Raw genomic sequence first — 57,671 nt, forward strand, 5'->3', positions numbered from 1 at the left:
GTTTACTAAAAACACAGGTCCGTGCGAAGCCGTAAGGCGATGTATACGGACTGACGCCTGCCCGGTGCTGGAACGTTAAGGGGACCGGTTAGTGACCTTTCGGGGTTGCGAAGCTGAGAACTTAAGCGCCAGTAAACGGCGGTGGTAACTATAACCATCCTAAGGTAGCGAAATTCCTTGTCGGGTAAGTTCCGACCTGCACGAATGGCGTAACGACTTCTCGACTGTCTCAACCATAGGCCCGGTGAAATTGCACTACGAGTAAAGATGCTCGTTTCGCGCAGCAGGACGGAAAGACCCCGGGACCTTTACTACAGTTTGATATTGGTGTTCGGTTCGGCTTGTGTAGGATAGGTGGGAGACTTTGAAGCAGCCACGCCAGTGGTTGTGGAGTCGCCGTTGAAATACCACTCTGGTCGTGCTGGATGTCTAACCTCGGTCCGTGATCCGGATCAGGGACAGTGTCTGATGGGTAGTTTAACTGGGGCGGTTGCCTCCCAAAGGGTAACGGAGGCGCCCAAAGGTTCCCTCAGCCTGGTTGGCAATCAGGTGTTGAGTGTAAGTGCACAAGGGAGCTTGACTGTGAGACCGACGGGTCGAGCAGGGACGAAAGTCGGGACTAGTGATCCGGCGGTGGCTTGTGGAAGCGCCGTCGCTCAACGGATAAAAGGTACCCCGGGGATAACAGGCTGATCTTCCCCAAGAGTCCATATCGACGGGATGGTTTGGCACCTCGATGTCGGCTCGTCGCATCCTGGGGCTGGAGTCGGTCCCAAGGGTTGGGCTGTTCGCCCATTAAAGCGGTACGCGAGCTGGGTTTAGAACGTCGTGAGACAGTTCGGTCCCTATCCGCTGTGCGCGTAGGAATATTGAGAAGGGCTGTCCCTAGTACGAGAGGACCGGGACGGACGAACCTCTGGTGTGCCAGTTGTCCTGCCAAGGGCATGGCTGGTTGGCTACGTTCGGAAAGGATAACCGCTGAAAGCATCTAAGCGGGAAGCCTGCTTCAAGATGAGTATTCCCACCTCCTTGAGAGGGTAAGGCTCCCAGTAGACGACTGGGTTGATAGGCCAGATGTGGAAGCCCGGTAACGGGTGGAGCTGACTGGTACTAATAGGCCGAGGGCTTGTCCTCAGTTGCTCGCGTCCACTGTGTTAGTTCTGAAGTAACGAACTCGCCTTGCCGGCTTGAGTTCAACTTCATAGTGTTTCGGTGGTCATAGCGTTAGGGAAACGCCCGGTTACATTCCGAACCCGGAAGCTAAGCCTTTCAGCGCCGATGGTACTGCAGGGGGGACCCTGTGGGAGAGTAGGACGCCGCCGAACAATCATTGTGGAAAAGCCCCGCACCTTATGGTGCGGGGCTTTTCTGCGTTCAGGGTCCGTTCGGGCAGAAAACGGCCCTGCTCGCTTCACCAGTCGGCGGGATAGGCCTTCAGGCTGCTCGTGTCGAGCGTCCACCGGCCGGCGGTGACGGTGTCCCCGAAGGCGTGCGGGACCTTCTTGCGGTAGCGGATGCCGTCAGGGCCTTCCGACGGGTCGCTGTGCACCGTCACGGTCTTCCTGTCCTTGCGGGGGTCCACCACGACGTAGAGGGGAAGGCCCATCCTCGGGTAGTCGTGCAGCTTGTCGCGGATGTCGGTCAGGGAGTTCGTACGGAAGACGACCTCCACCACCATCAGGACGTCGCGCGAGTTGACGACCTTCGCGGTGTCGTCGGTGTCCTCCTCCGCGATGACCATGAGGTCCGGGACCTTCGTCAGGCCGGTCACCGGGTCGCCCATGTTCGTGTCGTTGAGGGCCATCACCTCGGGGGTCTGGGCCTCGATCTGGCGGCGCAGCCTCACCACGTTCAGGCCGTGGGGAGCGGTGGGGCTCATCATCGTGAGGAAGATCTGACCGTCGGTGGTCTGCACCTTCCACTGGTCTTCCTGGTGTTCGGCCAGCTCTGAGAGCTGCTCCGCGAAGTCGTGCAGGCGGCGCATCTGCTCTGGAGTGAGGTCGGCCATGGTGTCCTCCTGGTGGGTGCCGGCTCCACCGTATCCAGGGTCAGAGGCGGCCGGCGGCCTTCAGGGCCAGGTAGGCGTCTGCCAGGGCGGGGGCCAGGGTGTCCGGGGTGGCGTCGACGACGTGGACGCCGTGGCGGGTGAGTTGGTCCGCGGTGCGGCGGCGCTGGGACTGGGTCTGGGTGGCCGCTGCGGCCTCGTAGACGGCGTCCAGGGATCCGCGGGACTCGGCCATCGCGGCGATGTGGGGGTCGGCCACGGAGGCCAGGACGACCGTGTGGCGCTGGGTGAGCCGGGGGAGGAGCGGGAGGAGGCCCTCTTCGACGGGGGCCGCGTCCAGGCTCGTCAGCAGGACCACGAGGGAGCGGCGCGGGGCGCTGCGGAGGATGGTGGAGACCAGGGTGCGGGCGTCCGTCTCGACCAGTTCGGGTTCGAGGCCGGCCATGGCGTTGACGAAGGCCGGGAGGGTGTCGGCGGCCGAGCGGGCCTGGACCTGGGCGCGGGGGCGGCGGTCGTGGGCCAGGAGGTCCACGCGGTCGCCGGCGCGGGTGGCCAGGGCGGTCAGCAGCAGGGCCGCGTCCATGGCGGAGTCCAGCCGGGGGGCGTCTCCGACGCGTCCGGCCGAGGTGCGGCCGGTGTCGAGGCAGATCAGGATGTGGCGGTCGCGTTCGGGGCGCCAGGTGCGGACGGCGACCTTCAGCTGGCGGGCGGTGGCGCGCCAGTCGATGGAGCGGGTGTCGTCGCCGGGTACGTAGTCGCGGAGGCTGTCGAATTCGGTGCCCTCGCCGCGGGTCAGGAGGCTGGTGCGGCCGTCGAGTTCGCGCAGGCGCGCGAGGCGGGACGGGAGGTGCTTGCGGCTGGTGAAGGGCGGCAGGACGCGGACCGTCCAGGGGACGTCGTGGCTGCCCTGGCGGGCGCACAGGCCGAGCGGCCCGTACGAGCGGATGGTGACGAGGGCGGCCTTGCGGTCGCCGCGCCGGGTGGGGCTCAGGCGGGTGGTGACGCGGCGGCGTTCGCCGGCGGGGACGGTCAGCGCGTGGCGGGAGGCGTCGGTTTCGGTGCCGGGGTGCCAGCTGCTGGGGGGCCAGGCGTCGCGGAGGCGGGCGCGCAGGGTGCGGGTGCCGGGGTTGGTGACGGTGAGGTGGACGTCGGCGGTCTCGCCGAGGCGGATCGCGGTGGCACCCGTTCGGGTGAGTCGCAGGCCGCGTACGGGGGCGGCGAGGGCGTAGTCGACCGCGCAGGCCAGGCCGATGGTGCCGTTGACGGCGAGGAGTCCCGTCCAGCCGGGTTCGAGGAGGCCGACGGGGAGGCTGCCGAGGGCCGCGAGGAGGGCGGCGCGTCCGGTGAGGGCCATCAGCGGGGGACGGGGACGTGGGTGAGGATCGCGGAGATGACGGAGTCGGCGGTGACGCCCTCCATCTCGGCTTCGGGGCGGAGCTGTACGCGGTGGCGCAGGGTGGGCAGGGCGAGGGCCTTGACGTCGTCGGGGGTGACGTAGTCGCGGCCGGTGAGCCAGGCCCAGGCGCGGGAGGTGGCGAGGAGGGCGGTCGCGCCGCGCGGGGAGACGCCGAGGGTGAGGGACGGCGATTCGCGGGTGGCGCGGCAGAGGTCGACGACGTAGGCGGCGATCTCGGGGGAGACGGTGGTGTCCTCGACGGCCTTGCGGGCGGCTTCGAGTTCCCGGGCGCCCGCGACGGGGCGGATGCCGGCGGCGTGCAGGTCGCGGGGGTCGAAGCCGGCGGCGTGCCGGGTCAGGACGCCGATCTCGTCCTCGCGGGAGGGCAGAGGGACGGTCAGTTTGAGGAGGAAGCGGTCCAGTTGGGCTTCGGGCAGGGGGTAGGTGCCCTCGTACTCGACCGGGTTCATGGTGGCGGCGACGAGGAAGGGGTCGGGGAGCCGGCGGGGGGTGCCGTCGACGGTGACCTGACGCTCCTCCATGGCCTCCAGGAGGGAGGACTGGGTCTTGGGGGGCGTGCGGTTGATCTCGTCGGCGAGGAGGAGGTTGGTGAAGACGGGGCCGTCCTGGAAGGAGAACTCGGCGGTGCGGGCGTCGTAGACGAGGGAGCCGGTGACGTCGCTCGGCATCAGGTCGGGGGTGAACTGGACGCGCTTGGTGTCGAGGTCGAGGGAGGCGGCGAGGGCGCGGACGAGGAGGGTCTTGGCGACGCCGGGGACGCCTTCGAGGAGGACGTGGCCGCGGCACAGGAGTGCGACGACGAGTCCGGTGACGGCGGAGTCCTGGCCGACCACGGCCTTGGAGATTTCGGTGCGGAGCGCTTCCAGGGAGGAGCGGGCGCTGTCCGTGGTGGCCGTCATGAGGTGCGGACCTCTCTTTCGAGGGCGTCGAGGTGGTCGGCGAGCGCGACGAGTGCCGCGTCGTCGGCGGGGGTGGTGCCGAAGAGGGTGGTGGCCGTGTCCGGGCCGGTGGCCGCGGGCCGGCGGGCGGCGACGGCGGGGACCAGGGCTGCGGGGTCGTGGGCCTGGGCGGGCGGTACGCCGACCAGTGCGGCGAGGCGTTCGCGGGCGGCGGCGCGCAGCACGGTGGCGGCGCGGTCGCGGGCGGAGGCCTTGCGGTAGAGGCGGGCGCGGCCCTCGGTGGTCTCGGAGGCGCGGATGGCGACGGGCAGGTCCTCGGTGACGAGGGGGCCGAGCCGGCGGGCGCGCCAGAGGGCGGCGAGGGCTGCGGCGGCGAAGAGCTGGAGCAGGGCCCAGAGCCAGCCGGAGGGGACGAGGTCGAGGAGGCTCTTCTCCTCGGCGGGGCCGTCGGCGGGCATGTCGGCGAGGGTGGGCAGGTACCAGACGAGGTCGGGGCGGGAGCCGAGGAGCTGGAGGGCGAGGGAGGCGTTGCCCTGTTCGGCGAGGTGCTGGTTGAGCAGGGGGCGTTCGGAGCCGAGGAGGACGGTGTCGCCGCCCTTGGTGGTGCTGGGGAGTACGAGGACGGTGGGGTTGCCGTCGCTGGGGTAGCAGGCGGTGGCTCCGGGGTGGGTGGTGGTGTAGCGGAGGCCGTCGCCGGTGCCGGCGCGGCCGGCGGTGGTGGCGGCGGGGAGGGCGCAGCCGGGGTCGAGGTCGTCGCGGTGGGCGAAGGACTTCGTGTGGGTGGCGGGGGCCAGGTCGGGGAGGCTGAGGCTGGTGGGGGAGATGAGGACGGTACGGCCGCCGGAGAGGTCGATGGCGGAGCGTACGGCGCGTCGCTGGGGTTCGCCGAGGAGGTCGGGGTCGGTGATGAGGAGGGTGGTGCGGGGGCCGGCCGCCGCGGCGGCTTCCTCGGCGCTGGTGACGACGCGGGTGGTGACGCCGCGTTCGCGCAGGAGCTGGGCGAGGGCGCGGCTGCCGTCGCGGTCGGCGGAGCGGGGGTCGAGGCGGCCGTGGTGGTCGCCGGCCTGGAGTGCGGCGAGTGCGACGGCGGCGGAGACGAGGACGGCGAGGCCGAGGAGGATTCCGCGGGCGCGGGCCCAGCGCTGGGCGGCGGTGGGGGCGGTGGAGGTCGGGCCGGTGGCGCCGGTGGTGGTCGTGGGGCCGGTCATGCGGTGGGTCCCGTCAGGAGCGGCTTGGCGCGTTCCAGGGTGAGGTCGAGGGTGCGCAGGCGGGCGTAGGTGTCCGCGTCGGCGGTGCGGCCGCCGTAGGTGACGTCGTCGAAGGTGCGGGCGGCGGCGTGGAGGCCGGCGGCGTGCTCGGGGAGGGAGAGGGCGGCTTCGGCGGCGGCCTCGTCGGCGGTGCGGCCGGGGCGGGGGTCGAGGAGGGTGCGTTCCTCCAGGGCGCGGACGACGGCGCGCATGCGTTCCTGGACGGCTTCGGTCCAGCGGCCGGCGGCGGCGTGGGCGTCGGCGGCGGTGCGGTGGTCGGCGGCGCTGCGGGGGCCCTCGTCGAAGAGGGTGCCGGTGGTGGTGGCGGTGCGGCGGGGGGTGCCGAGCCGCCACCAGAGGGCGGCGATGACGAGGAGGACCAGTACGGCGATGGTGAGGAGGCCGGCCCAGCCGCCGGGGGTGGCTCCGGAGGCGCGGTCGAAGAAGTCTCCGAGCCAGTCCCAGAAGCGGTCCAGGGCGCGCTGGAGCAGCCCGGGCTCGTCCTGGTGGTAGGCGGGCTTGGCCAGCTCGCGTTCGGCCGCCTCGCGGGCGGCGTCGCGCGGGGTGGTGAGTGGTGGTGTGTCGCCTGCGGCGGTGGTGATGAGTCCCCCCGTGCTCATCGGTGCGTCAGCCTCCGGGCCGTTCGGCGGTGCTCGGGGTGCCGTAGCCGTCGAGGCCGGCGGCGCGGGCGAGCTCCAGGTCGAGGGCTTCGCGGCGGATGCGCTGGTCGACGTAGAGGAGGGTGGTGACGCCGGTCTGCATGGGGACGGTGACGGTGGCGCCGACGATGCCGCCGATCGCGCTGATGACGAGGAACGTCCAGCTGAGGCCGATGGAGCCGTCCAGCAGGCCGGAGAGGCCCTGGGGGGACACGATCAGGGCGATGCCGGCGAAGGGCATCACGATCACCATGGCGGTGATGGTGCGGATCAGCCAGGTCAGCAGGCTGATGCCGAAGATGCGCCACCAGGCGCCCTTGACCAGCTTCGCGGACCGCTTGAGGGCGGCGACGGCGGAGCCGCGCTCCAGCATCAGTGCGGGCGGGGCCAGCACGAAGGTGACGTAGAACCAGGCGAGGAGCACGAGGCCGACGGGGATGCCGAGGGCGGTGAGGGCGGCGCTGCCGGTGAGGATGCCGGGGAGGGTCGGCAGGAGGACGGCGGCGACGGCGCCGAGGAGCAGCAGGCCGGTGAGGGCGAGCATGCGTCCGGTGAGGGGCCGTACGGCCTTCAGGGTGCCGGAGAGGGTGGAGGTCTGGCCGATGACCGCGCGGCTGACGACGGGTGCGAGCAGGGCGGTGACCAGGACCAGCGCGAGGAACTCCAGGAAGTACTGGAAGGCGTAGACGAAGGCGGTGTCGCCCATGACCTTGACGGCCTGGGAGGGGGTGAGGTTCTCGTCGGGCGCGGGGAGGTCGTTCAGCCAGACGCGCTCGACGAGGAGCAGGACGATCTGGGTGAGGGCGGCGACGACGAGGCTGAGGGTGAGCACGGAGCGCCAGTGGCCGCGCAGGGTGCCGACGGCGCCGTCGAGGATCTCGCCGAGGCCCAGGGGGCGCAGCGGGATGATGCCGGGCTTGGCGGCGGGCGGCGTGCTGCCCCAGCCGCCGGGGTACTGGTACGGGCTGCCGGGGCGGGTGCCCCAGCCGGCTTGCGGCTGCTGTGCGGGCGGGGCGGGGGGCTGCGGGGTCTGGCCGGGTGCGGGGCTGGACCTCCCCCAGACTCCGTCCGGGGGGACCCCCGGGCCGGGCGGAGGCTGGGCGGCGGACCACTTGGTGCCGGCGGTGTCGGGGCCCGTGGTGCCCTCGCCGGGGGAGGTGCCCTCGGGTGCGGTGCCGGACGGCTGAGCGGTCGGCCGGTCGGCGTCGGAGCCCGGGCCGTCGGACGGGGATCCGGGCGCGGCCCAGCCCGGAGAGTCAGTCATCGTCGCTCCTTCACGTGCACCTGCCGTGGCGGGCGCGCTGGTCGGCTGCCATCGTGCCATGGGGGCGCTCGGATCGGACGGGCCGTCCCCCGGATCACCGGCCGCCCCCCCCGGATCGCGCGCCGCTCGCCCTTCAATTGTCGCGCGGATCCGGGGCAGACTGGTCGTCCTGATCTCCACGCAGGTCCGAGGGGCGATTTCCAGCCCTTTTGGCTGTGGGACAGCTCACCGCCGGGTAACGATTAGCTAATGGGATGATGTCAACCATGAAGGGACGCGTCCTTGTCGTCGACGACGACACCGCGCTGGCCGAGATGCTCGGCATTGTGCTGCGTGGAGAAGGTTTTGAGCCGTCGTTCGTAGCGGACGGTGACAAGGCACTGGCTGCCTTCCGGGAGGCGAAGCCGGACCTCGTGCTGCTCGACCTCATGCTGCCCGGACGGGACGGCATAGAGGTGTGCAGGCTGATCCGCGCCGAATCGGGCGTGCCTATTGTCATGCTCACCGCCAAGAGCGACACCGTGGACGTCGTGGTCGGCCTGGAGTCCGGCGCCGACGACTACATCGTGAAGCCGTTCAAGCCGAAGGAGCTGGTCGCCCGCATCCGGGCCCGCCTGCGCCGGTCGGAGGAGCCCGCACCCGAGCAGCTCGTCATCGGTGACCTGGTCATCGACGTCGCCGGCCACTCGGTCAAGCGCGACGGCGCCTCCATTGCACTCACCCCGCTGGAGTTCGACCTGCTGGTCGCGCTCGCCCGCAAGCCCTGGCAGGTCTTCACCCGCGAGGTGCTGCTGGAACAGGTCTGGGGCTACCGGCACGCGGCGGACACCCGCCTGGTCAACGTGCACGTGCAGCGGCTCCGCTCCAAGGTCGAGAAGGACCCGGAGCGCCCCGAGATCGTAGTGACGGTGCGCGGTGTCGGCTACAAGGCCGGACCCAGCTGACGTGCAGCCCGGCAAGGCCCGGGGCGGCTCCCGGCGGGGAGCCCTGCGGGGCGGCCGGCAGCTCCGTCACATGGCCGACGGAGCACCCGGCGGCCCCCTCCTGCGGCTGTTCGTACGCCTCGTACGCCGGCCGCTGCTTCCGGCTGTCCGCATCTGGCGGCGCAACATCCAGCTCCGGGTGGTCGCCGCCACCCTGCTGATGTCGCTCGCCGTGGTCCTCGCGCTCGGCTTCGTCGTCATCGCCCAGGTCTCCAAGGGACTCCTCGACGCCAAGGAGGAGGCCGCCCAGAGCCAGGCGGCCGGAGGCTTCGCGGTCGCACAGGAGAAGGCGAACACGCCCTTCGCCGTCGACGGCCCCGACGCCACCGACAACAAGGTCGGCCGGGACGCCAGCACCTGGATGAACTCGCTCGTCAAGCAGCTCGCCAGCGGCGGCCAGACCGCCTTCGAGGTGGTCGCCCTCGGCGCGGGCACCGGCACCGGCGAGCAGACCGCCCCCGGAGCCCAGGGCGTCAAGGGCGCCCGTGCCTCCGGCAACGTCGACCCGACCGCCAGCGTCCCGCTCACGCTGCGCCGGTCCGTCAACCACGCCACCGGCACCTTCAAGACCTTCTGGCAGATCCGGTACACCGCCGGGGCCGGGGAGAAGACCCCGGAGCCCGCGCTGGTCATCGGCAAGCGGCTCACCGACATCAACGGCGACCCGTACGACCTGTACTACCTCTTCCCGCTCACCCAGGAGGAGGAGTCCCTCAACCTGGTCAAGGTCACCATCGCCACGGCCGGCGTGTTCGTGGTCGTGCTGCTCGGCGCCATCGCCTGGCTCGTGGTGCGCCAGGTCGTCACCCCCGTCCGGATGGCCGCCGGCATCGCCGAGCGGCTCTCGGCCGGGCGGCTCCAGGAGCGGATGAAGGTCACCGGCGAGGACGACATCGCCCGTCTGGGCGAGGCCTTCAACAAGATGGCCCAGAACCTCCAGCTCAAGATCCAGCAGCTGGAGGACCTGTCCCGGTTGCAGCGCCGGTTCGTCTCGGACGTCTCGCACGAGCTGCGCACCCCGCTGACGACCGTACGCATGGCCGCCGACGTCATCCACGACGCCCGCGCCGACTTCGACCCCATCACCGCACGCTCCGCCGAGCTCCTCGCCGGACAGCTCGACCGCTTCGAGTCGCTGCTCGCCGACCTGCTGGAGATCAGCCGCTTCGACGCGGGCGCCGCCGACCTCCAGGCCGAGCCCATCGACCTGCGGGACGTCGTACGCCGCGTCATCGACGGCGCCGAACCCCTCGCCGAGCACAAGGGCACCCGGATCCGGGTCCTCGGCGACACCCAGCCCGTCATAGCCGAGGCCGACGCCCGCCGCGTCGAGCGCGTCCTGCGCAACCTCGTCGTCAACGCCGTCGAGCACGGCGAGGGCCGCGACGTCGTCGTCCGCCTCGCCTCGGCCGGCGGCGCCGTCGCCGTCGCCGTCCGCGACTACGGCGTCGGGCTCAAGCCCGGCGAGGCCACCCGCGTCTTCAACCGCTTCTGGCGGGCCGACCCCGCGCGGGCGCGCACCACCGGCGGCACCGGCCTCGGCCTGTCCATCGCCGTCGAGGACGCCCGCCTGCACGGCGGCTGGCTCCAGGCCTGGGGCGAGCCCGGCGGCGGCTCCCAGTTCCGTCTCACCCTGCCCCGCACCGCCGACGAGCCCCTGCGCGGATCCCCGATCCCGCTGGAGCCCGAGGACTCCCGCGGCAACCGGGCCAGGGCCGCCGCCGAGGCAGCCGCCGAGGCGGCCGGCCGCGCGGGTGCCGCCGGCGGGCCCGGCGGCCACCCCGAGGGGCGCACCGAGCGCCCCGACCGCGACCCGATACCGCCCAGGCCGGCGGTCACCACCGCCCTGCCGGTACCCGCCGACCCCACGGCGCTGCCCGGCAACGGCTCCCGCGTCGTGGCCAGGCCCGCCGACCAGAGCGCAGCACAGGAGGATGGATCCGGTGGAGGACGCTGAGCGCGCCGAGCACGCGCCGGCAGGCGGCCGGGACGCACGGAGCGGACGGACCGGACGGAGCGGTCGGCCCCGGGCTGCCGGACGGCACCGCGGCACCCTGGCGGCGCTGGCCCTGGCCGCCGTAGGCCTGCTGGTCGGCGGCTGCGCCTCCATGCCCGACCGCGGCGAGATCCGCCGGGTGGAGGCCTCCCAGGGCGTCGACTCGCAGGTCCGCGTCTTCGGCGTGCCGCCGGCCGACAAGGCCAGCCCCGCCGACATCGTCGACGGCTTCCTCGAAGCCATGACCAGCGACGACCCCCAGCTCGCGACGGCCCGCAAGTACCTCACCCAGAGCGCCGCGGAGAACTGGCGGCCCGGCTCCGCCGTCACCGTCCTCTCCGCCGGCCTCGGCCGGGTCCCCGCACCGGGCGACAAGGAGCCCGAGGAACCGCGCTGGAAGATCTACGGCAAGAAGCTCGCGACCGTGGACGAGCGCAGCGCCTACCAGCCGGAGACCGGCGGCGGCCGCTACGAGGAGTACCTCCAGCTGGTCCAGGTCAACAAGCAGTGGCGGATCGCGACCCCGCCCAGCAACCTCGTCCTGAGCGAGTCCGACTTCCAGCGCATCTACAAGCCCGTCAACAAGTACTACTTCGCCGGCAACACCCTCGTCGCCGACCCGCTGTACGTGCGCCAGCGCACCGACCCCGACTCCCGCATGGACCCGACCACGCAGACCGTGCAGTCCCTGCTGACCGGCCCCTCGAAGTGGCTCGGCCCGGTCGTCTCCACCGCGTTCCCCACCGGCAGCGAACTGCGCGAGGGCACCAAGTCCCTCTCGTACGACGGCCAGAACACCCTGCGCGTCCCGCTCAACGGCATCGCCTCGAACGTCGCCCAGACGCAGTGCCAGAAGATGGCCACCCAACTCCTCTACACCGTCCGGGACCTGACGACCTCAAAGCTGGACCGGGTCGAACTGCTCAAGCCCGACGGCAAGTCCTCGCTGTGCTGGGTCACCGGCTCGACCGCGGCGGCCATCGCCAACCGGACGCCGTCGCCCGAGCACCAGTACTACGTGGACAAGGACGCCAGGCTCGTCCGGATGATGCTCGACGCCAACAGCGAGGAGCAGCAGCAGGACAAGCCGGAGCCGGCCCCCGGCCCGCTGGCGACCGCCGCCGGTTTCAAGGTGGGTTCGGCGGCCGTGACGTACGACGAGAAGCGTGCCGCGGTCGTCTCCGACGACGGCCACAACCTCTTCGTGGTGACGCTGACCACGGCCGGCCCCATGCCGCAGCAGCCGCTGCTGACCAGCAAGTCCGGGAAGCTCACCGCGCCCAGCTGGGACGCCCAGGGCGACCTGTGGATCGCCGACCTCGACCCGCAGACCCAGGGCCTGTGGCGGGTGCCCGGCGGTACCGGCACCCCGCAGAAGGTGGACGTCGCCGGGCTCGACGGCGGGAGGATCAGCGGTCTGAAGGCCTCCTCGGACGGGGTGCGCATCGCGCTCCTCGTGGAGAAGGAGGGCACCCGCAAGAACCTCTTCATCGGGCGGATCGAACGGCCCGAGGGCAAGGGCGACTCCCCCCGGATCTCGGTGCGCGAGCTGCGCCCGGCGGCCCCGCAGATGGCGGAGGTGACGGCGATGAGCTGGGCGCCGCGCGGCCGGCTGCTGGTGGTGGGCCGGGAGAGCGGCGGCGTCGACCAGGCCCGCTACATGCTGTCCGACGGCTCGATGGTCGCCGCGAGCCTGCCCGGTGCGACGGGGCTGAGCGCGATCGCGGCCTCGGAGGACGAGGGCAAGCCGGTGGTGGGCTACGGCGAGGACGGCATCGTGTGGCTGCCGTCGGGCGCGCAGTGGCGCACGGTCGCGGCGGGCGGCCGGCTGCCGGTCTACCCGGGCTGAGCCGCCTTCCTCCGGGGGCCTTCCTCCGGGCGCCCGTCGTCCACAGGGGTCGCGGGCCCGCGCCCGGCGGGGCAGGGTGGACGGGTGCGGGAGTGGTGGCGCGAGCTGGCCGGGCTGGTCCTGCCGGCGGACTGCGCCGGCTGCGGGACGGCCCGCGTGGTGCTGTGCGGGGCGTGCCGGGACGCCCTGAGCGGTGCGGGCGCGCGGCGGGTGCGTCCCGCGGCGCGGCGGGCGGGTCCGGCGGGGCTGCCCGCGGTGTACGCGGGGGCCCGGTACGAGGACGCCGTACGGGCCGTCGTGCTGGCGCACAAGGAGCGCGGGGCGCTGCCCCTGGCCGGCCCGCTCGGGACGGCCCTGGCGGCGGCGGTGGCCCGCGCGGGCGCCGCAGGCGGCGCCCGGGGCGGGGCGGAGCTCGTGCTGGTCCCGGTGCCGTCCGCGCGGCGGGCGGTGCGGGCGCGCGGGCACGACCCGGCCCGGCGGATCGCCCTGGCCGCGTCCGGGCGGCTGCGCGGGGCGGGCGCCGCCGCGCGCGTGGCGCCCGTGCTGCGGCTGCGGCGGGCCGTCGCGGACCAGGCGGGCCTGGGGGCCCGGGAGCGGCGGGAGAACCTCGCGGGGGCCCTTCAGGTGCGTCCGGGAGGTGCCGCGCTGGCGGCGGGGGCTCGGATCGTGCTGGTGGACGACGTGATCACCACCGGAGCCACGCTCGCGGAGGCGGCGAGGGCATTGCGCGCGGCGGGTCTGCGGGCGGAAGCTGCTGCCGTGGTGGCGGCTCCGGCCGGATCCTTCGCGGCGAACGGCGGCAACCCGGACAGGGCAAAAATCTTGTGAATAGATTTGGAACCACTGGGGAATGCGCATCGTTGCAGGTAGTAAGAGGGAAGACCCCCCTGATCGGAGGTACGTTTCGGTAGCGGGTGCCGACAACCGGCTTTGAGAGATATGTTCGGTTGTGAGGAACTGGCGAACCTTCGGCCCCGGGTATCGGAGCAGCAGTCCGTCCGTTTATTGGGATCTTCGTGTGCAGTACCTGTGAGGGGGGCTCTCTCTACTCCGAAGTCGGTGGGATGTAGATCTTGCCGATGGGGGAGGAGGAGGTGAAAGTCGCCAAGTCCGAGGCTCCGGTGTTCACCGGAGCCTGGTGCGAAAGGGAGGCGCTCCGCCGACTGGTGCGGGGCTCTCCGGGAACGGAGTTCTGCGTGGACATCGTCGTCAAGGGCCGCAAGACCGAGGTGCCCGAGCGGTTCCGCAAGCACGTGGCCGAGAAGCTGAATCCGGAGCGGATCCAGAAGCTCGACGCCAAGGTGATCAGCTTGGACGTCGAGGTGTCCAAGGAGCACAACCCGCGCCAGGCCGACCGTTCCGACCGCGTGGAGATCACCCTGCATTCGCGGGGCCCGGTGATCCGGGCCGAGGCCGCCGCAGCCGACCCGTACGCGGCGCTCGACCTGGCACAGGACAAGCTGGAGGCCCGGCTGCGCAAGCAGCACGACAAGCGCTTCACCCGCCGTGGCACCGGACGGCTCTCGGCGGCCGAGGTCGCCGACCACGTGCCGGGCGTCGCAACCCTCAACAGCAACGGCGAGCCGGTCTACGAGGACATGGAGGAAGGGGTTCCGGTCAAGCGGATCGGTTCCCTGGAGGTGCAGGGCGAAGGCCCGCTCATCGTCCGCGAGAAGACCCACTCGGCGCGGCCGATGTCGCTCGACCAGGCTCTGTACGAAATGGAACTGGTCGGCCACGACTTCTATCTGTTCGTCGACTCCGAGACCAAGATGCCCAGCGTCGTCTACCGGCGCCACGCCTACGACTACGGCGTCATCCACGTGGACCCCGACGGGGCGTCCAGCTCGGAGCCCTCGGGAGCGGGCGCGGGCGGCGCGCTCGGAGGCTGAAATTCAACCATTGCCCCTGCGGAACGCACGCCGTTCCGCAGGGGCACCTGTATGACTCGTATGAGCCATATGGATTCCGCCAGAACCCCGTCCCGCAGCGCGGGCATGGAATCATGTCGGGCAGTCAACCGGTGGCAGACCCAGCCGGGTTGGCCCAGCAGCTCAGCACATGCAGGGGGAGGAACGATGGCGGACAGCTTCGGGCCGGCGCGCGACGACGACGGCGCCGACTGTCATGGGGCGCAGGACCCGGCCGGGGAGCCGATCCGGGTGCTCGTGGTCGACGACCACGCCCTCTTCCGGCGGGGACTGGAGATCGTCCTCGCCCAGGAGGAGGACATCCAGGTCGTCGGCGAGGCCGGGGACGGGGCGGAGGCCGTGGACAAGGCCGCCGACCTGCTGCCCGACATCGTGCTGATGGACGTGCGGATGCCCCGGCGCGGCGGCATCGAGGCGTGCACCTCGATCAAGGAGGTCGCCCCCTCCGCGAAGATCATCATGCTGACGATCAGCGACGAGGAGGCCGACCTCTACGACGCGATCAAGGCGGGCGCCACCGGCTACCTCCTCAAGGAGATCTCCACCGACGAGGTCGCGACGGCGATCCGCGCGGTCGCGGACGGCCAGTCGCAGATCAGCCCGTCGATGGCGTCGAAGCTGCTCACCGAGTTCAAGTCGATGATCCAGCGCACCGACGAGCGGCGCCTGGTCCCGGCGCCGCGGCTGACGGACCGGGAACTCGAAGTCCTCAAGCTGGTCGCCACCGGCATGAACAACCGGGACATCGCCAAGCAGCTGTTCATCTCCGAGAACACCGTGAAGAACCACGTCCGCAACATCCTGGAGAAGCTCCAGCTGCACTCCCGGATGGAAGCCGTCGTGTACGCGATGCGGGAGAAGATCCTGGAGATCCGCTGAGGGGGCGCCGCCGTCAGCCCAGGGCCCCCGGGCCGCCGCCGTCAGGCCCCCAGCGCCGCCAGCTCCGCCGTGATCGCGGCCGCCTCGGCCGCCGACTGCGCCCGCTCGACCCGGACCGCGTCGCAGCCCACCCACTCCGCCGCCTCGCGCAGGGCCCGCGCCATCGCGGGCGCCGCCTTCGGCGTCGTCAGGGAGACCTGGCGGGCCACCAGCGTCCGCCCCTCGCGGGCCGGGTCGGCCCGGCCCTGGAGCCGCCCGCCGGCCAGCAGCGGCATCGCGAAGTACCCGTGCAGCCGCTGCGGCTTGGGCACGTACGCCTCCAGCCGGTGCGTGAAGCCGAAGATCCGCTCCGTCCGCGGCCGGTCCCAGACCAGCGAGTCGAACGGGGACAGCAGGGTCGTACGGTGACGGCCGCGCGGCGCCGCGGCCAGCGCCTCCGGATCCGCCCACCCGGGCTTCCCCCAGCCCTCGACCTCCACCGGCACCAGGCCGGAGTCCGCGATCACCGAGTCGACCTGCTCGCCCTTGAGGCGGTGGTAGTCCGCGATGTCGGCGCGGGTACCGACCCCCAGCGACCGCCCGGCCAGCGCGACCAGCCGGCGCAGGCACTCGCGGTCTTCCAGGTCGTCATGGAACAGCGCGTCCGGGACGGCCCGCTCGGCCAGGTCGTACACCCGCTTCCAGCCGCGCCGCTCGGTCACCACCACGTCTCCCGCGTCGAGCAGCCACTCCACCGCGATCTTGGTCTCGGACCAGTCCCACCAGGGGCCGCCGTTCTTCGCGCCGCCCAGGTCGGTGGAGGTCAGCGGGCCCTCGGCGCGCAGCTTGTCCAGGACCAGCGCGCAGGAGGCGTCCTTGTCCTTCATCCTGTGCCAGCGGTAGCCGTGCGCCCGCTTGACGCGGCGGCGGAACGCGAAGTGCGGCCACTCCTCGATCGGCAGGACGCACGCCGCGTGCGACCAGTACTCGAAGGCGTGCCGGTCGGTCCAGTAGGCCCGCTCCACCGCCTCCCGCCCCACCGCGCCCAGCCGCGCGTACGGGATCAGCTCGTGCGAACGGGCCAGGACCGAGATGGTGTCCAGCTGCACGGCCCCCAGGTGGCGCAGCACCCCCCGGACCCCGCCCCGGCGGTCGGGCGCCCCGAGGAACCCCTGCGCGCGCAGGGCGATCCGGCGGGCCTCGTCGGCGGACAGGGACACGGTCGGCGGCAGCAGGCTGGTCATGCGCCGAAGCCTAGGCGGCGCCACTGACAGCGGGCCCGTACGGCAGCCGGGAGGGCAGGCCCACGTCGGACGGGAGCAGCGCGCCGGCCCAGCAGTCCAGCAGCGCGCCGTCGTGTTCCATTCCGGCGCGCTGGACGCCCTCGACCACGAAGCCCGCCTTCTCGGCGACGGCGCGGGAGCCGTCGTTGCCGACCGCGGCGCGCCACACCAGCCGTACGACGCCCGCCTCGGCGAACGCCCAGCGGACGGCGGCCCCCAGCGCCTCGGCCATGTAGCCGCGACCCCGGTGACCGGCGACGGTCCAGTACCCGATCTCGTGGGTGTGGGCGCCAGTCCTGTGCACGGCGAGCGTGGCGACGAGCGGGCCGTCGGCCCCGAGCCGGACGGCGAAGTTGTAGGCGGTGTCCTCGCGCCACCCGGCCGGGACGCTCTGCGTCACGTACTTCTCCGCGTCCGCGGGCTCGTAGGGGACGGGCACCGAGATCCAGCGCTGGATCTCGGGGTCCTGGCAGGCGGCGTGCACCTCGGCAGCGTCCCCAGGAGTGTGGGGACGCAGCACGAGGCGCTCGGTGCAAAGCGTGATCGGCTCCATGGGCTGCGATTCTGCCGGGGACCTAGCCGGCGGCCGACGCCAGGTACGGCAGCCGGGAGGGCAGGCCGAGGTCCGACGGGAGGAGTCCGGCGACCCAGCAGTCGCGCAGGGTCCCGCGGTGGTCGAGCGCGCCGCGCAAGGTGCCCTCGAACCGGAAACCGGCCTTCTCCGCGGCGGCCCGGGAAGCCGCGTTGCCCACGGTGGCGCGCCACTCCAGCCGGCCCGCGCCGACCTCCGTGAACAGCCACCGCGCCACCCCGGCGACGGCCTCGGCCACGTAGCCGCTGCCCCGGTGCTCCTTCGCGGCCCAGTAGCCGACCTCGTACCCCCGGGGGCCGCGCACGTGCACGCCCACCGCCGCCACCAGCGGACCCTCGGCGCCCTCGGCGCCCTCGGCCTTGAGCCGGACCGCGAAGCCGTACTCGCGGTCCTCCAGCCAGGCGCTCCGCGAGACGTGCGTGACCCAGGCCTCGGCGTGCTCCCGCTCGTACGGGGAGGGCACCAGCGTCCAGCGCTGGATCTCCGGGTCCTGGCAGGCCGCGTACACCTCCTCGGCGTCCGAGGGGGCGAAGGGGCGCAGCAGGAGGCGCCCGGTGGTCAGCGTGACGGGTTCCATGAACGGATTGTTGCGGCGCCGGGTAACCCGGGCGAGGGGTTTTCGTCCACACCGGCACCGAATCCGTCCCCCGTACGTTCTCATTCCGGGCGCCCGTGCCCTGCGGACACGGCGGACCTCCCGACGCGACCACGTCCTCGCTTACGATGGCCGTTGCGGTGGGGCCCACCTGCCGTGCCCGGCTACGTAAAGTGCCCAGGCCCGACCGGCAAGGAGACCAGCCTCAGTGTCCGTCTTCAACAAGCTCATGCGTGCAGGCGAAGGCAAGATCCTGCGCAAACTGCACCGCATCGCGGACCAGGTCAACTCCATCGAAGAGGACTTCGTCAACCTCTCCGACGCCGAGTTGCGGGCCCTCACGGACGAGTACAAGCAGCGCTACCAGGACGGCGAGAGCCTCGACGACCTGCTGCCGGAGGCCTTCGCCACCGTCCGCGAGGCCGCCAAGCGCGTCCTCGGCCAGCGTCACTACGACGTGCAGATCATGGGCGGCGCCGCCCTGCACCTCGGCTACGTCGCCGAGATGAAGACCGGTGAGGGCAAGACCCTCGTCGGCACGCTCCCCGCGTACCTGAACGCGCTGTCCGGCAAGGGCGTCCACCTGATCACGGTGAACGACTACCTCGCCGAGCGCGACTCCGAGATGATGGGCCGCGTCCACAAGTTCCTGGGCCTGTCCATCGGCTGCATCCTGGCCAACATGTCGCCGGCCCAGCGCCGCGAGCAGTACGACTGCGACATCACGTACGGCACCAACAACGAGTTCGGCTTCGACTACCTGCGCGACAACATGGCGTGGTCGCAGGACGAGCTGGTGCAGCGCGGCCACAACTTCGCCGTGGTCGACGAGGTCGACTCGATCCTCGTCGACGAGGCCCGCACCCCGCTGATCATCTCCGGCCCGGCCGACCAGGCCACCAAGTGGTACGCCGACTTCGCCAAGCTGGTCACCCGCCTGACCAAGGGCGAGGCCGGCAACCCCCTCAAGGGCATCGAGGAGACCGGCGACTACGAGGTCGACGAGAAGAAGCGCACCGTCGCCATCCACGAGGCCGGCGTCGCCAAGGTCGAGGACTGGCTCGGCATCGACAACCTCTACGAGTCGGTGAACACCCCGCTCGTCGGCTACCTCAACAACGCGATCAAGGCCAAGGAACTCTTCAAGGCCGACAAGGACTACGTCGTCATCGACGGCGAAGTCATGATCGTCGACGAGCACACCGGCCGCATCCTCGCCGGCCGCCGCTACAACGAGGGCATGCACCAGGCGATCGAGGCGAAGGAAGGGGTGGACATCAAGGACGAGAACCAGACCCTCGCCACGATCACCCTGCAGAACTTCTTCCGCCTCTACTCGAAGCTCTCCGGCATGACCGGTACGGCCATGACCGAGGCCGCCGAGTTCCACCAGATCTACAAGCTCGGCGTCGTCCCCATCCCCACCAACCGGGACATGCAGCGCAAGGACCAGGCCGACCTCATCTACCGGACCGAGGTCGCCAAGTTCGCCGCCGTCGTCGACGACATCGCGGAGAAGCACGAGAAGGGCCAGCCGATCCTCGTCGGCACCACCTCGGTCGAGAAGTCCGAGTACCTCTCGCAGCAGCTCTCCAAGCGCGGCATCCCGCACGAGGTCCTCAACGCCAAGCAGCACGAGCGCGAGGCCACGATCGTCGCCCAGGCAGGCCGCCGCGGCGCCGTCACCGTCGCCACGAACATGGCCGGCCGCGGTACCGACATCAAGCTCGGCGGCAACCCGGACGACCTCGCCGAGGCGGAGCTGCGCCAGCGCGGCCTCGACCCGGAGGAGCACATCGAGGAGTGGGCGCACGCCCTGCCCGAGGCGCTCGCCAGGGCAGAGGCGGCCGTCAAGGCCGAGTTCGAAGAGGTCAAGGAGCTCGGCGGCCTGTACGTCCTCGGCACCGAGCGCCACGAGTCGCGCCGCATCGACAACCAGCTCCGCGGCCGATCCGGCCGCCAGGGCGACCCGGGCGAGTCCCGTTTCTACCTGTCGCTGGGCGACGACCTGATGCGCCTGTTCAAGGCCCAGATGGTCGAGCGCGTCATGGCCATGGCCAACGTGCCGGACGACGTCCCGATCGAGAACAAGATGGTGACCCGCGCGATCGCCTCCGCGCAGTCCCAGGTCGAGACCCAGAACTTCGAGACCCGCAAGAACGTCCTGAAGTACGACGAGGTCCTCAACAGCCAGCGCGAGGTCATCTACGGCGAGCGCCGCCGCGTCCTGGAGGGCGAGGACCTGCACGAGCAGGTGCGCTTCTTCATGGACGACACCATCGACGCCTACATCTCGGCCGAGACGGTCGAGGGCTTCGCCGAGGAGTGGGACCTCGACCGGCTCTGGGGCGCCTTCCGGCAGCTCTACCCGATCAAGGTCACGGTGGAGGAGCTGGAGGAGGCCGCCGGCGACCGCGCGGGCATCACCGCCGAGTTCATCGCCGAGTCCGTCAAGGACGACATCCACGAGCAGTACGGGGCGCGCGAGAAGGCCCTCGGCTCCGAGGTCATGCGCGAGCTGGAGCGCCGCGTGGTCCTGTCGGTGCTGGACCGCAAGTGGCGCGAGCACCTCTACGAGATGGACTACCTCCAGGAGGGCATCGGCCTGCGCGCGATGGCCCAGAAGGACCCGCTGGTCGAGTACCAGCGCGAGGGCTTCGACATGTTCAACGCCATGATGGAGGGCATCAAGGAGGAGTCCGTCGGCTACCTGTTCAACCTGGAGGTCCAGGTCGAGCAGCAGGTCGAGGAGCTCCCGGTGCAGGACGCGGCCCCGTCCCTCGTGAAGGAGCCGGTCCCGTCCGCCCGCCCCGAGATCCGCGCCAAGGGCCTGGACGCCCCGCAGCGCCCGGACCGCCTGCACTTCTCGGCCCCGACGGTCGACGGTGAGGGCGGCGTGGTCGAGGGCGACTTCGACTCCGACGCCTCCGGCGGCGACGGCCTGACCCGCGCGGAGCGCCGCAAGGCCCAGAAGGCCTCGGGCGGGCGGCGCCGCAAGAAGTAACGGCATACGCAGCACAGCACGAGACGGCCGGGGCCGGATACCGAGGGGTGTCCGGCCCCGGTTGTGTTGGTGGTGGGCCGGGGGGTTGCCCACCCGCCTTCCTGGGTGCGGGTGGGAGGGGGTGGGTGGGCGGGTGGGCGGGGTGCCGGAGGGCGGGGTCCCCTGGGGCGGGCTCTGAGCGGCCTTGGGGGTTTCCCGTCAGTCCCATCGTCCTTCCGTGTCGTGCCGGCCTGTCAAGGGCGCTCCCTTCGGTCGCGTCGCTTCGCGATGGCCTTCGGCCACCCTTGACAGACCGGCCCGCCCCGGAAAGCCGAAAGACTGCCGGGAAACCCCCAAAAGAACGGTCACGGGGAAGAGGGTGAGGGACAGCGGCCTCGTCAGCGTTGAGGCGAGGGGCCGGGCGTCGGCCGACCGGGCATCCGGGCCCTCAGCGGCCGCCGTTCCGGGCCAGGGGCGCGGCTACCTGCACGAAAGGCCGACCCGAGCGCTCTGCGGAGCCCCCGAGCGCCCCAGATCGCTACGCGCTCCTCTCGTTCCGGCGTCCGGCGACCGTCTGGGGCTGATACCTGCACCAGAGGACGAACAGTGCAGCCCAGGGTGTCGGGGGCGCGGCAGATCGCTACGCGCTGCCCATTGCTTGGCGGCCACCGCCCCGCGTCCTCGCCCCCCGCCCGCCGGCACCCCGCCCCCGGCCCACCGGCCCGCCCCCACCCCCTCGCGGGGGAGGTGGCGGGCCCTCACCGCGGACCCCTTCGTGCGCGGAGAGTGACCGGTGCCGCCCCGCCGTTCACGGTCCCCGTGGGGCCGGGAGGGTGATTCGGGGGTACTCCATCGAGCTCCTCGGGGTGGGGGTCGCGGCGTCCACCTGAGGGGTGTTGCGGGGGTGCTCGGGGGCTTCGGGGCGGGGGGACGCCACACGGATAGGTGAACCTCGCGGGGCTCTTCGCGGGGCTCTTCCCGCGGTTGCGGAGCGTGTTCGGCGGTCGTAGAAAACCCGCATCAAGTTACCGCCTGGTACCGCCGGGCTCGGTCTGATCGGGGGAATCGCCATGGACACCACCACGCGAGGCACTGTCGGCGGCGAGGGCAGTCGCAGCAGGCCCGGCGGGGCGGGGCGGACGCGGCCCGCGGGGAGGCGGGACCAGCGGCGTCCGGCGGGGGTGCCGCGGCAGGTGCGCCGGCTGGCCCCCCACGACTGGTTCGCGGAGCGCCTGCTGGCGGTGCTGAGCGGCCAGCGCCCCGTCCACTCGCTGCTCGGTCTCACGGTGGGCGAGGCGTACGAGCAGCTGGTCACCCTGGCCCCCGCCGGGCCGTTGCGCGACCGGCTGCGCCCGGTGCTGCGCCACTGCGGCCGGTTCCACCCCGGGCCGGGGGTGATCGAGGCGTTCGCCCGGATCGCGACGGGGGACCGGGTCTCGGCGATGGCGTTCCGGCTGGAGCAGGGCCCCGACCGGCGCTGGCGGTGCGCCGCCGTCGAGGTCCGGGGCCCGCGCGTGTAGGGCCGGCCGCAGCCGCTGGGCATGCCCGGCGCGGGGCCCGTCGCGCGGGTCCGGGGACCGGACCCTACTCCGGACTCCGGTCCCCGCCCCCACCAGTCGTATCCTGAGGGCGTTTCCGACTACCGAAAGCAGCCGGCCATGCGCGTGTACGTCCCCCTGACCCTCCCCGGGCTCGCCGAGGCGCACAAGGCGGGGGAGTTGGGGCCCGCCCCGCTCCGTGCGTACGCCGTCACGCCCGGGCTGCGCGAGTGGTACGTGTCGGACGACATCGAGGAGCTGGAGTACGCGGCCCTCAGCCGGGCCGCCCTCGCCTCGCTGCGCCTGCTGGCCGCCGACCCGGCCGCGCCCCGCCGCCGGGTCGTGGTCGCGGTCGACGTCGAGGACAAGGCCGCCACCGCGGTGCCCGGCGTGGACGAGGCGACCCTCGGGCAGGTCACCCTCGGGGCCGCCGTGCGGCTGAAGGTGGCCGCCGCCGTGCACGCCGACGCGGACGACGCAGAGGGTGACGTCGCGGCCGCCGCCGGGGCCCTCGCGGCCGCCGACGCGGGGGACGACGACGCGCAGTTCACGGTGGACGGTGCCGAGGACCACGAGCTGCTGTGGTTCGGGGTGCAGGAGATCCCGGGCCTGCTGGGATGAGCACGGAAGCGAGCACGGGAACGAGCACGGAAATGGGCACCGGGACGAGTGCCGGTGGAGCCCACATCGTGTGGGACTGGAACGGCACCCTGCTGCACGACATCGACGCCGTCATAGCCGCGACGAACGCCTCCTTCGCCGAGCTGGGCTTCGACCCGATCACGCTGGAGCGGTACCGCGAGCTGTACGTCGTACCGGTGCCGCGCTTCTACGAGCGGCTGATGGGCCGCCTGCCCACGGATGCCGAATGGGCCGTGATGGACGAGGCCTTCCACCGCCACTACTGGGCGGCCGCCGACGACGCCGGGCTCGCCGAGGGGGCGCGGGAGCTGCTGCGGGGCTGGCAGGCGGAGGGGCTCACGCAGTCGCTGCTGTCGCTCGCGCCCCACGAGAAGCTCGTGCCCCTGGTCCGGGCGCACGGCATCGACGTGCACTTCCTGCGCGTCGACGGGCGTACCGGGCCCTCGCACACCTCGAAGGCGGGGCACCTCGTACGCCATATGGCGGCACTGGAGGCAGCCGGTGTGACCGCCCCCCGTACGGTCCTGGTGGGGGACGCCGTGGACGATGCGACGGCCGCGCGGCACGTAGGGGCGCACGCCGTTCTGTACACGGGCGGGTCGCACAGCCGCGCCAGCCTGGAGTCCGCCGGGGTCCCGGTCGTGGACAGCCTGGCGGAGGCCGTTGCCATGGCCCGTGAGCTGGCCGGATAGGCCGGTAACGGACCGTTCCGGCCAAGCCTCTGGCCAGACTGTCCAGGTTTTGCCCCCGGTTTTGTACAGATGCAGTGAATGACGACCGGGGGGTGGGGCGAGATAGCCTGGACCCGTGATCAGCGCGATAGTCATCGGGGGCACTGACGCCCCCGACCCGCGCCCGGCGCGTTTTGGCGGCCGGGCCTTCGCTGATCCCCGCCGCCGGGACCTGTCGATCACGGTCGAAGCCTTCCCCGGCGGCCCTCCCGACGCCGCGGCGTCGAAAACCGATCCGGACGGACATCCCGCCTCATCGCGGCGCTTTGTCATTCCTTCCTTCACCACCTACGTCACGCAATGGCGCGCGACAGGAGCCAGAGGACATGCAGACCAAGCTGGACGAAGCAAAGGCCGAGCTGCTCGCGCGGGCGGCACGGGTAGCTGAGAACAGCCCGGCCGGGGGGCTACTTCCGACTGGGTCCGAGCACGGCGAGCGCCCCGATCAGGGCACGACGCTCTCCTACCTCCAGCGCTACTACCTGCACACCGCCCCCGAGGACCTCGCCGACCGGGACCCGGTCGACGTGTTCGGCGCGGCGCTCTCCCACTACCGGCTCGCCGAGACCCGGCCGCAGGGCACCGCGAACGTCCGGGTCCACACCCCCACGGTCGAGGAGAACGGCTGGACCTCCAGCCACTCGGTCGTCGAGGTCGTGACGGACGACATGCCGTTCCTCGTGGACTCCGTGACGAACGAGCTGTCCCGCCAGGGCCGCGGCATCCACGTCGTGATCCACCCGCAGGTCGTCGTGCGCCGTGACGTCACCGGCAAGCTCATCGAGATCCTCGGCCCCGACTGCGACGCCCACGGTCCCAAGACCGCGCGCCCCCACGACTCCCTCGTCGAGTCCTGGATCCACGTCGAGATCGACCGCGAGACCGACAAGGCAGACCTCAAGCAGATCACCGGAGACCTGCTGCGCGTCCTGTCCGACGTCCGCGAGGCCGTCGAGGACTGGGAGAAGATGCGCGACGCCGCGCTGCGCATCGCCGAGGAGCTGCCGAACGAGCCCACCGCGCCGGACCTGCGCGAGTACGAGCTCGAAGAGGCCCGCGAGCTGCTGCGCTGGCTGTCCGACGACCACTTCACCTTCCTCGGGTACCGCGAGTACAACCTCGTCGACGGCGACGCCCTGTCCGCCGTGCCCGGCACCGGTCTCGGCATCCTGCGGTCCGACCCGGTCCACCGGGGCCAGGAGGACGCGCACCCCGTCTCGCCGTCCTTCAACCGGCTGCCGGCCGACGCCCGCGCCAAGGCCCGCGAGCACCGTCTGCTGGTGCTGACGAAGGCCAACAGCCGCGCCACCGTGCACCGCCCCTCGTACCTGGACTACGTGGGCGTGAAGAAGTTCGACGCCGACGGCAACGTCGTGGGCGAGCGCCGCTTCCTCGGCCTGTTCTCCTCCGCCGCCTACACCGAGTCGGTGCGCCGCGTCCCGGTGATCCGCCGCAAGGTGTCCGAGGTGCTGGAGGGCGCGGGCTTCTCGCCGTCCAGCCACGACGGCCGCGACCTGCTCCAGATCCTGGAGACCTACCCGCGCGACGAGCTGTTCCAGACCCCGGTCGACAAGCTCCGCGAGATCGCCACGTCCGTGCTGTACCTGCAGGAGCGCCGCCGGCTGCGCCTGTACCTGCGCCAGGACGAGTACGGCCGCTACTACTCGGCGCTCGTCTACCTGCCGCGCGACCGGTTCACCACCGGTGTCCGGCTGCGGCTGATGGACATCCTGAAGGAGGAGCTCGGCGGCACCAGCGTCGACTTCACCGCCTGGAACACGGAGTCGATCCTCTCCCGCATCCACTTCGTCGTCCGTGTCCCGCAGGGCACCGAGCTGCCCCTGCTGACGGACGCCGACGTCGAGCGCGTCGAGTCCCGCCTGGTCGAGGCGGCCCGCTCCTGGGCCGACGGCTTCGGCGAGGCGCTGACGGCCGAGCTGGGCGAGGAGCGCGCGGCCGAGCTGAGCCGCAAGTACGGCACCTCCTTCCCCGAGGGCTACAAGGCCGACCACTCGCCGCGCGCGGCCGTGGCAGACCTGTGCCACCTGGAGAAGCTGTCCGCGAGCGAGCGCCCCTTCGCGCTGTCGCTGTACGAGCCCGTCGGCGCGGGCCCCGGCGAGCGCCGCTTCAAGATCTACCGCGAGGGCGAGCAGGTCTCCCTCTCCGCGGTCCTGCCGGTCCTCCAGCGCCTGGGCGTCGAGGTCACCGACGAGCGCCCGTACGAGCTGCGCCGCAGTGACCGGGTCAGCGCCTGGATCTACGACTTCGGTCTGCGGATGCCGCTGTCCACGGGCAACGGGGACGCGTACCTCGGCGACGACGCGCGCGAGCGGTTCCAGGAGGCCTTCGCGGCCGTGTGGACCGGCGAGGCCGAGAACGACAACTTCAACACCCTCGTCCTGGGCGCCGGCCTCACCTGGCGCCAGGCGGTCGTGCTGCGCGCGTACGCCAAGTACATGCGCCAGGCCGGTTCCACCTTCAGCCAGGACTACATGGAGGACACCCTCCGCAACAACGTCCACACCACGCGGCTGCTGGTCTCGCTCTTCGAGGCGCGGATGTCGCCGGGCCGCCAGGCCGCCGGCACCGAGCTGATCGACGCGATGATGGAGGAGCTGGACGGGGCCCTGGACCAGGTCGCCTCGCTCGACGAGGACCGCATCCTGCGCTCCTTCCTGACGCTGATCAAGGCGACGCTGCGGACGAACTTCTTCCAGCTCAACGGCGCCGGCGAGCAGCACTCGTACGTGTCGATGAAGTTCGACCCGCAGGCCATCCCGGACCTGCCGGCCCCGCGCCCCGCGTTCGAGATCTGGGTGTACTCCCCGCGCGTGGAGGGCGTGCACCTGCGCTTCGGCAAGGTCGCCCGAGGCGGTCTGCGCTGGTCGGACCGGCGCGAGGACTTCCGTACGGAGGTGCTCGGCCTGGTCAAGGCGCAGATGGTCAAGAACACGGTGATCGTGCCGGTCGGCGCCAAGGGCGGCTTCGTCGCGAAGAACCTGCCGGACCCGTCGGTGGACCGCGACGCGTGGCTCGCCGAGGGCATCGCCTCGTACAAGGTCTTCATCTCGGCGCTGCTGGACATCACCGACAACATGGTCGGCGGCGAGGTCGTGCCGCCGAAGGGCGTGGTCCGCCACGACGAGGACGACACCTACCTCGTCGTCGCCGCCGACAAGGGCACCGCGACCTTCTCCGACATCGCCAACGGCGTCGCGGAGTCGTACGGCTTCTGGCTGGGCGACGCGTTCGCCTCGGGCGGCTCGGCCGGCTACGACCACAAGGGCATGGGCATCACCGCCCGCGGCGCCTGGGAGTCCGTCAAGCGGCACTTCCGCGAGCTGGGCCACGACACGCAGACCGAGGACTTCACGGTCGTCGGCGTCGGCGACATGTCCGGTGACGTCTTCGGCAACGGCATGCTGCTCTCCGAGCACATCCGCCTGGTCGCCGCCTTCGACCACCGGCACATCTTCATCGACCCGACCCCGGACGCGGCGACCTCGTACGCCGAGCGCCGGCGCCTGTTCGAGCTGCCGCGCTCCTCGTGGGCGGACTACGACACCGCGCTGCTGTCGGCGGGCGGCGGGATCCACCCGCGCAGCGCGAAGGCCATCCCGGTGAACGCGCAGATGCGGGCGGCCCTCGGCATCGAGGCGGGCGTCACGAAGATGACCCCGGCCGAGCTGATGCAGGCGATCCTGCAGTCCCCGGTGGACCTGCTGTGGAACGGCGGCATCGGCACGTACGTCAAGGCGACCGCCGAGACGCACGCCGACGTCGGCGACAAGGCCAACGACGCGATCCGCGTCAACGGCTCCGACGTCCGCGCCAAGGTCGTCGGCGAGGGCGGCAACCTGGGCCTGACCCAGCTGGGCCGCATCGAGTTCGCCCGCACCGGCGCCGGCGGCGAGGGCGGCAAGGTCAACACCGACGCCATCGACAACAGCGCGGGCGTGGACACCTCCGACCACGAGGTGAACATCAAGATCCTGCTGAACGCGGTGGTCGCGGACGGCGACATGACCGTCAAGCAGCGCAACAAGCTGCTCGCCGAGATGACCGACGAGGTCGGCTCGCTGGTGCTGCGCAACAACTACGCGCAGAACACGGCCCTCGCGAACGGCTCCGCCCAGGCCCCGAGCCTGCTCCACGCCCAGCAGCGCTTCATGCGCCGCCTGGGCCGGGACGGGCTGCTGGACCGCCAGCTGGAGTTCCTGCCGAACGACCGGCAGATCCGCGAGCTGCTCAACACCGGCAAGGGCCTGACCCAGCCGGAGCTGGCGGTGCTCTTCGCCTACACCAAGATCACGGTGGCGGACGAGCTCGTCCACACCGAGCTGCCGGACGACCCGTACCTGCGCCGCCTGCTGCACGCGTACTTCCCGGGCGCGCTGCGCGCGAAGTTCCCGGAGCAGATCGACGGGCACGCGCTGCGCCGGGAGATCATCACGACCCTGCTGGTCAACGACACCGTCAACACCGGTGGTTCGACCTTCCTGCACCGTCTGCGGGAGGAGACCGGCGCCTCGATGGAGGAGATCGTCCGGGCGCAGCTCGCGGCCCGCGAGATCTTCGGCCTGGCCCAGGTGTGGGACGCGGTCGAGGCGCTGGACAACAAGGTCCCGGCCGACGTCCAGACCCGGGTGCGGCTGCACTCGCGGCGCCTGGTGGAGCGCGGTACGCGCTGGCTGCTGAACAACCGGCCGCAGCCGCTCCAGATCACCGAGACCATCGAGCTCTTCGGGGCCCGGGTGGCGGAGGTCTGGTCGGAGCTGCCGAAGCTGGTGCGCGGCGCGGACCTGGAGTGGTACCAGTCGATCATGGACGAGCTGACCGGCGAGGGCGTGCCGGAGGAGCTCGCGGCGAAGGTGGCCGGCTTCTCGTCCGCGTTCCCGACGCTGGACATCGTCGCCACCGCGGACCGGACGGGCGTGGACCCGCTGTCCGTCGCCGAGGTGTACTACGACCTGGCCGACCGTCTGGACATCACTCAGCTGATGGACCGCATCATCGAGCTGCCGCGGTCGGACCGCTGGCAGTCGATGGCCCGCGCGTCGATCCGCGAGGACCTGTTCGCGGCGCACGCGGCGCTGACGGCCGACGTGCTGGCGGTGGGCAACGGCTCTTCCACTCCCGAGGAGCGCTTCAAGGCGTGGGAGGAGAAGAACGCGGCGCTCATCGGCCGGGCGCGCACGACCCTGGACGAGATCCGGGGCTCGGACGACTTCGACCTGGCGAACCTGTCGGTGGCGATGCGGACGATGCGGTCGCTGCTGCGGGCGCACGCGTAGCCGCCGCTGAGGCGTACGGACACGGGCCGGGCCCGGGACCCCTCCAGGGGTTCCGGGCCCGGCCCGTCGTGCGTGGGGCGGGGGAAATCCGGTCGACCGGCCGGGGCCGCGCCGCCTGTAATGGTCCGGACCGCCCGACGTCCGATCGGGCCCCGGACCGGGAGCGCGCGTGACACCCGACATCGACGCCGAGCTGGTACGCCGTCTCGTGGACGCCCAGTTCCCGCAGTGGGCGGGGCTCGCGCTGGAGCGGTTCGAGCCGGCCGGGTCCGACCATGTGATCCACCGGCTGGGCGGGGAGCTGTCGGTGCGGTTGCCGCGTCACCGGTGGGCCGTCGGACAGGCCGTGCGGGAGTCCGAGCTGCTGCCCCGGCTCGCGCCGCGGCTGCCGTTGGCGGTGCCGGTGCCCGTCGTGGTGGGGGAGCCGGGGTTCGGGTACCCGTGGCCGTGGGCGGTGTCCCGCTGGCTGGTGGGGGAGACGGCCACGGTGGAGGGGCTGGGCGGTTCGGCGGAGGCGGCCGTGGCGCTCGCGGAGTTCCTGACGGCGCTGCGCGGCTGCCCGGTGGCGGCCGGTGCCGGGGTCCGGCCGCCGCTGGCGGGGCGGGACGCGGAGACGCGGGCGGCGGTGCGGGCGACCGCCGGGGTGTTCGACGCCGCGGCGATGACGGCGCTGTGGGAGGCCGCGCTCGCGGCGCCGGGCTGGGCGGGGGACCCCGTCTGGTGCCACGGCGACCTGCACACCGGGAACCTGCTGACGTCCGGCGGGCGGCTCAGCGCGGTCATCGACTTCGGCGAGCTCGCGGCGGGCGATCCGGCCTGCGATCTGACCGTGGCCTTCACCCTGCTGTCGCCGCCCGCCCGGGCCGTGTTCCGGGCGGCGCTCGGCGTGGACGAGGCCACCTGGACCCGGGGGCGCGGCTGGGCGCTGGCCACCGCGCTCAACGCGTACACCGCGTACGCGGCCGCCGACCCCCGGGTCGCGGCGCAGACCACCCGGCAGATCACCGCGGCGCTGGCCGGCTGAGCCGCCGGTCAGCCGCGGGTGGACGCCTCGTACGCGTCGCAGACCTCCTTCGCGGGGCCGTCCATGCGCAGGACGCCCGACTCCAGCCAGATCGCACGGTCGCAGGTCTCGCGGACCGTGCCGATGGCGTGGCTGACGAGGAAGACGGTGCCGGCCGTGGCGCGGAGTTCCTCGATGCGGGCCTGGCTGCGGCGCTGGAAGGCGGCGTCGCCGGTGGCGAGGGCCTCGTCGATCATCAGGACGTCGTGGTCCTTGGCCGCGGCGATGGAGAACCGCAGCCGGGCGCCCATGCCGGAGGAGTAGGTGCGCATGGGCAGGGAGATGAAGTCGCCCTTCTCGTTGATGCCGGAGAAGTCGACGATGCCCTGGTAGCGCTCGCGGATCTGCTGCTTGGTCATGCCCATCGCGAGCCCGCCGAGGACCACGTTCCGTTCGCCGGTGAGGTCGTTCATCAGGGCGGCGTTCACTCCGAGGAGGGACGGCTGGCCCTGCGAGTAGACCGTGCCGCGGGCCACCGGCTGGAGGCCGGCGATGGCCTTGAGGAGGGTGGACTTGCCCGAGCCGTTGGAGCCGATCAGGCCGATCGCCTCGCCCTTGTACGCGGTGAAGCTGACGCCCTTGACGGCGTGGACCTCGCGGACGCCGGGGGCGGGCCCGCGGGAGAAGATCCGGCTGAGCGCGGCGGTGGCGCCGCCCTTGCGGCCTCCGCCGTGGACCTTGTAGACGACGTGGACCTCGTCCGCGATGACGGTCGGGACACGGGTGTCGGTGTCAGCCACGGCCGTACTCCTCCTCTGCCTTCCAGAAGTAGACGAAGCCGCCGACGCCGGCGAGCAGCGCCCAGCCGATGGCGATCGGCCACACGTGGTGCGGGAGCGAGCCCGCCTTGAAGCTGTCGATCAGCGCGAAGCGCATCAGGTCGATGTAGACGGCCGCCGGGTTGGTCTTGAGCACCAGCGAGACCCAGTGCGGCAGGTCGTCCGTCTTGAGCATGGTGTCGATGGACCACATCACGCCGGAGGAGTACATCCAGGTGCGGAGCACGAACGGCATCAGCTGGCTGACGTCCGGGTTCTTGCTGCCGATGCGGGCCATGACCATCGCGCAGCCGGCGCAGAAGACGGCCATCAGGAAGAGCGCGGGGACCGCGACCAGCCAGGAGGCCGAGGGGGTCTGGCCGAAGGCCAGGAGCAGGACGACCAGGGCCGCCATGGTGACGAGCAGCTGCTGGAAGAGCTGGACCACGGAGGAGATGGGCAGGCTGGCGCGGGGGAAGTGGAGGGCGCGGACCAGGCCGAGGTTGCTGTGGACGGCGCGGGTGCCGGCGTTGATCGAGCTGCCGATGAAGTCCCAGACGAAGACGCCGGTGATCAGGAACGGCACGTAGTCGGGGACGCCGTGGCTGGCGTGCATGACGACGCCGAAGACGAAGTAGTAGACGGCCGCGTTGAGCAGCGGGGTCATCAGGTGCCAGACCTGGCCGAGCTTGGCCGTGCTGTACGTGGCGTGCATCCGCGCGGTCGCGTACGCCGTCACGAAGTGGCGCCGGTTCCAGAGCTGCGCGACGTAGCGGGGAAGGGAGGGGCGGGCGCCGCTGACGGTCAGGCCGTGGGCCGCCGCCAGTTCCGCGGGGGAGGGCGGCGCGGCATGCGCGGGGTTCGCGGTGGTCACGCTGGTCACGGGATCGCTTTCGACGGGGGTCGCCCCGACAGGGGCCGGGCGTCGCCGGACGACAGGACGGGTCCGTATCGTCGTAACGGTGACAGTAGGGCGTGGTGCGTCGGAACGCAACCGTATCGTCGTGACGGGTTTGTGATGTCCTCGCCGCTATGCTCTGTGCATGACCAACGACCCTGCCGCCGCTCCGGCCGCCGCCCGCCGCGCCCCCGCCGGTGCCGCCGTCCTGCGCGAGGACGTCACCGAGGCGATCCGCGCGGCCGTGGTGGAGGAGCTGGCGGCGGTGGGCTTCGCCCGGATGTCGATCGAGGGCATCGCCCGGCGCGCCGGGGTCGGCAAGACCGCCGTGTACCGGCGCTGGAAGTCGAAGCTGCACCTGGTGCTCGACCTGATCGGCGCCGTCGCCGCCGACGGCATCCCCGTGCCGGCGACCGGATCCCTCTACGGGGACGTACGCGCCCTGCTGGAGGTCATGTCACACGTACTGCGGCACCCGGTGGCCTCGGCGGTGATCCCCGACCTGCTGGTCGAGGCGGCCCGGAACCCGGAGATCGCCGACGCGGTGCGGGGCGCGCTCGTGGAGGGGCAGCGGCGGCTCGCCGAGGGCATCGTCTCCGAGGCCGTCGCCCGGGGGGAGCTGCCCGGGTCCGCGTCGGCGGAGCGGGCGCTGGACCTGGTGATCGGCCCGCTGTACTGGCGGCAGGTCGTGGTGCGCGACGCCGTGCCCGCGGGCTACCTGGACGGGCTGGCCCGCTCCGTGGTGGCGGGCCTGCGGGCCGGCTGAGGCACCGGCGGAACCCCTGCGGCCCTACGGCCAGAGGCCGGCCGTGAGGGGGGTCAGGTCCGGGGCCGAGGCCGGAGGGGCGGGGCGGCGGTCCTCCAGGGGGGTGACCGCCGGGACGGGGGCGGACTGGCCCAGGAAGACGCGGCGGACCACCCGCTCGGCCGCGTGGCCGTCGTCGTACGAGCAGAAGCGCGAGCGGAACGCGGCGCGCAGCTGGGCCGAGCGGGAGCCCTGCCAGTGGCCGGTGGCGAAGATGTCCACCAGCTCGTCCTCCGTGCGGGCGATCGCGCCCGGGGGACAGGAGCGCAGGTCGAAGTAGGTGCCGCGGGCGGCCTCGTACGCCTCCCAGTCGTCCGCGTGGATCACGATCGGCCGGTCCAGGGACGCGTAGTCGAACATCAGCGACGAGTAGTCCGTGACCAGCGCGTCCGAGGCGAGGCACAGCTCCTCCACCGACGGGTGGGCGGAGACGTCCAGCAGCCGCGGGTGCGGGTCGCGGGCGGACTCGGTGCCCGCGTACGTCAGGTGCGTGCGGGTCAGGACCGTGAAGCGCGGGCCCAGGTCCCGCAGGACCCGCTCGAAGTCCAGGTGCTCGGGCCGGCTGCGCCGGTAGTCGCGGTGGGTCGGGGCGTACAGGATCGCGGTCGTCCCCGGGGCGATGCCCAGCCGCTCGCGCAGCGCCAGCACCTCCTCCTGGCCGGCCCGGTGGAAGGGGTCGTTGCGGGGGTAGCCGTACTCCAGGGTGGTGTAGGAGGCGGGCACGGCCCGCTCCCACACCAGGGTGGAGTGACGGTTGGAGGAGAGCAGGTAGTCCCACTGGTCGGCGCCGCGCAGCAGCCCCTCGAAGTCCGTGGTCGGGGTGGCCGCCGGACGGTCCTGGAGGTCGAGGCCGACCCGCTTGAGCGGAGTGCCGTGCTGCGTCTGGAGCAGGACCTGGCCGGGCCGCTTGACCAGCGCGCGGTCGAAGTTGACGTTCGTCGTCAGGTACCCGGCGCGGGCCAGGGCGCTCCAGTACGCGGCCGAGCCCGGCCGCAGCGCGGTGGTCTCGGGCGGCAGGGTGGCCGCGTGCCGGGGGTCGCAGATCCACGCCGTCCGCATCCGCGGGGCCAGCTCGCGCAGCTTCGCCTCGATCGCCGCCGGGTTGCAGGCGTAGCCGCCGTGCCAGTACGCGGAGAACACCGCCAGCTCGGGCCGCAGCGGGAGCAGCCGCTGGACCCGGTAGTGCAGCCGCAGGGCGCTCTCGCGCAGCCCCCGCCACAGCGCCGCCCCGGCGCGGCCCGCGGCCAGGGCGCCCGCGCGGACGGCCGAGGCCAGCCCGTACGCCCGCCGGGCGCCGAGCCGCATCAGGGTGTGCCGGAGCCGGTCGGTGCGGGACAGCGACAGCGGCAGGGACCCGGGGCCGCCCGGGACGCGGTGGCGGCGCAGCAGCGCCGAGGCCCGGGCGAAGAACTCGGCGCGGGCGGCGCGCGGGAGGCGGCGCGGGTCCGCGTACAGGGCGCAGAAGTGCTCGGCCATCCGCCGGTGCACCGCCGGGCGCCAGCGGTCCAGCTCGGGGCGGGCGGCGAGCTGGCCGAAGACCCGGTCGTACTGGTCGAACACGTCGAGGTGGCGCCGGCTGGTGGTGGTCAGGATCGAGCCGGTCCGGCGCTGGCGGTAGTGCACGCACACCCGGTCGAGGACGGCCACGGACTCGGCGGCCAGCAGCGCCGGGTAGGTCCAGGGGGTGTCCTCGTAGAAGCCGGGCGGGAACTCCAGCCCCTCGCGCTCCACGTACTCGCGGCGGTACGCCTTGTTCCACACCACCATCAGCATGCCCAGCAGGGCCGGGCGGTCCGCGAGCCGGAAGCTGGCCGGGCCCTCCTCGGACAGCCGGTGCGCGAGCCGGTTGCGGACGGTCTCGCCGGTCCAGAAGGTGCGCGCGTAGTCGTAGACCAGGACGTCGGGCGAGCCGGTGGCCTTCAGCCGGTCGGTGATCGCCTGGAGGGCGCCGGGGGCGAGGGTGTCGTCGCCGTCGAGGAAGAGCAGGTAGTCGCCGGTGGCCCGGGCCAGACCCGCGTTGCGGGCCGGGCCCAGACCCAGGTTGTGCGCCAGGTGCACCGCGGTGACCCGGGGGTCGCGGGCCGCGCACTCGTCGATGATCGAACCGCAGGCGTCCGGGGAGGCGTCGTCGACCACGATCAGTTCCAGATCCGGGTACGACTGGGACAGGACCGAGTCCAGGCTCTCCTGGAGGTACGCCTGAACCTTGTACGCGGGCACGATGACGCTGAACCGGGGCACGGCACATCCAGGGGTCGGCGCGGGCATATTGCCCAGGAACCGCGCGCGCGGCGATCGGGTTACGCAGCGTGTGGCATTCGGGTTACACAGCGTCAACACCCCATGTCGGACCCCGCTGCCGCGCCGGCCGTGGGTTACTTCACGGCGCCGGCCATCACCCCCGTCGTGAACTGCCGCTGGAACGCGAAGAAGACCAGCAGCGGCACCACCATCGACAGGAACGCCCCGGGCGCCAGCACGTCGATGTTGTTCCCGAACTGCCGCACCTGCTGCTGGAGCGCCACCGTCACCGGCGGGTGCGCCGAGTCGGCGAAGACCAGCGCCACCAGCATGTCGTTCCACACCCACAGGAACTGGAAGATGCCGAGCGAGGCGATCGCCGGACCGCCCAGCGGCAGCACCACCCGCGCGAACAGCCGCAGTTCGCCGGCCCCGTCGAGCCGGGCCGCCTCCAGCAGCTCGCGCGGGATCTCCGCGAAGAAGTTCCGCAGCAGGAACACCGCGAACGGCAGCCCGAACGCGGTGTGGAACAGCACCACACCCGCCGTGGTCTCGAACAGGCCGATGGACCCGAAGAGTTCCGACACAGGGATCAGCGCCACCTGCACGGGGACCACCAGCAGCCCCACCACGACCAGGAACAGCCAGTCCCGGCCCGGGAACTCCAGCCACGCGAAGGCGTATCCGGCGAACGAGCCGAAGACGAGGACGAGCAGCGTCGCCGGGACGGCGATCGCCACCGTGCTCAGCAGCGATCCGGTGATCGTGCCGTTCTCCAGCAGACGCGCGTAGTTGGACGCGGTCAGCCGCGAGGGCTCCGTCAGCACCTGCCACCAGCCGCCGCGGTTCAGGTCGTCGGGGGAGAGGAGGGAGGACACCAGCAGCCCGAGCGTGGGCAGCAGCCAGAACAGCCCCGCCAGGACCAGGAAGGCGCGCAGCAGCACGCTCCCCGCCAGTCGTCGCACGACGCTCATCGGGAGGCCTCCTTACGCATCCGGCGGATGTTCAGCAGCATCACCGGCACCACCAGCACCAGCAGCAGCACCGCGATGGCGCTGCCGAGGCCCGGATCGGCGTCCGTACCGAAGGAGGTCCGGTACAGCTGGAGCGCGAGCACGTTCGCGTCGTCCTGCACCGCGCCCGGCGCGATCACGAAGACCAGGTCGAAGACCTTCATCACGTTGATGACCAGCGTCACCAGGACCACCACCAGCACCGGCGCCAGCAGCGGCACCGTGATCCGGCGGAACACCTGCCACTCCCCGGCCCCGTCCACCCGCGCCGCCTCCAGCAGCTCGCGCGGCACCGCCGCCAGCCCCGCCCCGATCAGCACCATCGAGAACCCGGCCCACATCCACACGTACGCCCCGATCACCGCCGGGGTCACCAGCACCGGGCCGAGCCACTCCACCCCCGCGTACGCCGCCCGGAAGTTCGACTCCGGGAGCCGCAGCCGGGCCCCGTCGGCCGCCGCGGGCAGCGTGAACGTGCCGTCGGGGCCGGCCGTAGCCGACGCCACCACCCGGCCGTCCTTCACCGCCTCCACCCGCATCCCGGACAGCCCCGACTCCGCCGGATCGACCACGTTCGCCAGCCCGCCCCCGCCCCGGGTGAAGTCCTGCCAGACGGTGCCCGTCACCTTCCCCGGCACCGGAGCGGCGCGGCCCGCCGTACGGGTCCCCCCGGGCAGGGCCTCCGGAGCCACCCCGACCAGCGGCAGCAGCACCGGCTCGCCCGCCCGCACCGTGCCCCGCGTCATCAGCGCGCCGCCGGCCGCGGGCTCCAGCGGGGAGTCCCGGCCCGGCCGGGCCCCGGGGAACGCGGAGGACTCCGCGAAGGTGTCGTGCACCCCCACCCACACCGCGTTCGCCACGCCCCGCTGCGGGTCGTGGTCGTAGACGAGACGGAAGATGATGCCCGCCGCCAGCATCGAGATCGCCATCGGCATGAACACCACCAGCTTGAACGCCGTACCCCAGCGCACCCGCTCCGTCAGCACCGCGAACACCAGCCCCAGCGCGGTCGCCGCGGCCGGGGCGAACACCACCCACACCGCCGTGTTCCGCAGCGCCGTACGGATCACCGGGTCGGCCAGGATCCGCCGGTAGTTGCCCGCCCCGACGAAGGCGTCGCCGGAGCGGTCGAAGAGGCTGCGGTAGAGGGAGTAGCCGATGGGCTGCACCACGAGCGCGCCCAGCAGCACCAGGGCGGGCAGCAGGAACGCCGCCGCGACCAGCCGCCGGCGGGACACGTCCTTGCGGTGGGCGCGGGGCCGGGCCCCGGCCTTGGCCGTCGCCGCCACGGCGTCAGTTCCCGTACGCCTTGGCCGCTTCCGCCTCCAGCCTCTGCTGGGTCCCCGCCACGTCCGACGGGTTCGCCAGGAAGTCCTGGAGCGCCTTCCACTCACCGGCGCCCGGCGTCCCGCCGAAGGCCGCCGGAGCCTGGTCCGACATGTCGAAGCGGAAGTCGTCGCCCGCCGCGATCAGCGCCTTCGCGATGCCCCGCTGGATGTCGTTCGGGTACGCGGCGAAGTCCACCGCCTTGTTCGGCGACACGAAGCCGCCCTCCCGGGCCTGGATCGCCGCCGCGTCCGCCGACGCCAGGAACGTCAGCAGCGCCTGCGCCGCCCTGCCCGGCTTCAGCGCCACCGCCACGTCGCCGCCCGACACCACCGGCGCCTTCTCGCCGACCGCCGGGAACGGGAAGACCAGCGCGTCCTCGCCCACCTTCGCCTTGGTCTGCGCGATGTTCACGGCCACGAAGTCGCCCTCGAAGACCATCGCCGCCGCCGGCCGGTCCCCGCCCGTGAAGGTCTGCGTCACCGACTTCGGGAACTCCGTCGCCAGCGCCCCGCCCGGACCGCCCGCCAGGAAGTCCTTGCGGGCGAACAGCTGCGCCAGGGTGTTCAGCGCCGCCTTGACGCTGTCGTCCGTCCACTTGATCTCGTGCCGGGCCAGCCGGTCGTACTGCTCCGGGCCCGCCTGCGAGAGGTAGACGTTCTCGAACCAGTCCGTGAGCGTCCAGCCGTCCGCGCCCGCCACCGACACCGGCGGCGTCCCGGACGCGGAGAGCGTGTCGGCGACCGAGAGGAAGTCCTTCCAGTTCGCCGGGGGCTTCACGCCCGCCGCGTCGAAGGCCTTCGCGTTGTACCAGACCAGCGACTTGTTGGCCGCCTTGTAGTAGACGCCGTACTGGGTGCCGTCCACCGCGCCCAGCTTCCGCCAGCCCGGCGAGTAGTTCTTCTCCAGCTGCGTCCGGGCCTCCGGGCCCGCCGGCTGCGCCCACTTGTTCCGCACCGCCGCCGTCAGCGCCCCGACCTGGGGGAGCAGCGCCACGTCCGGCGGCTGACCGCCCGCGATCTTGGTGCCGAGGAAGGTGACGATGGGGTCCTGCGCCGGGACGAAGGTGACGCTCGCGCCCGTACGCTTCTCGAACTCCTTCAGCACCTTTGTGAAGTTCGCCTGCTCGGGCCCCGTCCAGACCGCGGCGACCTCCAGCTTCTCGCCGGGCAGCTTCGGTAATTCGACGGTCTGCGCGTCCTGCTTCCCGGACGGGGTCGACCCGCCCGTGCCGCCGCCGTCACCGCCCCCGCCGCCGCATGCGGTGAGCGCGAGCGCGCCCGCCGCGGCCAGGGCCGTCCAGGCCCTCGCCGCCGTACGTTTCGTGTGGCCGGTTCCGTGCTCCGTCCGCATGGTTTCGCCCCCGATGCCGTCGTGCCCGTGGTGTGCCGCGTGCCACAAGGTCTACGCCGACCCGCGCACCCCCGCAATAGCGCGCGCCGGGGATCCGGGGCGGGTCAGGGGGCCTGCGGGAACAGCACGGGTATCGCCGAGACCAGGTGGGAGGCCCGGTCGAGGGCGCTGGCCAGCAGCGCGAGGTCGGTCGGCCCGTTGCCCAGCTCGCGCACCGGGCGGCGGGCCGGCGGGTCGCCCATCCGCTCCCACTCCACCGGCACCACGGTCGGCCTCAGGGTCGCCGTGCGCGGGATCCGGCCGGTGACCCGGCCCGCCTGGAACGGCACCGCGCGGCCGTCGGCGTACAGCAGCCGCCCCCGGCCCGGACCCGGCTGGTCCGGCGCGTCCAGCTCCACCCGCAGCGTCGCCAGCCGGGCCGGCTCGGTCTCGGCGGTCCGCTCCGGGCGGCCGCTGGCCACCACCAGGTGCACGCCCAGCCGGGTGCCCTCGCGGGCGACCCCCTCCAGGATCCGCACCACCGAACCGGCGGCCGGCCGGCCCGGACTGCCCAGCGCCGGGGCCACCAGGGCGTCGAAGTCGTCGACCAGCACCACCAGCCGGGGCAGCGGGGTCGGCCCGGCGGCCGGCTCCGTGCGGGTGGCGGCGGCGCGCAGCCGCAGGGTGCCGGTGCGCGGGGAGTCGAGGTCCCCGCTCAGCTCGCCCGGGGCCGGCCGGCGGGGCGAGACCATCCGGTCGGACAGCTCGCGGCGGGCGTGCCACTCGGTGAAGGGGACGCCGTCCAGCAGCTCGTGGCGGCGCTTGAGCTCGGCCGCGAGGGCCTGCGCGAACTCGCGCATGCGCAGCGGGTCGGAGGCCACGAGGTGGGCCGACACGTGCGGGAGTTCCGTGCACGGGAGGAGGCCGTCGCCGCGTTCGCCGCCGGCGCCGTCGAGGAGGAGCAGGCCGAGCCGGTCGGGGCGGGCCGCGGCGGCCAGGGAGGCGGCGATGGAGCGCAGCAGCTCCGTCCGGCCGCTCCCGGCGGGACCCTCCACGAGCAGGTGCGGGCCGTCGTGGACCAGTTCGGCGCCGACCGGCCCGCGCCGTCCGGAGCCGAGGACCACCTCGGCGAGGCCGCCGACGCCCTGGCCCTGGTCGGTGGCCTCCGCCCAGCGGGCCATCAGGGAGGCCGGGGTGGCACGGGCCAGCCCCAGTTCGTCCAGCAGCCGGGACGCCGCCGGGAGGGTGGCCGCGGCCGGGCGGGACGCGGCGCCGCCGGGCTGGGCGCCGTCCGCGCGCAGCGGGGCCAGGGCCCGGGCGAACCGCTCCGCCCAGGCCTCGGAGACGCCGTCGGCGATGGCCGTGCGGCCGGCGGTGACCGGACGGCCGCCGCTGACGGCGAAGCTCCGTACGGCCGTGGCCACGTCGCCGCTGAGCAGGGCGATCCGGCCGCAGTCGCGGAACGCCGGGCTGGCGGCGCAGGCCGACTCGTACGTCGTGGCGACCGGGGAGGCGGCGGTGGCGGCCGGGGTCTCGGCGAGGACGAGGAAGTGGATGCCGGCCGCCGCCCCGTGCGAGGCGAGGCGTCCGGTGAGGTCGCGCAGGGCCGAGGTGTCCGGGTCGCCGTCCAGGACCACGAGCGTGCGCGGGCCCTCGTACGCGGCGGCGGCCTGCCGCAGCGCCACCGGGTCGGCGGCCGCCCAGTTGGTGCCGAGCGGGCCGTCCTCCAGCCGCCGGACCAGTTCGGCGGTGCGGGCGGCGGCCTGGTCGCGGTCGTAGGCGAGCAGCAGCCGGCAGTCCTGGCCGTGCGCGGGCCGGACGTGCGGCAGCCAGCCGAGCCAGCCCCAGTCGCGGCGCCGCTCCGCCACGGGCCGGGCGCGGTCGGCGGCCAGCAGGACGATCTCCAGCCGGGCCGGCGCGTGCAGCCCCGCGAGCTGGGCGACCACCGAGCGGGCCACGCCGGCGAGCCGGGCCCGGGGGCCGGCGATGCCGAGCGATCCGCATTCGGGGAACGAGACGCGGCTGCCCGCGCCGAGGCCCGCCTCCAGGAACCGGGGGTGCCCGGCCCCGCGCGACCACAGCCGTCCGGTGGGCCCGAGCGCGGCCAGCAGCAGCGCCGCGGGGTCGTCCCGGTCGGGTGCGGCCTGTGCGGGCGCCTCGGGCCCGGCCGGCTGGTCGGGGGCGTCCTCGTCGCCGCGCACCCACTTGCGGGCCCACGCGCCGATCCCGCCGCGGCGGCGGGGCGCCTTGGCTCCGCCGTCCGAGGGGTCGCCGGGGTGCTCCCCGGCCGCGCCCAGGGGCGCCGACCCGGAGGCGTACCCCGGGGCGGAGCTCCCGGTCCGGGAAGGTGCGGGCAAAGGCCGCTTCAGGCCGGTGCCGCCTTCGGCCCCCGGGGCCGCGCCCGGCGCCCAGGGCGCGCCCGGGGAAGCGGGGTGGCCGGGGCCGGTGGCGCCGTCGGGCGTGCCCGGGCCGGTTGCCGTCCCGGGGGCGCCCGGGCGCGGGTGCGTTCCGCCGGTACCGGTACCGGTACCGGTACCGGCCCCCGGGGCCGCGCCCGGCGTGCCGGGGTGGCCGGAGCGGGCGGCGTCGCCGGGGCCGGTGTCCCCGGCCGCGCGGGTTCCCGTACCCGCGCCGGAGGCGTCCGGCAGGCCGAGGTGGCCCTCCAGGTCCGGGACCACCGCCAGCTGCCGTTCGCCGCCGGCCGGGGCGAGCCGGAGGGTGGACTCGCCGATCCGCAGCAGCGCGCCCGGCGCCAGCGGGACGGACGCGGCGCCGACTTCGGCGCCGTCCAGGGTGGTGCCGTTCGTCGAGCCGAGGTCGGCGACCGTGACCCGGCCGTCGGCCAGTACGGTCACCGCGCAGTGCAGCCGGGACACGTCGGGGTCGTCGAGCGGTACGTCGGCGTCCGCCGAGCGCCCGATCCGTACCGACCCGGCGTGCAGCAGGTGGACCCCGCCCGCGTCGGGCCCGGCCACCACGTGCAGCTGCGGGGTGCCCGGGCCGTCCGGGGCGGGGACGGCGGCGGTGTCCGGTCCGGGGACGTGCAGGTGCAGCACCGCGCCGTCCACCAGGGGCGGTTCGCCGAGGACGGCGCGCTGCGGGTCGAGGCGGCGCGAGCCGGCGTACAGGACGGTCGTGCCACCGGTGTCGGGGCCGCCCGCGGCCGAGGCGAGTCCGGAGGCCACCGCGGCCAGCGCGGTGCCGGCGGGCGCGGTGACGAGCACGTCACAGCCGGCGGGTGCGGTGGCGGCCTGGTGGCCGCTGCGCGACCCGAGGACGGTCAGCCGGATCTGCATCGCCGTCAGCGGTCCCTTCTGCGCGGAGCGCAGTGCGCGGTGCGTGCGTGCGCCCGGCTGGGGGACGGCGGCAGCTGCCCGTCCGATCTACCCCCCGCCCGGCACGGACGCCTCGTCCGTTCAGGTCTGCCGGAAGGCAGGGCTCCCGTCCCGGCCGTTCCGTACGGGTGCATCCTCGCACCTGTCGCCCGCAACACGCCCGGCACCCGCCAATAAATGATCTTGGATTCGGGTGGCGCGGTTCACCCACCGGTACGAATGTGGCCACCCCGTCGGGGGAAAGCCGGGGAAATGAGCCCCCGGCATACCCCGCAAAACTCACCCTTCGCACATATGTACGGCAACCAACCTCCGTCGACCCGCGTCTTCCACGGGGACACCCCCTAGAGTTGGGCCGGAAACCCACTCGGCGGAATCAGCCGGAAAGACGACAGCAGGGAGCGCGAGACGTGCGGCCAGTCGGCAGCAAGTACCTGCTCGAGGAGCCGCTCGGACGCGGCGCCACGGGCACCGTCTGGCGCGCCCGCCAGCGGGAGACCGCCGGCGCGGAGGCCGCCGTCGCCGGCCAGCCCGGCGAGACCGTGGCCATCAAGGTCCTCAAGGAGGAGCTGGCCCAGGACGCCGACATCGTCATGCGCTTCCTGCGCGAACGCTCGGTCCTGCTGCGCCTGACGCACCCCAACATCGTGCGCACCCGCGACCTCGTCGTCGAGGGCGACCTGCTCGCCCTGGTCATGGACCTCGTCGACGGCCCGGACCTGCACAAGTACATCCGGCAGAACGGCCCCTTCAGCCCGGTCGCCGCGAGCCTGCTGACCGCCCAGATCGCGGACGCGCTCGCCGCCAGCCACGCCGACGGCGTGGTCCACCGCGACCTGAAGCCCGCCAACGTGCTGCTCGACGAGAGCAACGGCCAGATGAAGCCGATGCTCACCGACTTCGGCATCGCGCGCCTGGCCGACTCCCCGGGCCTCACCCGCACCCACGAGTTCGTCGGCACCCCCGCCTACGTGGCTCCCGAGTCCGCCGAGGGGCGCCCGCAGACCTCCGCCGTCGACATCTACGGCGCCGGCATCCTCCTCTACGAGCTGGTCACCGGCCGCCCGCCGTTCGCCGGCGGCACCGCGCTCGAAGTCCTCCACCGCCACCTCAGCGAGGAGCCGCAGCGGCCCCCCACCGTGCCCGAGGCACTGTGGATCGTCATCGAGCACTGCCTGCGCAAGGAGCCCGACGAGCGCCCCAGCGCCGAGAGCCTGGCCCGCGGGCTGCGCGTGGTCGCCTCCGGCATCCGCGTGCACTCCTCGCCCGACGAGGTCGAGGCCGCCCTCGGCGTCGCCGCCCTGCTCGCGCCCGACCCCTCGCCCGCCCCGGTCCCCGGCGCCCCGGTGGCCCCCGGCTCCGCCGCCACCGCGCAGGCCGAGGCGTACGACCCGGACGCGTACGACCCGAACGCCATGACGAGCGTGCTCCCGCCGGTCGGCGGCGCCGACTCCACCACCGTGCTGCCGGCCGCCACCGGAGCCCCCGGCGGCGCGCCCGACCCGACCTCCGTCATGCCCCCGGTGCAGCAGCCCGACGCCCCGCACCCGTGGCAGTCGCAGATGCGGGCCGTCCGCGACCGCAACGAGCAGACGCAGATGCACTACCTCGACCCCGCCGAGGACCCGCTGCGCCGCCGCCCCCAGCGCCCCGCCCCGCAGATGCCGCCGCCCCCGCAGCAGCCGCCGCGGCAGCAGCCGCCCCGCCAGCAGCACCAAGCCCCGCCGCCGCAGCAGTACCAGCCGCAGCAGCAGTACCAGCAACCGCAGTACCAGCAGCAGCCCCCGCCGCAGCAGTACGCGCAGCAGCCCCAGCACCACTACCAGCCCCAGCAGTACCAGCAGCCGCCCCAGCAGCCGCAGTACCGCCAACCCCAGCCGCCGCCCCAGCAGCAGCAGCCCCAGCCGCCTCCGGTGCGACAGCAGCCGCAGCAGCCGCCGCGCGAGCCCCGGCCGCCCCGCGAGCCGCGCCGCCGCAGCGCCAACCCGGTGCGGATCCCGGGCCTGGGCTGCCTCAAGGGCTGCCTGGTGCTGATCCTGCTGCTCTTCGTGGGCGGCTGGCTGATCTGGGAGCTCACCCCGCTCCAGGAGTGGATCGGCACCGGCAAGGGCTGGTGGGACCAGGTCTGGAGCTGGGGCACCGACGTCGTCGACTTCGTCACCTCCATCGGCGACAGCGCCGGCGGAAGCAGCGGCAGCGGCTCCTGAGCCCCGAGGACGCCGGCCGGAGGACCCTCCCGAGGCTCCTCCGGCCGGCCCTCAGGAGCCTCCCGTAGCGCCGACCTTGTGGATTTGTCGACATCCAGGACGTGATTTCGCCCGCAGAAGTGAAGGTCGCCGCGATCCGGCGACCCCAACCCCCATTCGGCCGCGTAGTTTTGGTCCGTTACGCCAGCCGCTGAGGGAGCAGTCGTGGCACGGAAGATCGGCAGCCGGTACACCGCCCACCAGATCCTGGGGCGCGGCAGCGCGGGCACGGTGTGGCTCGGCGAAGGCCCTGACGGCCCCGTCGCCGTCAAACTCCTGCGCGAGGACCTCGCCTCCGACCAGGAACTGGTCGGACGCTTCGTCCAGGAACGCAGCGCGCTCCTCGGACTGGAGCACCCGCACGTCGTCTCCGTACGCGACCTCGTCGTCGACGGCAACGACCTCGCCCTCGTCATGGACCTCGTACGCGGCACGGACCTGCGCACGCGCCTCGACCGCGAGCGCCGGCTCGCCCCCGAGGCGGCCGTGGCCATCGTCGCGGACGTCGCCGACGCGCTCGCCGCCGCCCACGCGGCCGGAGTCGTCCACCGCGACGTCAAGCCGGAGAACGTCCTGCTCGACATGCAGGGACCCCTCGGTCCCGGCGGCGCGCACCCCGCGCTGCTCACCGACTTCGGAGTCGCCAAGCTCATCGACTCCGGCCGCCGGGCCCCCGCCGGCCGCGGCTCCGCCCCCACCACCCGGATCATCGGGACCCCCGACTACCTGGCCCCGGAGATAGTGGAGGGCCTGCCGCCGAGGGCGGCCGTCGACATATACGCCCTGGCCACGGTGCTGTACGAGCTGCTGGCCGGCTTCACCCCCTTCGGCGGCGGCCACCCGGGCGCGGTGCTGCGCCGGCACGTCACCGAGACCGTGGTCCCGCTGCCGGGCATCCCCGACGAGCTGTGGCAGCTGATGGTCCAGTGCCTGGCCAAGGCCCCCGCCTCGCGGCTGCGCGCCTCGGAGCTGTCGGTCCGGCTGCGGGACCTGCTGCCGCTGCTGGCCGGGATGCCGCCGCTCGACGTGGACGAGCCGGACGACGCCGAGCCGGAACCCGAGCCCGAGCGGGAGCCCGACACCGCCGCCGACCCGGTGCGCAGGCGGGGCGTGGTCCCGCTGGTGCCCGGCTCCGCCACCGACTCCAACCGGGACACCCACACCTCCATGCGGGTGCCGGGCCCGGACGAGCTGGCGGGCGGGGCCCTGGGCACCGCCCGCGTCCCCCGCCCGGCCGGCGGGCACCGGCCCGGCTCGGCCCGGCACCGCGCCGAGGCCGTGCGCAAGCGGCGCCTGGTGCTCTCCGCGTCGGCGCTGGCACTGGTGGCGGCGGTGGGACTGGGCAGCTGGATCGCCGTCTCCGGCGACGACCCTGCACCCCCGCAGCGCGACGGCAAGGGCCGGCACTCGGCCCCGTCCCAGCCCAGGTAGGACGCTCCGTCCGGAGCGCCCGGGCGACGCCCCGCCCGGCGCGCCCGGGCCGGACTACACCGCGGTGAGGTCCGGGTGCCAGCGGCGGGCGACCTCCGGGTGGGCCCGGACCCAGCCCTTGAGCTCGTTGCGGCCGTACTCGGCGTGCAGCGGGTTCGACGCGTCGTGCGCCACGCCCGGCGCCGAGCGCAGGTACTCCCCGGGGACGGTCTCCACGACCGCGTCCAGCCGGGGGTTGTAGAAGAACGGCACCGAGAACCGCTCCACCGCCCCCGGAGGGCTGACCACCCGGTGGTCGGTGGCGCGCAGGTACCCCTCGGTGGCGATCTCCAGCAGCTCGCCCAGGTTCACCACGAACGCGCCCGGCCGTGGCTCGATGTCGACGTAGCCGCCGTCCCGGACGACCTGGAGGCCGCCCACCGAGTCCTGGAGCAGCAGCGTCAGGAAGCCGTAGTCCTTGTGCGCGCCGACTCCCTGGTCGGCGCCCGACGGGGCGGACCCGGGGTAGCGGATCAGCTTCGTGTGCAGGTGGGGGCGGTCCGCGAAGGCCGCGTCGAAGAAGTCCGGGGGAGCGCCGATCGAGGCCAGCAGCTCCCGCAGCAGCCGGTGGGCCACCCCGGCCAGGCGCTCCTGCCAGCCCAGGACCGCCTCCTCCAGTTCCGGCAGCGCCGCCGGCCACTGGTTGGGGCCCTCCAGCCACAGGTACGCGGGGTCCTCCGGCCCCAGTACCGGCGCCGGCCGCTCCGCGCCCACGTCCAGCTGGTCCCGCCAGTCGGAGGCCCCGCCGGTCAGCTCGTGGCCGATGCGGGTGTAGCCGCGGAAGTGCGGGGAGTTCAGATTGCTCACGGACAGCCGGTCGGCCTCCGGGAGCGCGAAGAAGGCCCTGGTCAGCTCCAGGATGCGGGCGGTTTCCGCCTCGGTTATGCCGTGTCCGGTCAGGTACAGGAAGCCGGTGTCCCGGGCCGCTGCGTGCAGCTGCTTCAGGAAGTCGGGGCGCTCGGCGGGGTCGTCGGCCCGCGAGAGGTCGATGACGGCGAGGGCGGGCGCGGACGCGGCGGAGGGGGCGGCGGGAGAGGAAGAGGGGTGCGCGGACGGCATGACGGCTCCGTTTCGGATGTCACAGGGTCCTGTGCCCCAGAGATGGCGGGGCGTGCGGGTGGAGCGGTCCGCCGGCAGGGATGGCGCCGGGACCGCGTTGCCGCGTGCAGGACCGAAGTCGGATCGGGGTTGATCAGGCTTGTGCTTGGTCCGGCGGCAGACAGCTCGTCGTGGTGACACGCATGTGGTCCACATGGCGGCGCTTCACGAGTAGAACGGTCATACGAGGAGCGTACGCCCGTATCGACGCTCCTCTGTACGGTCCGATCCGGCCTGCCCGGACAGTGCCGTCCGAGGACCGGCTAGGCTTGACCCGTGGCAGTCGTCGATGTTTCCGAAGAGCTGAAGTCCCTCTCCTCGACCATGGGGTCGATCGAGGCCGTCCTGGACCTCGACAAGCTGAGGGCAGATATCGCCGTGCTCGAGGAGCAGGCCGCCGCGCCGTCCCTGTGGGACGACCCGGACGCCGCCCAGAAGATCACGAGCAAGCTTTCGCACCTCCAGGCCGAGGTCCGCAAGACCGAGACCCTGCGCGGCCGCATCGACGACCTCGCGGTGCTGTTCGAGCTCGCCCAGGAGATGGACGACGCGGACACCCTCGCCGAGGCCGAGGCCGAGCTGACCTCCGTGCGCAAGGCGCTGGACGAGATGGAGGTCCGGACCCTGCTCTCCGGCGAGTACGCCGAGCGCGAGGCCCTGGTCAACATCCGCGCCGAGGCCGGCGGCGTCGACGCCTCCGACTTCGCCGAGCGCCTCCAGCGCATGTACCTGCGCTGGGCCGAGCGCCACGGCTACCCGACGGAGATCTACGAGACCTCGTACGCGGAAGAGGCCGGCATCAAGTCGACCACCTTCGTCGTCAAGGCCCCGTACGCATACGGCACCCTCTCCGTCGAGCAGGGCACCCACCGCCTCGTGCGGATCTCCCCCTTCGACAACCAGGGCCGCCGCCAGACCTCCTTCGCGGGCGTCGAGGTGCTGCCGGTCGTCGAGACCAGCGACCACGTCGAGATCGACGAGTCCGAGCTGCGCGTCGACGTGTACCGCGCCTCCGGCCCCGGCGGCCAGGGCGTCAACACGACCGACTCGGCCGTGCGCATCACGCACATCCCGACCGGCATCGTCGTCTCCTGCCAGAACGAGCGCTCGCAGATCCAGAACAAGGCCAGCGCGATGAACGTGCTCCAGGCCAAGCTGCTGGAGCGGCGCCGCCAGGAGGAGCAGGCCAAGATGGACGCCCTCAAGGACGGCGGCAGCTCCTGGGGCAACCAGATGCGCTCCTACGTCCTGCACCCGTACCAGATGGTCAAGGACCTGCGGACGGAGTTCGAGGTCGGCAACCCGCAGGCGGTCCTCGACGGCGAGATCGACGGCTTCCTGGAGGCCGGCATCCGCTGGCGCAAGCAGCAGGAGCAGACCACCGCGTAACGCGCGAGCGCGGTGAACACGTCAGTACGAGGAAGGGCCCGGACACCAGGTGGTGTCCGGGCCCTTCCCCATTACGTGTGATCCACGCGGTCACACGGTGATGCCCGTTGATCGGGACGCGACGCGGCCTACGCGGTCCGTGCCACCAGCGCCAGCGCGGCCACCAGCACCACCAGAAGCGCGATGAGCGTCGCCGGGTTCAGCCCGGCGAAGGGGCCCTCCTGCTGGAGGCGCTCCCGGTTCGCCCGGCACACCGGGCAGCGGCCCTGGCTGACGGGTGCGGCGCAGTTCGCGCACACGAGCCGGTCATATGTCATGCGCTCCTCCTCTCGTCCCCTCGACATGGACAACGGTGCGGGGACGCGGTCCGTTCCCCCTACCACTGTGCCAGCTCCGCCGACATTCGGCGCGGCCCGTCCGGGCAATCACGATCCGGCTCCGCCGGCACCCGGGGATATATCGGGCAACTGCGGTTGCCGGGTCCCCACCCGGCGTCCGGTCGCGTATGGTCACGGTCACCTACTCCCGGCGACCGTGGTGCTCCCGTGATCCGATTCGACAACGTCTCCAAGTCCTACCCGAAGCAGAACCGGCCCGCACTCAGAGATGTCTCCCTCGACATCGCCAAGGGCGAGTTCGTCTTCCTGGTCGGCTCCTCCGGCTCCGGCAAGTCCACCTTCCTGCGGCTCGTCCTGCGCGAGGAACGGGCCACCCACGGCCAGGTGCACGTCCTCGGCAAGGACCTCGCGAAGCTCTCCAACTGGAAGGTCCCGCACATGCGGCGCCAGCTGGGGACCGTCTTCCAGGACTTCCGCCTGCTGCCCAACAAGACGGTCGCCGAGAACGTCGCCTTCGCCCAGGAGGTCATCGGCAAACCGCGCGGCGAGATCCGCAAGGCCGTACCGCAGGTCCTGGAGCTGGTCGGCCTCGGGGGCAAGGAGGGGCGGATGCCGGGCGAGCTGTCCGGCGGCGAGCAGCAGCGCGTCGCCATCGCCCGCGCCTTCGTCAACCGGCCCGCCCTGCTGATCGCCGACGAGCCGACCGGCAACCTCGACCCGCAGACCTCCGTCGGCATCATGAAGCTCCTGGACCGGATCAACCGGACCGGTACCACCGTCATCATGGCCACGCACGACCAGCAGATCGTGGACCAGATGCGCAAGCGCGTCATCGAACTCGAACAGGGCCGGCTCGTGCGCGACCAGTCGCGCGGCGTCTACGGCTACCAGCACTGAAAGGCCCCTGAGACGTCATGCGCGCCCAGTTCGTCATGTCGGAGATCGGCGTCGGCCTCCGCCGCAATCTCACCATGACCTTCGCGGTCATCATCTCCGTGGCCCTGTCCCTCGCCCTGTTCGGCGGCTCCCTCCTCATGCGCGACCAGGTCAGCGCCATGAAGGGGTACTGGTACGACAAGGTCAACGTCACCGTCTACCTCTGCACGAAGAACGACGCCCTGGACGCGGCCGGCGCCGCCGCCACCGGCGCGGCGGCCGGGGCGCCGGCCGCCGGGGCCGCCACGGGCAGCGGCCGGCCCTGCTCCAAGGGGGCGGTCACCCCCGAGCAGAAACAGGGCATCGAGTCCGAGCTGAAGAAGATGGACCTCGTCCAGACCGTCATGTACGAGTCCTCGGACGAGGCCTACAAGCACTACAAGGAGCGCTTCGGCCACACCGCCCTGGCCTCCGTCGTCACCCCCGACCAGATGCCCGACTCCTTCCGGGTCAAGCTGAAGAACCCGGAGAAGTACGAGGTCATCACCTCCGCCTTCGCCGGGCGCGACGGCGTCCAGTCGGTCGCCGACCAGTCCACCGAGCTCGACAACCTCTTCGCCCTGCTCGGCACCCTCAACTGGGCCGCCCTCGGCATCATGCTCGTCATGCTGATCGTGGCCCTGCTCCTGATCGTCAACACGGTGCGCGTCTCGGCGTTCAGCCGTCGGCGGGAGACCGGCATCATGCGGCTCGTGGGCGCCTCCGGGTTCTACATCCAGGTGCCGTTCATCATGGAGGCGGCCGTGGCCGGCCTCATCGGCGCCGTCTTCGCCTGCGGGATGCTCGGCACCGGCCAGTACTTCGTGATCGACCACGGCATCGGGCTCCGCGACAAGCTCCAGCTGATCAACTTCATCGGCTGGGACGCGGTCCTCGCCAAGCTGCCGCTGGTGCTGGTCATCGGCCTGCTGATGCCCTCCCTGGCGGCGTTCGTCGCGCTGCGCAAGTACCTGAAGGTATGACGAGCGCCTCCTGTGCTCTGTGGTCAACCGGGCTTGCCGCGGCGGGGCTTGTCCTAGACTCGGCGGCATGCCGGGTCTGCCCGCCTTCCGCCTCCGGCCCCGCGACCTGCGTCGCGGGGCCGTTCTGACGCTGGTCTTCGCGGTCTGCGTGGGCACCGCCGCGGCCACCGGATGCTGGGCCCCGCACGAGGCGGACGAGCCGCACACCTCCTTCCTCGCGGGCGTCGGCGAACCGGACCCGCCCCCCGCGACCGGCCCCGGCACCGCGGACCGGGAGGCCGTCGCGCGGGCCGCCGCCGAGGCCGTCGCCGAGGGGAAGTCGGGCAAGAAGGCCGCCCAGGAGGTCGTCAGCCGCAGCGGCGACCGCTGGGGCACCGTCTACGACCGCGGCGAGTACGCCGCCTTCGCCGAGGAACTCGACGGCCGCTGGACCGGCGTCGGGCTCTGGGCCGGGCACCGCCAGGGCGGCCGGATCGAGGTCGACCGGGTCCAGCCCGACAGCCCCGCCGACCGGGCCGGGCTGCGCGCCGGGGACCGGCTGCTGAGCGTGGACGACCGGAGCGTGACCGGGCTGGCCGTCGCCGACGTGGTGGCGCTGCTGCGCGGGGAAGCCGGCACCCCGGTGGTCCTCCGCCTCGGCCGGGACGGCGCGGACCGCACCGTCACCGTCCGGCGCGCGGAGCTGCACACCGAGCCGGTGACCGTACGCCGCCTCGCGGGCGGCATCACCGTGATCAAGGTGTCCTCCTTCACCCGGGGCTCCGGGGAGCGCGTCAGGACGGCCGTCCGCGAGGCGCCGCCCGGCGGCGGGGTGATGCTGGACCTGCGCGGCAACCCGGGCGGGCTGGTCACCGAGGCGGTGGCCGCGGCCTCCGCGTTCCTGGACGGCGGGCTCGTGGCGACGTACGACGTACGCGGCTCCGAGCGCGCCCTGTACGCCGACCCGGGCGGGGACACCGCCCGCCCCCTGGTGGCCCTCGTCGACGGCGGCACCATGAGCGCGGCCGAACTGGTCACCGGCGCCCTCCAGGACCGCGGCCGTGCGGTGACGGTGGGCACCCGCACCTTCGGCAAGGGCTCGGTGCAGATGCCGACCGAGCTTCCGGGCGGCGCGGTGGCGGAGCTGACGGTGGGCACCTACCGCACCCCGGCGGGCCGCAGCCTCGACGGCGGGGGCATCACCCCGGACCTGGCGGCCGGCGACGGGGCGGAGGAGCGGGCGCGCACGGTATTGGGTGGCCTCGGGGTGGGGTCGTAGTGCGAAAATGACCGCACTATGGCTAAGGAAAAAGGGCGCAAGCTGATCGCCCAGAACAAGAAGGCCCGGCACGACTACGCGATCGTCGACACGTACGAGTGCGGGATCGTCCTGACCGGCACCGAGGTCAAGTCCCTGCGCCAGGGCCGGGCCTCGCTGGTGGACGGCTTCGTGTCGGTGGAGGGACGCGAGGTCTGGATGTACAACGTGCACGTGCCGGAGTACAGCCAGGGCACCTGGACCAACCACAGCGCCCGCCGCAAGCGCAAGCTCCTCATGCACCGCGAGGAGATCGACAAGCTGGAGCGCAAGTCGGAGGAGTCGGGCCACACGGTCGTCCCGCTGTCCCTGTACTTCAAGGACGGGCGCGCGAAGGTCGAGATCGCGCTGGCGAAGGGCAAGAAGGAGTACGACAAGCGCCAGACCCTGCGCGAGAAGCAGGACACGCGCGAGACGCAGCGGGCGATCTCGGCGGTCCGGCGCAAGCAGCGGGGCACGGTTTAATCTCCTGGCACGCGGTGGTCCACTTCGCGTACCATGGGGTCCAGCACCGCCCCTCCGGGGTCGGCGCACCTTGAAAAAACAACATGGGGATGATCGGTTTCGACAGCGGCTGTCGATGCAGGGGAAGCGAGCCGAGGAAGCGGCAATGATCTCGCTAACCACATGTCGCAAAAAATAATCGCCAACTCCAAGAGCGATAACTCCCGCTTCACCCTCGCTGCCTAATAACAGTGAGCTGAAGCCTCTGTGAGGAGCGTCAGCCCGGAAGTGGTCCCGGTCCGGATCCTGGCGTCAACTAGGGATCTAAACCTCTAGCCCCGGTCACGGGGGTTGGAGGGAAACCAAACAGTGACTGAGCCCGTCGGAGACTTGTCCGTGTGATCTCCGGGGCCGAGAAAATCGCAGCGGACTGCGCTCGGAGAAGCCCTGCTTCTGCACCGTTGGACGCGGGTTCGATTCCCGCCATCTCCACTCATCCCATGTGGGCGAAGGCCCCGCAGCCTGCTGGCTGCGGGGCCTTCGTCATGCCCGGGGTCAATCGGAGTAGTGGTAGCGGGCCTTGAGGATCTTCACTTCCTTGTCGTCGGCCCGGTAGACGAGCCGGTGCTCGTCGTCGATCCGGCGGGACCAGTAGCCGGACAGGTCCCCCTTGAGGGGTTCGGGCTTCCCGATGCCTTCGAAGGGCGTCCGCTGGACCTCGCCGATCAGGCGGGTGATGCGCTTGGCCATCCTCCGGTCCGCGGCGAGCCAGTAGAGGAAGTCCTCCCAGGCGGCCGGGTCGAAATGGATGCTCCTCACTCCTCACCGGCCAGGGCGTTCAGCTCGTCCATGCTCTTCGCGACGGTGTGCGCGCCCTCCCGGTCGCGGGCGACGGCCTCCATGAGGCGGCGGGCGTTCGCCGGCGAGCGCAGCAGGTAGACGGTCTCCTGCCAGGAGTCGTAGTCCTCGGCCGACATCAGGACGGCGTCGCCGTTCTTGGAGCTGATGCGCACCGGGGTGTGGTCGTTGTTGACGCGCTCGATCAGGGGGAACAGGGTCTTGCGGGCTTCGCTGGCGCTTATGGGCATGGCTGCTCTCCCTTTTCGTACCGGTACCCGAATACGGTACCGCTCTCGTACCGGATTCGGGTACCGGGAGGATGGGGAAGGCCCCGCAGCCTGCCGGCTGCGGGGCCTTCGTCATGCCGGGGTCCGTCAGCAGTACGGGACCTTGTTGAGGTTCAGGGCGTAGCGGGCGGCGATCCAGCCGCGGCCGTCGGCGAGCTTGTACCAGATCGAGTTGTCGCCCACGGTCTGGCCGTTGACCTTGCACTGGAGCGCCACGACCGTGTTGGCCGGGAGCTTGCCGGTCTTGCGGTAGTCCGTGCCGGGGCCGGAGCGGATGCCGAGGCCGTGGCCGGAGGTGACGATGCGGGCCTTCGGGGTGGCCTTGTGGTCGCCCTTGTCGCCCTTTCCGCCCTTGCCGTGGTGGTCGCCCTTGCCGTGGTGGCCGTCGCACTTCTTGCAGTGGCCGGACTTGCCGGGCTCGCCCTTCGGGCCCTGGGGTCCGGGCTTGCCCTCGGGGCCCTGCGGGCCGACGGCGCCGTCCTTGCCGGGTCGGCCGTCCTTGCCGGGCCTGCCGTCCTTGCCGGGGCGGCCGTCGGCGCCGGGCCTGCCGTCCTTGCCGGGCTTGCCGTCCCGGCCGTCCTTGCCCTTGGGGCCCTGGGGGCCGGCCGGGCCCTGCGGGCCTCCGGCCGGGCCGGGCTCGCCTTGCGGGCCTTGCGGGCCTTGCGGGCCTTGCGGGCCCTGCGGGCCCCGGGCTCCCGTGTCGCCCTTCACGCCCTGCGGGCCGGCGGGGCCCTGGCGGCCTTCCTTGCCGTCGTGCCCGTTCTTCCCGTCACGGCCGTTGCGGCCGTCCTTGCCCGTGTCGCCCTTGGGTCCCTGGGGGCCGGCCGGGCCCTGCACGCCGTCGCGGCCGTCCCGGCCGTCCTTGCCGGCGTCGCCCTTCTCGCCCTTCTCTCCCCTCTCGCCCTGCGGGCCCGGGCGGCCCGGCTTGCCGTGGTGGCCGGGCTTGCCCTCGTGGCCGTCGTGGCCCGGGCGGCCGTCGTCGCCCTTCGGGCCCGTCACCGGGGTGGCCACCGCGAACAGGGCCGGGGCGTCAGTGCCGTTGGACCACTCGCCGCCGTCCAGCGTCGTGCCCTGCGGGGCCTTCGGGTCCACCTTCAGGGTCACCGCCAGCCGCGTCTGCGTGTTCGCCGGGAAGGCGAAGCCGGTGCGGGTGCCCGCGTCACAGGTCAGCAGGCGCGCGTCCGACGAGCGGGTGCACGAGCCGGCCGCGCGCCGGCCGTTCCAGTAGAAGCGGGCCTCCGGGAAGGTGGTCCGCTCCGGGGCGGTGATCCGGAAGGTGCTGCTGCGCGCCGGGTCCTGGCCGTTCACGGCCGCGATGACGACGCGGCCCGTCTGGCCGGGGGCGATGGAGGGGACGTACGGCTGGGAGAACCGGATCTGGGACGCGTCGGCCAGGGCCGGTACGGCCGGCACCAGGCAGGAAGCGGTGACGGCCGCGACGACGAGGGCCGAGGAGACGGAGCGTGAAGCAGGCAAGGGGAGTTCCTCCGCGAAGGGAAGTGCGCTGGGGGAAAGCACCCCCAGTTATGCGGGATCGCGCGGAGGAGTGGTGCGTACCACGCGGGCGCGTCACTCGCCCGCCGGAACAATACGGATAAATCGGGATGTTGCGGCGGAGAGGGCCAGCGCGAGCAGGGCCGCGGCGGCCGGGAGGGCGTAGGCCGCGGTGGAGCCCAGGCGGTCGACGGCCTGGCCCGCCGTGGCGGAGCCGGCGGCGATGCCGGTCATGATCGCGGTGACGGCCAGGCTCATGCCCTCGTTGAGGCGGCCCGGCGGGGTCGCCCGCTGCACCAGGGCCATCGCGCCCACCATCACCGGCGCCGTGGCCGTACCGGCCAGCAGCAGCGCCAGGGCCAGAGGCGGCAGGGAGCCGGTGGCGGCCGCCGCCCAGGGCAGGGCCATCGCCGCGGCCAGCACCAGCAGGCAGGTCCGCAGGCTCCGCGGCCGCCGGGTGCCGTAGAACAGCCCGGCGGCGCAGGAACCCGCCGCCTGGAGCGCCAGCACCGGGCCCGAGGTGCCGCCGAGGCCCAGGGCGGAGAGGTGGGCGATGGAGGCCACCTCCATCGAGCCGAACACCGCACCGGTGGCCGTCAGCAGGCCCAGCAGCGGGAGCAGGGCGCGCAGCGGCGACGGGCCCGGGGCGGCGGTGGGCACCCCGGTCGCGGGGGGCTCGGTGGCCCGGTGCGCGGTGAAGACCAGCATGCCGGTGAGCAGCAGGGCGGCCCCGGCGAGGGTGCCCGCCTCCGGGAAGGCGGCCGTGCACAGGAAGGCCGCGAGGACCGGGCCGAGCATGAAGCACAGCTCGTCCGCGGCCTGCTCGAAGGACATCGCGGTGTGGTGCTCGGAGCGGGGCAGCAGGTGGGTCCAGCGGGCCCGGGACATGCCGCCGATGTTGGGGGTCGTCGCGGTGGCCGCGTACGAGGCGAAGAGGGTCCACGCGGGGGCCTGCGTACGCACGCACAGGACCAGGGAGAGCGAGCCGAGGACCGCGATCACGGTGGCCGGTACGGCGACCCGGGCCTGCCCGTGGCGGTCGACCAGCCGGGCCGTCCAGGGCGCGACGAGGGCGGTGGCGGCCAGCCCGGTGGCGGTGACCGCGCCGGCCAGGGCGTACGAGCCGCGCTGTCCGGCGATCATCATCACCGCGCTGACCCCGAACATGCCCATGGGCAGCCGGGCCAGCAGGTTCCCGGCGGTGAAACCGCGCGTGCCGGGACGGGCGAAGAGGCGGGCGTACGGGCCGAGGACGCGGCCCGGCGGCGGGGGAGAGGGCCGGCCGGGACGCCGGGCGGCGGACGGTGAGCCGGATGGGGCGGGGGACGGCGCGCGGGACGGTACGGCGGACGGGGCGGGGGACGGTGAGCCGGACGGTACGGCGGACGGCGCGGCCAGGACCAGGGTGCTGCCGGTCACGGCCATGAGAGGGGATTCCTGCGGCATGCCACGAGCCTGCGGCCCGCCCCCGCCGGCGGTCCAACACCTGTTCCGGGGCCATTCACGCGCCCGCGTTGTTAATCTCCGGGGATGACCGCCCGAGACGTCGACCCCCGCCTGCTGCGCGGCTTCCTCGCGGTCGCCGAGGAACTGCACTTCTCCCGCGCCGCCGCCCGCCTCTACGTCGCCCAGCAGGCCCTCAGCCGCGACGTCCGCCGCCTCGAACAGGCCCTCGGCGCCCCGCTGTTCCTGCGCACCACCCGCGCCGTCGAACTCACCGCCGACGGCGAACGGCTGCTGCCCCACGCCCGCGACGTGCTCCGCGCCCACGAGGAACTCGCCACCGCCTTCGCCGGACCGCCCCGCGCCCTCCTCGTCGACATGAACACCGACGGCCCCAGCACCGGCCGCCGGGTCCTGGAACGCGCCCGCGAACTCGCCCCCGGCTGCGAACTGATGGCCCGCTTCGAGAGCGGCCTCACCCACGCCGCCACCGAGATCGCCGCCGGGCGCCTCGACGTCTCCTTCGGGTACGCCGCCGGGCTGGCACCCGCCCTGCGCGCCCGGCTCGACCACCGCCCCGTACGCCACGAACCCCTCGCCGTCCTCCTGCCCGAGGACCACCCCCTCGCCGCCCTGGACCGCGTACCGCTCGCCGCGCTCGCCGGCGAGACCGTGTACGCCGGAGCCGGGAACCCGCGGACCCTGGAGTGGACCGGCCTGGCCCGCGAACTCTTCGCCGGCCGGGACATCGCCGTCGCCCCGCCCGCCCCCGTGGCCATGGGCAAGGAGGAGTTCGTACGGGTCATGGCCAAGACCCGCAACCCCGTCCTGGTGGCCGTCGGCTTCCTGGACATGCCCGGCAGCGTGAAACGCCCCCTCGTCGACCCCGCACCGCTCTCCCCGCTGTCCATGGTCTGGCGCAAGGGCTTCACCCACCCCGGACTCGACGCCCTCCACCGCGCCGCCACCGAACTCCAGAACGCCGGCGGCTGGCTGGAAGTCCCCCCGGACAGCTGGCTCCCGGCAGCGCTCACACCCGGCCCGCGCGGCGGGTGAGTGCAAGGTTTCCCACCGGTCATCCGGCGGGGACCGGGGCCGAAACGCGCCGTTCCTAGCCTCCTCACCACGGAGCACGACAGCTGTGGAGGGTGGAGGCGTGTGATGACCGGTACGACGACCGCACCGCGCAGGGGAGGCCGCTGGATCGAGCGGTGGGATCCCGAGGACGAGACGTTCTGGCGGGAGAGCGGCGAGCGGATCGCCCGCCGCAACCTCCTCTACTCCGTGCTCTCCGAGCACATCGGCTTCTCCATCTGGTCCCTGTGGTCCGTGATGGTGCTCTTCATGGGCCCCCAGTACGGCATCGACCCGGCCGGCAAGTTCTTCCTCATCGGCACCGCCACCTTCGTCGGCGCCCTCGTCCGCGTCCCCTACACCTTCGCCGTCGCCCGCTTCGGCGGCCGCAACTGGACCGTCGTCAGCGCCCTGCTCCTCCTCGCGCCGACGATCGCCGCCCTCGTCGTCATGGAACCCGGAACCTCCTACGGCACCTTCCTCGCCGTGGCCGCGCTCACCGGCGTCGGCGGCGGCAACTTCGCCTCCTCCATGACGAACATCAACGCCTTCTTCCCGCTCCGCAAGAAGGGCTGGGCCCTCGGCCTCAACGCCGGCGGCGGCAACATCGGCGTCCCCGTCGTCCAGCTCGTCGCCCTGCTGGTCATCGGCACCGCCGGAGCCGGACACCCCCGGCTGCTGCTCTGGACCTACCTCCCGCTGATCGTGCTCGCCGCCGCACTGGCCCTCGTACGCATGGACAACCTCGCGCCGGTCCGGAACGACGGCGGCGCCGTCCGCGAGGCCGCCCGGGACGCCCACACCTGGATCATGGCC

Annotated in this window: 44 protein-coding genes, 2 rRNA genes and 1 other RNA gene (2 of these 47 running past the window's edge); 25 read left to right on the plus strand and 22 right to left on the minus strand. The window is 72.8% G+C overall.

Annotated elements, in window-relative coordinates:
• Both OG553_RS20800 and rrf read left to right on the plus strand, forming a co-directional pair.
• Window positions 1-1,134: ribosomal RNA gene (locus OG553_RS20800) — 23S ribosomal RNA — on the plus strand (it extends 1,984 nt beyond the left edge of the window).
• Between the two features lie 74 nt (window positions 1,135-1,208).
• Window positions 1,209-1,325, plus strand: a 5S ribosomal RNA gene (gene rrf, locus OG553_RS20805).
• 86 nt (window positions 1,326-1,411) lie between these two features.
• Here the strand turns inward: rrf and OG553_RS20810 are convergent.
• Genes OG553_RS20810 through OG553_RS20835 form a run of 6 tightly spaced genes read right to left on the minus strand, consistent with a single transcriptional unit; the run spans window position 1,412 to window position 7,491 of the window.
• Window positions 1,412-2,008, minus strand: a complete 597-nt coding sequence (locus OG553_RS20810) for a Uma2 family endonuclease (protein ID WP_405980431.1) — start codon at window positions 2,006-2,008, stop codon at window positions 1,412-1,414.
• Between the two features lie 40 nt (window positions 2,009-2,048).
• The gene (locus tag OG553_RS20815; RefSeq protein ID WP_405980432.1) at window positions 2,049-3,359 is read right to left on the minus strand and encodes a DUF58 domain-containing protein; all 1,311 of its coding nucleotides are present in this window, start codon (window positions 3,357-3,359) and stop codon (window positions 2,049-2,051) included.
• Window positions 3,359-4,321, minus strand: coding sequence for a MoxR family ATPase (locus OG553_RS20820; protein WP_362471065.1), 963 nt, complete (start codon window positions 4,319-4,321; stop codon window positions 3,359-3,361). Before OG553_RS20820 ends, OG553_RS20815 begins: the two co-directional genes overlap by 1 nt.
• The gene (locus OG553_RS20825) at window positions 4,318-5,529 is read right to left on the minus strand and encodes a DUF4350 domain-containing protein (protein ID WP_405980433.1); all 1,212 of its coding nucleotides are present in this window, start codon (window positions 5,527-5,529) and stop codon (window positions 4,318-4,320) included. The genes OG553_RS20820 and OG553_RS20825 overlap by 4 nt, the downstream gene beginning before the upstream one ends.
• Complete coding sequence (locus OG553_RS20830) at window positions 5,526-6,188, minus strand: DUF4129 domain-containing protein (protein WP_405980434.1); 663 nt, start codon at window positions 6,186-6,188, stop codon at window positions 5,526-5,528. The genes OG553_RS20825 and OG553_RS20830 overlap by 4 nt, the downstream gene beginning before the upstream one ends.
• Window positions 6,189-6,195: 7 nt before the next feature.
• Window positions 6,196-7,491: a hypothetical protein gene (locus OG553_RS20835; protein WP_405980435.1), complete on the minus strand. Its 1,296-nt coding sequence runs from the start codon at window positions 7,489-7,491 to the stop codon at window positions 6,196-6,198.
• 254 nt (window positions 7,492-7,745) lie between these two features.
• On the opposite strand from OG553_RS20835, the gene mtrA reads away from it, so the two are divergent.
• From mtrA to OG553_RS20865, 6 genes are all read left to right on the plus strand, one after another.
• Complete coding sequence (gene mtrA / locus OG553_RS20840; protein ID WP_007264442.1) at window positions 7,746-8,435, plus strand: two-component system response regulator MtrA; 690 nt, start codon at window positions 7,746-7,748, stop codon at window positions 8,433-8,435.
• Between the two features lie 70 nt (window positions 8,436-8,505).
• Window positions 8,506-10,431 (plus strand): MtrAB system histidine kinase MtrB, encoded by a 1,926-nt coding sequence (mtrB, locus tag OG553_RS20845; RefSeq protein WP_405983094.1) that lies wholly within the window; start codon window positions 8,506-8,508, stop codon window positions 10,429-10,431.
• Window positions 10,418-12,319: an LpqB family beta-propeller domain-containing protein gene (locus tag OG553_RS20850; RefSeq protein ID WP_405980436.1), complete on the plus strand. Its 1,902-nt coding sequence runs from the start codon at window positions 10,418-10,420 to the stop codon at window positions 12,317-12,319. Before mtrB ends, OG553_RS20850 begins: the two co-directional genes overlap by 14 nt.
• 84 nt (window positions 12,320-12,403) lie before the next feature.
• Window positions 12,404-13,147, plus strand: coding sequence for a ComF family protein (locus OG553_RS20855; protein WP_405980437.1), 744 nt, complete (start codon window positions 12,404-12,406; stop codon window positions 13,145-13,147).
• A gap of 368 nt (window positions 13,148-13,515) precedes the next feature.
• Window positions 13,516-14,211: a ribosome hibernation-promoting factor, HPF/YfiA family gene (gene hpf / locus OG553_RS20860; protein ID WP_405983095.1), complete on the plus strand. Its 696-nt coding sequence runs from the start codon at window positions 13,516-13,518 to the stop codon at window positions 14,209-14,211.
• A 186-nt stretch (window positions 14,212-14,397) separates the two neighbouring features.
• Entirely contained in the window at window positions 14,398-15,129 is a 732-nt protein-coding gene (locus tag OG553_RS20865; RefSeq protein ID WP_401252267.1) for a response regulator, read from the plus strand.
• A gap of 41 nt (window positions 15,130-15,170) precedes the next feature.
• Here the strand turns inward: OG553_RS20865 and OG553_RS20870 are convergent, their stop codons facing one another.
• From OG553_RS20870 to OG553_RS20880, 3 genes are read right to left on the minus strand one after another with little or no spacing between them, the layout of a single operon-like run.
• Window positions 15,171-16,352: a winged helix-turn-helix domain-containing protein gene (locus tag OG553_RS20870; RefSeq protein ID WP_405980438.1), complete on the minus strand. Its 1,182-nt coding sequence runs from the start codon at window positions 16,350-16,352 to the stop codon at window positions 15,171-15,173.
• Window positions 16,353-16,362: 10 nt separating this feature from the next.
• A complete protein-coding gene (locus OG553_RS20875) occupies window positions 16,363-16,944 on the minus strand; it encodes a GNAT family N-acetyltransferase (RefSeq protein WP_405980439.1) in 582 nt (193 codons plus the stop codon).
• 22 nt (window positions 16,945-16,966) lie between these two features.
• The gene (locus OG553_RS20880; protein WP_405980440.1) at window positions 16,967-17,560 is read right to left on the minus strand and encodes a GNAT family N-acetyltransferase; all 594 of its coding nucleotides are present in this window, start codon (window positions 17,558-17,560) and stop codon (window positions 16,967-16,969) included.
• Window positions 17,561-17,786: 226 nt separating this feature from the next.
• On the opposite strand from OG553_RS20880, the gene secA reads away from it, so the two are divergent.
• The 6 genes from secA to OG553_RS20910 all read left to right on the plus strand — a co-directional run bounded on the left by secA (window position 17,787) and on the right by OG553_RS20910 (window position 29,790).
• Window positions 17,787-20,582, plus strand: coding sequence for a preprotein translocase subunit SecA (secA, locus tag OG553_RS20885; protein ID WP_405980441.1), 2,796 nt, complete (start codon window positions 17,787-17,789; stop codon window positions 20,580-20,582).
• Window positions 20,583-21,631: 1,049 nt separating this feature from the next.
• Window positions 21,632-22,081 carry an Rv3235 family protein gene (locus tag OG553_RS20890; RefSeq protein WP_405980442.1) on the plus strand — a complete coding sequence of 150 codons (450 nt, stop codon included), beginning with the start codon at window positions 21,632-21,634 and terminating at the stop codon, window positions 22,079-22,081.
• Window positions 22,082-22,219: 138 nt separating this feature from the next.
• Window positions 22,220-22,720, plus strand: a complete 501-nt coding sequence (locus OG553_RS20895; RefSeq protein ID WP_405980443.1) for a DUF6912 family protein — start codon at window positions 22,220-22,222, stop codon at window positions 22,718-22,720.
• Window positions 22,721-22,752: 32 nt separating this feature from the next.
• Window positions 22,753-23,433, plus strand: coding sequence for an HAD family hydrolase (locus OG553_RS20900; protein ID WP_405980444.1), 681 nt, complete (start codon window positions 22,753-22,755; stop codon window positions 23,431-23,433).
• A gap of 365 nt (window positions 23,434-23,798) precedes the next feature.
• Window positions 23,799-28,766: an NAD-glutamate dehydrogenase gene (locus tag OG553_RS20905; protein WP_405980445.1), complete on the plus strand. Its 4,968-nt coding sequence runs from the start codon at window positions 23,799-23,801 to the stop codon at window positions 28,764-28,766.
• Window positions 28,767-28,935: 169 nt separating this feature from the next.
• Window positions 28,936-29,790, plus strand: coding sequence for an aminoglycoside phosphotransferase family protein (locus tag OG553_RS20910; protein ID WP_405980446.1), 855 nt, complete (start codon window positions 28,936-28,938; stop codon window positions 29,788-29,790).
• Window positions 29,791-29,798: 8 nt separating this feature from the next.
• Here OG553_RS20910 and OG553_RS20915 read toward each other — a convergent pair whose 3' ends face one another.
• Together OG553_RS20915 and OG553_RS20920 are read right to left on the minus strand one after the other, a co-directional pair.
• Window positions 29,799-30,569, minus strand: a complete 771-nt coding sequence (locus tag OG553_RS20915; protein ID WP_405980447.1) for an ABC transporter ATP-binding protein — start codon at window positions 30,567-30,569, stop codon at window positions 29,799-29,801.
• The gene (locus OG553_RS20920; RefSeq protein ID WP_405980448.1) at window positions 30,562-31,470 is read right to left on the minus strand and encodes an ABC transporter permease; all 909 of its coding nucleotides are present in this window, start codon (window positions 31,468-31,470) and stop codon (window positions 30,562-30,564) included. The genes OG553_RS20915 and OG553_RS20920 overlap by 8 nt, the downstream gene beginning before the upstream one ends.
• Window positions 31,471-31,630: 160 nt before the next feature.
• On the opposite strand from OG553_RS20920, the gene OG553_RS20925 reads away from it, so the two are divergent.
• Window positions 31,631-32,251 carry a TetR/AcrR family transcriptional regulator gene (locus tag OG553_RS20925; RefSeq protein WP_405980449.1) on the plus strand — a complete coding sequence of 207 codons (621 nt, stop codon included), beginning with the start codon at window positions 31,631-31,633 and terminating at the stop codon, window positions 32,249-32,251.
• A gap of 24 nt (window positions 32,252-32,275) precedes the next feature.
• Here the strand turns inward: OG553_RS20925 and OG553_RS20930 are convergent, their stop codons facing one another.
• The 5 genes from OG553_RS20930 to OG553_RS20950 form a co-directional block, all read right to left on the minus strand.
• The gene (locus OG553_RS20930) at window positions 32,276-34,531 is read right to left on the minus strand and encodes a CDP-glycerol glycerophosphotransferase family protein (RefSeq protein WP_405980450.1); all 2,256 of its coding nucleotides are present in this window, start codon (window positions 34,529-34,531) and stop codon (window positions 32,276-32,278) included.
• A gap of 134 nt (window positions 34,532-34,665) precedes the next feature.
• Window positions 34,666-35,505, minus strand: coding sequence for a carbohydrate ABC transporter permease (locus tag OG553_RS20935; RefSeq protein ID WP_405980451.1), 840 nt, complete (start codon window positions 35,503-35,505; stop codon window positions 34,666-34,668).
• Window positions 35,502-36,833 (minus strand): carbohydrate ABC transporter permease, encoded by a 1,332-nt coding sequence (locus OG553_RS20940; RefSeq protein WP_405980452.1) that lies wholly within the window; start codon window positions 36,831-36,833, stop codon window positions 35,502-35,504. Before OG553_RS20940 ends, OG553_RS20935 begins: the two co-directional genes overlap by 4 nt.
• Before the next feature lie 4 nt (window positions 36,834-36,837).
• The gene (locus OG553_RS20945) at window positions 36,838-38,223 is read right to left on the minus strand and encodes an ABC transporter substrate-binding protein (RefSeq protein ID WP_405980453.1); all 1,386 of its coding nucleotides are present in this window, start codon (window positions 38,221-38,223) and stop codon (window positions 36,838-36,840) included.
• A gap of 104 nt (window positions 38,224-38,327) precedes the next feature.
• Window positions 38,328-41,498 (minus strand): FtsK/SpoIIIE domain-containing protein, encoded by a 3,171-nt coding sequence (locus OG553_RS20950; protein WP_405980454.1) that lies wholly within the window; start codon window positions 41,496-41,498, stop codon window positions 38,328-38,330.
• 449 nt (window positions 41,499-41,947) lie between these two features.
• On the opposite strand from OG553_RS20950, the gene OG553_RS20955 reads away from it, so the two are divergent.
• Both OG553_RS20955 and OG553_RS20960 read left to right on the plus strand, forming a co-directional pair.
• Window positions 41,948-43,744, plus strand: coding sequence for a protein kinase domain-containing protein (locus OG553_RS20955; RefSeq protein WP_405980455.1), 1,797 nt, complete (start codon window positions 41,948-41,950; stop codon window positions 43,742-43,744).
• Window positions 43,745-43,948: 204 nt separating this feature from the next.
• Entirely contained in the window at window positions 43,949-45,214 is a 1,266-nt protein-coding gene (locus tag OG553_RS20960; RefSeq protein WP_405980456.1) for a serine/threonine-protein kinase, read from the plus strand.
• A 54-nt stretch (window positions 45,215-45,268) separates the two neighbouring features.
• Here OG553_RS20960 and OG553_RS20965 read toward each other — a convergent pair whose 3' ends face one another.
• A complete protein-coding gene (locus tag OG553_RS20965) occupies window positions 45,269-46,312 on the minus strand; it encodes an isopenicillin N synthase family dioxygenase (RefSeq protein ID WP_405980457.1) in 1,044 nt (347 codons plus the stop codon).
• A gap of 315 nt (window positions 46,313-46,627) precedes the next feature.
• Between OG553_RS20965 and prfB the strand changes: the two genes are divergently transcribed.
• The gene (gene prfB / locus OG553_RS20970; RefSeq protein ID WP_405980458.1) at window positions 46,628-47,740 is read left to right on the plus strand and encodes a peptide chain release factor 2; all 1,113 of its coding nucleotides are present in this window, start codon (window positions 46,628-46,630) and stop codon (window positions 47,738-47,740) included.
• 128 nt (window positions 47,741-47,868) lie between these two features.
• On the opposite strand, the gene OG553_RS20975 is transcribed toward prfB, so the two are convergent.
• Window positions 47,869-48,057: a hypothetical protein gene (locus OG553_RS20975; RefSeq protein WP_007264415.1), complete on the minus strand. Its 189-nt coding sequence runs from the start codon at window positions 48,055-48,057 to the stop codon at window positions 47,869-47,871.
• A 228-nt stretch (window positions 48,058-48,285) separates the two neighbouring features.
• Between OG553_RS20975 and ftsE the strand changes: the two genes are divergently transcribed.
• From ftsE to ssrA, 5 genes are all read left to right on the plus strand, one after another.
• Window positions 48,286-48,975 (plus strand): cell division ATP-binding protein FtsE, encoded by a 690-nt coding sequence (gene ftsE / locus OG553_RS20980; protein WP_007264414.1) that lies wholly within the window; start codon window positions 48,286-48,288, stop codon window positions 48,973-48,975.
• A gap of 17 nt (window positions 48,976-48,992) precedes the next feature.
• Window positions 48,993-49,976, plus strand: coding sequence for a permease-like cell division protein FtsX (gene ftsX / locus OG553_RS20985; RefSeq protein ID WP_405980459.1), 984 nt, complete (start codon window positions 48,993-48,995; stop codon window positions 49,974-49,976).
• Window positions 49,977-50,043: 67 nt separating this feature from the next.
• Entirely contained in the window at window positions 50,044-51,234 is a 1,191-nt protein-coding gene (locus OG553_RS20990) for a S41 family peptidase (RefSeq protein WP_405980460.1), read from the plus strand.
• 18 nt (window positions 51,235-51,252) lie between these two features.
• Window positions 51,253-51,738 carry an SsrA-binding protein SmpB gene (gene smpB / locus OG553_RS20995; RefSeq protein ID WP_405980461.1) on the plus strand — a complete coding sequence of 162 codons (486 nt, stop codon included), beginning with the start codon at window positions 51,253-51,255 and terminating at the stop codon, window positions 51,736-51,738.
• Between the two features lie 85 nt (window positions 51,739-51,823).
• Window positions 51,824-52,212, plus strand: a transfer-messenger RNA (tmRNA) gene (ssrA, locus tag OG553_RS21000).
• Window positions 52,213-52,272: 60 nt separating this feature from the next.
• Here ssrA and OG553_RS21005 read toward each other — a convergent pair.
• The 4 genes from OG553_RS21005 to OG553_RS21020 form a co-directional block, all read right to left on the minus strand.
• Window positions 52,273-52,536, minus strand: a complete 264-nt coding sequence (locus OG553_RS21005) for a Txe/YoeB family addiction module toxin (RefSeq protein ID WP_405980462.1) — start codon at window positions 52,534-52,536, stop codon at window positions 52,273-52,275.
• Window positions 52,533-52,805 (minus strand): type II toxin-antitoxin system Phd/YefM family antitoxin, encoded by a 273-nt coding sequence (locus OG553_RS21010; RefSeq protein WP_405980463.1) that lies wholly within the window; start codon window positions 52,803-52,805, stop codon window positions 52,533-52,535. Before OG553_RS21010 ends, OG553_RS21005 begins: the two co-directional genes overlap by 4 nt.
• A gap of 126 nt (window positions 52,806-52,931) precedes the next feature.
• The gene (locus OG553_RS21015) at window positions 52,932-54,320 is read right to left on the minus strand and encodes an SH3 domain-containing protein (protein WP_405980464.1); all 1,389 of its coding nucleotides are present in this window, start codon (window positions 54,318-54,320) and stop codon (window positions 52,932-52,934) included.
• A 93-nt stretch (window positions 54,321-54,413) separates the two neighbouring features.
• Window positions 54,414-55,784, minus strand: coding sequence for an MFS transporter (locus tag OG553_RS21020; RefSeq protein WP_405980465.1), 1,371 nt, complete (start codon window positions 55,782-55,784; stop codon window positions 54,414-54,416).
• A gap of 84 nt (window positions 55,785-55,868) precedes the next feature.
• Between OG553_RS21020 and OG553_RS21025 the strand changes: the two genes are divergently transcribed.
• On the plus strand, window positions 55,869-56,837 hold the full coding sequence (locus OG553_RS21025) for a LysR family transcriptional regulator (protein WP_405980466.1): 969 nt from the start codon (window positions 55,869-55,871) through the stop codon (window positions 56,835-56,837).
• A gap of 105 nt (window positions 56,838-56,942) precedes the next feature.
• Window positions 56,943-57,671, plus strand: the 5' portion of a protein-coding gene (locus tag OG553_RS21030; protein WP_405980467.1) for a nitrate/nitrite transporter. Its footprint extends 651 nt past the window's final position; only the first 729 of its 1,380 coding nucleotides appear in the window; its start codon is at window positions 56,943-56,945; its stop codon lies beyond the right edge, outside the window.

The sequence above is a fragment of the Streptomyces sp. NBC_00158 genome, from assembly GCF_045160885.1.
Taxonomy (GTDB): domain Bacteria; phylum Actinomycetota; class Actinomycetes; order Streptomycetales; family Streptomycetaceae; genus Streptomyces.

Bases quoted from the DNA above. Each gene is read 5' to 3' on its own strand.
- OG553_RS20810 (WP_405980431.1), bottom strand. From the start codon at position 2,008: ATGGCCGACCTCACTCCAGAGCAGATGCGCCGCCTGCACGACTTCGCG.
- OG553_RS20815 (WP_405980432.1), bottom strand. From the start codon at position 3,359: ATGGCCCTCACCGGACGCGCCGCCCTCCTCGCGGCCCTCGGCAGCCTC.
- OG553_RS20820 (WP_362471065.1), bottom strand. From the start codon at position 4,321: ATGACGGCCACCACGGACAGCGCCCGCTCCTCCCTGGAAGCGCTCCGC.
- OG553_RS20825 (WP_405980433.1), bottom strand. From the start codon at position 5,529: ATGACCGGCCCCACGACCACCACCGGCGCCACCGGCCCGACCTCCACC.
- OG553_RS20830 (WP_405980434.1), bottom strand. From the start codon at position 6,188: ATGAGCACGGGGGGACTCATCACCACCGCCGCAGGCGACACACCACCA.
- OG553_RS20835 (WP_405980435.1), bottom strand. From the start codon at position 7,491: ATGACTGACTCTCCGGGCTGGGCCGCGCCCGGATCCCCGTCCGACGGC.
- mtrA (WP_007264442.1), top strand. From the start codon at position 7,746: ATGATGTCAACCATGAAGGGACGCGTCCTTGTCGTCGACGACGACACC.
- mtrB (WP_405983094.1), top strand. From the start codon at position 8,506: ATGGCCGACGGAGCACCCGGCGGCCCCCTCCTGCGGCTGTTCGTACGC.
- OG553_RS20865 (WP_401252267.1), top strand. From the start codon at position 14,398: ATGGCGGACAGCTTCGGGCCGGCGCGCGACGACGACGGCGCCGACTGT.
- OG553_RS20870 (WP_405980438.1), bottom strand. From the start codon at position 16,352: ATGACCAGCCTGCTGCCGCCGACCGTGTCCCTGTCCGCCGACGAGGCC.
- OG553_RS20875 (WP_405980439.1), bottom strand. From the start codon at position 16,944: ATGGAGCCGATCACGCTTTGCACCGAGCGCCTCGTGCTGCGTCCCCAC.
- OG553_RS20880 (WP_405980440.1), bottom strand. From the start codon at position 17,560: ATGGAACCCGTCACGCTGACCACCGGGCGCCTCCTGCTGCGCCCCTTC.
- OG553_RS20890 (WP_405980442.1), top strand. From the start codon at position 21,632: ATGGACACCACCACGCGAGGCACTGTCGGCGGCGAGGGCAGTCGCAGC.
- OG553_RS20895 (WP_405980443.1), top strand. From the start codon at position 22,220: ATGCGCGTGTACGTCCCCCTGACCCTCCCCGGGCTCGCCGAGGCGCAC.
- OG553_RS20900 (WP_405980444.1), top strand. From the start codon at position 22,753: ATGGGCACCGGGACGAGTGCCGGTGGAGCCCACATCGTGTGGGACTGG.
- OG553_RS20905 (WP_405980445.1), top strand. From the start codon at position 23,799: ATGCAGACCAAGCTGGACGAAGCAAAGGCCGAGCTGCTCGCGCGGGCG.
- OG553_RS20925 (WP_405980449.1), top strand. From the start codon at position 31,631: ATGACCAACGACCCTGCCGCCGCTCCGGCCGCCGCCCGCCGCGCCCCC.
- OG553_RS20935 (WP_405980451.1), bottom strand. From the start codon at position 35,505: ATGAGCGTCGTGCGACGACTGGCGGGGAGCGTGCTGCTGCGCGCCTTC.
- OG553_RS20945 (WP_405980453.1), bottom strand. From the start codon at position 38,223: ATGCGGACGGAGCACGGAACCGGCCACACGAAACGTACGGCGGCGAGG.
- OG553_RS20950 (WP_405980454.1), bottom strand. From the start codon at position 41,498: ATGCAGATCCGGCTGACCGTCCTCGGGTCGCGCAGCGGCCACCAGGCC.
- OG553_RS20965 (WP_405980457.1), bottom strand. From the start codon at position 46,312: ATGCCGTCCGCGCACCCCTCTTCCTCTCCCGCCGCCCCCTCCGCCGCG.
- OG553_RS20975 (WP_007264415.1), bottom strand. From the start codon at position 48,057: ATGACATATGACCGGCTCGTGTGCGCGAACTGCGCCGCACCCGTCAGC.
- ftsX (WP_405980459.1), top strand. From the start codon at position 48,993: ATGCGCGCCCAGTTCGTCATGTCGGAGATCGGCGTCGGCCTCCGCCGC.
- OG553_RS20990 (WP_405980460.1), top strand. From the start codon at position 50,044: ATGCCGGGTCTGCCCGCCTTCCGCCTCCGGCCCCGCGACCTGCGTCGC.
- smpB (WP_405980461.1), top strand. From the start codon at position 51,253: ATGGCTAAGGAAAAAGGGCGCAAGCTGATCGCCCAGAACAAGAAGGCC.
- OG553_RS21010 (WP_405980463.1), bottom strand. From the start codon at position 52,805: ATGCCCATAAGCGCCAGCGAAGCCCGCAAGACCCTGTTCCCCCTGATC.
- OG553_RS21020 (WP_405980465.1), bottom strand. From the start codon at position 55,784: ATGCCGCAGGAATCCCCTCTCATGGCCGTGACCGGCAGCACCCTGGTC.
- OG553_RS21025 (WP_405980466.1), top strand. From the start codon at position 55,869: ATGACCGCCCGAGACGTCGACCCCCGCCTGCTGCGCGGCTTCCTCGCG.